Genomic DNA, 57,671 nt, shown 5'->3' with positions numbered 1-57,671 from the left:
CCCTGACCCAAAACTCGCTGGCCGCCGTGGTCGGTGACTGGGGCCGGATGTTCATTTCCGTGGCCCTGTCGTTGTTCGTGTTCACCTCGATTCTCTACAACTACTACCTGGGCGAGAGCAACCTGCGTTTCCTGATCGGTGAAAACCGCAAGGCGCTGATCGGCTACCGCGCATTGGTATTGATGTTGATCTTCTGGGGTGCCATCGAAAACCTGAGCACCGTGTTCGCCTTCGCCGACATCACCATGACCCTGCTGGCGTTCGTGAACCTGATCGCGCTGTTCCTGCTGTTCAAGGTCGGCATGCGCATCCTGCGTGACTACGATGACCAGCGTGCTGCCGGGATCAAGACTCCGGTGTTCGATTCGAGCAAGTTCCCGGATCTGGATCTGGACCTGCAAGCCTGGCCGGCCAACCCGCCAGCGGCGGCAGCCAAGTCTGAAGCTGAACCTCAAGGCGTACCCGCAGCGCAACGCTGATCGGTTAAAGTGAGAAACCCCATGTGGGAGCGGGCTTGCTCGCGAAGAGGTCGTAACATTCAACATCATCGTTGACTGACACACCGCTTTCGCGAGCAAGTCGCATCGTCGCACCGCCGCTCCCATATCAGGAATGTCATTGTTCTCGGAGAACCCTCATGAATTCCTCGACCTACCCAGCCGCCCAGCACGTCATGGTGCTCTACACCGGTGGCACCATTGGCATGCAAGCCAGCGCCCACGGCCTGGCGCCGGCGTCCGGTTTCGAAGCGCGGATGCGTGAATACCTGCACAGCCAGCCTGAACGGGTGGTGCCGCAGTGGCGTTTTCGCGAGATGTCGCCGCTGATCGACAGCGCCAACATGACCCCGACGTACTGGCAGCAACTGCGCGAAGCCGTGGTCGACGCTGTTGATGTGCAGGGCTGCGACAGCGTGCTGATCCTGCACGGCACCGACACCCTCGCCTACAGCGCGGCAGCCATGAGTTTTCAACTGCTCGGCCTGCATGCCCGCGTCTGTTTCACCGGCTCAATGCTGCCGGCCGGCGTGACCGACAGCGATGCCTGGGAAAACCTCAGCGGTGCGCTGGTTGCCCTCGGCCATGGCCTGGCGCCGGGCGTTCATCTGTACTTCCACGGCGAACTGCTGGACCCGACCCGTTGCGCGAAAGTGCGCAGTTTCGGTCGCCACCCGTTCAAGCGGCTCGAACGTCAGGGTGGTGGTGTGAAGGCGGCTTCCCTGCCCGCACCGCTGACTTACAACCAGCCCGGGCAACTGGCGAAAGTCGCCGTACTGCCGCTGTTCCCTGGTATCGGCGCTGAGATTCTGGATGGCCTGCTCGCCAGCGGCATTCAGGGTCTGGTGCTGGAGTGCTACGGCAGCGGCACCGGGCCGAGTGATAACCCGGAGTTTCTCGCCAGCCTGGAACGGGCGCGGGACAACGGTGTTGTGGTGGTCGCCGTGACGCAGTGCCATGAAGGGGGTGTTGAGCTGGATGTGTACGAGGCCGGCAGCCGTTTGCGTGGCGCTGGCGTGCTGTCGGGTGGCGGCATGACCCGTGAGGCGGCGTTCGGCAAGTTGCACGCTTTGTTGGGTGCCGGACTCAGCACCGCCGAAGTTCGGCAGCTAGTAGAACTCGACCTCTGCGGCGAACTCAGCTGACACCACACAAAACCTGTGGGAGCGGGCTTGCTCGCGAAGGCGGTATATCTGTCACATCATTGTTGGATGTGCCGCCGCCTTCGCGAGCAAGCCCGCTCCCACAAGGATCGTCGTCAGGCATGTAACTTGCTCTATTCCAGCATCCCACGGCTGGAAGCCACCCATGCTCCACTCCCACCTCACCACCCTCAACGCCGTCTCCCTGGTGCTCAACGCCTTCAAGGACCAAGGCCTGTCCAGCGAAGCCTTGCTCGCCGGAAGCGGCATCAGCGCGGCGGACCTGAACCGGGCGGACACGCGCATCACCACCAATCAGGAGATGCAAGTCTGCGCCAACGCGGTCGCGCTCAAGCGTGATATCGGCCTGGAACTGGGCCGGCGAATGCACGTTTCGTGCTATGGCATGCTCGGCTATGCGCTGCTCACCAGTGCCACCTTCGGTGACGCTTTGCGCTTGGCGATTCGCTATCCGGCGCTGTTGGGAACACTTTTCGAGCTGAGCCTGGAGGACGACGGCGAGCGTGTCTGGTTCGTGGCGGCGGATTACCGGGAAAGCCCGTCGATGGCGGTGTTCAATGCCGAATTTTGTCTGGTGTCATTGAAAGTCATCTGCGATGACCTGCTCGGCCACCCGCTGCCGCTACTGGCCGCGCGCTTTGAACACACCGCGCCGGACTATCAGGCCACCTACGCCGAACACTTCGCTTGCGGGCTGAGTTTCCAAGCACGGGACAACGCGTTTGCTTTCGATCGAGGCTGGCTCGACCAACCCTTGCCGCTCGCCGATGCCATCACCCATCAGGCCATGGCCGAACGCTGCCGAAAACAGAACACCGAGTTCACGGGGCGTCAGGCGTGGCTGGGGCGGATTCGGCAGTTGCTCAGCGCACAGTTGAATGCCGCGCCGGGGCTTGAAGGATTGGCCGAGCAAATGAAGTGTTCGGCGCGGACATTGCGCCGACATCTCAAGGATTCGGGGTGCAGCTATCAGGAATTGCTCGATGAGCTGCGTTTCGAGCAGGCCAAGCAAATGCTCTGTGAAGATCAACTGCCGATTTACCGAATCGCCGAGGCGCTGGGTTTCAGTGAGACCGCAAGTTTTCGGCATGCGTTTGTGCGCTGGAGTGGTGTGGCGCCGAGTCAGTTCAGGCCCCACCGGTAACTCCTGTTCGCTCCCACCATATCTGCATTACATATCCGACAATGGGGCACCGTCGCACCATCAAGGGGCGAATTTCGGTCAAACCTTTTGGCCATATCAATCCCCTTTTGGCCTTTTTTGCCGTTCTCTCAAACGTTGCCTGCCGCAAGACTGTGTGCAACCGAATCAGCCTGCGGAGAACAAGAAAATGCTGACGATCTACTCGGACGATCACCACCTGCACCACGGCCGTTGCGAATTGATAGACGGGCAACTCAAGCCCTGCTTCGAAATGCCATCGCGTGCCGACCATGTGTTGCAACGCGTTAAAAACCAGAACCTTGGCCCGGTCGAAGCGCCGCAGGATTTCGGCCTCGACCCGATCGCGCGCATCCACAGCCGCGACTACCTCGACTTCTTCAAGGGTGCCTGGGCACGCTGGACCGAATTCAATACCGACGGCGACTTGTTGCCCTACACCTGGCCGGCCCGCACCCTGCGCGCCATCAAACCCAGCAGCCTGCACGGCCAGCTCGGCTATTACAGTTTCGACGGTGGCGCACCGATCACCGCCGGCACCTGGCAAGCAGCGTACAGCGCAGCGCAAGTCGCGCTGACCGCACAAGCGCAAATCCAGCGCGGCGCGCGCAGTGCCTTCGCCTTGTGCCGTCCACCGGGGCACCACGCCGCCAGCGATTTGATGGGTGGTTATTGCTACCTCAACAACGCCGCCATCGCCGCGCAAGCGTTCCTCGATCAGGGACACAAAAAGGTCGCGATCCTCGACGTCGACTACCACCACGGCAACGGCACCCAATCGATTTTCTACGAGCGCAGCGACGTGCTGTTCACCTCGATCCACGGCCACCCAGAAGCCGAATTTCCGTTCTTCCTCGGCTATGAAGACGAGCGCGGCGAAGGTGCGGGTGAAGGCTTCAACTTCAACTACCCTCTGCCCGCCGGTGCTGGCTGGGACACCTGGAGTGCAGCGCTGGATCAGGCCTGCCAGGAAATCGAAAACTACGGCGCCGACATTGTCGTCGTCTCCCTGGGCGTCGATACGTTCAAGAACGACCCGATCTCCCAATTCAAACTCGACAGCCCTGATTACCTGGCCATGGGCGAGCGCATCGCGCGTCTCGGCAAGCCGACGCTGTTTGTGATGGAAGGCGGTTACGCGGTCGAAGAAATCGGCATCAATGCCGTGAACGTTCTCGAAGGTTTTGAAAGCGCCCACTGAGGAATTAGAACAATGAACAGACTCAAGCGTTTTATTGCTCCGGCCCTGTGCGCCACGGTGCTCAGTGGTGCCGTACACGCTGAAGAGCGAACGTTGCGCGTCTACAACTGGTTCGACTACATCACTCCCAAGGCGCTGGAAGACTTCAAGGCGCAGAACACCCAGACCAAACTGGTCTACGACATTTTCGACACCAACGAGGCGCTGGAAGCCAAGCTCCTGACCGGTAACTCCGGGTATGACGTGGTGGTGCCGTCCAATGTGTTCCTCGCCAAGCAAATCGAAGCCGGCGTGTTCCAGCCGCTGGACCGCAGCAAACTGCCGAACTGGAACCACCTCGATCCGAAGCTGATGAAGCTGATCGAAGCCAACGATCCCGGCAACAAATTCGCCGTGCCCTACATGTACGGCACCATCCTGATCGGCTTCAACCCGGACAAGGTCAAAGCTGTGCTGGGCGACAATGCGCCGGTCGACAGCTGGGACCTGATCTTCAAGGAAGAGAACATCAGCAAGCTCAAGCAGTGCGGCGTCGCCCTGCTCGACTCGCCGTCGGAGATCCTGCCACTGGCCCTGCAACACCTCGGCCTCGACCCGAACAGCAAGAAGCCGGCGGACTATGACAAGGCCGAAGCCCTGTTGATGAAGATCCGCCCGTACATCACCTACTTCCATTCTTCGAAGTACATGGCCGACATCGCCAACGGTGACATCTGCGTCGCGGTCGGTTATTCCGGCAGCTTCTCCCAGGCTGCCAACCGCGCCAAGGAAGCCAAGAACGGCGTGATCGTCGACATGCGCCTGCCCAAGGAAGGCGCGCCGATCTGGTTCGACATGCTCGCGATTCCCAAAGGCGCAAAAAACCCGGAAGACGCCTACACCTTCATCAACTACCTGCTGCAACCGCAGGTGATCGCACCGGTCAGCGATTTCGTCGGCTACCCGAACCCGAACAAGGACGCCACGGAACTGGTCGACCCGGCGATCCGCAACAACCCGAACCTGTACCCGACCGAAACCGCGATGAGCACGCTTTACACCCTGCAACCCCTGCCGCGCGATGCCGAACGTGCGCGGACCCGGGCCTGGACCAAGATCAAGTCCGGGACCTGATACCCGACTGAAAATCGAAGACCCGCGGCGACGCGGGTCTTTTTTTTGGTTCATCACGGATTACCGGGAAAGACGCTCTTGATCTTCATAAAGAAGAACTCGCTATCCCGGTAACCGTAAGCCATCCGCTTTATGACCTTTATTCGATTGTTTATTCCTTCCAACTGACCGGTGTGCATCGGCCAGCGAACCCGGCTCACGATGCCCCGCCAGTAAGCCTTTAGCCGTTTGGCAAACTGGATCAGAGCAGGTATTTCGCTTTCATGAGCATGGCGCAGCCATTGCTTCCATGCCGATCTCCAGCTCCAGGCAGTACTCGGCGTCCAGAGCGTTTTGAGTTCGGCCTTCATTAAATAGACCGTCATCAATGCCTGGTTAGCCGCCAGCAGATCCCCCAGGCGAACCTGTTGTTCCGGTGTTTTCAGGTTCTGCGGATTACGCAGAAGCAGCCATCGCGCCTGCTTGATGACCTTTCGGGCCGGTTTGTCATGACGCAGTCGATTGGCTTCGTCGACGCGCACCCGATCAATCACCTCTCGGCCATATTTGGCCACCACATGGAACAGGTCGTAGACCACGCGTGCTTGCGGGCAGTGCTGACGAACCTCCAGATCAAAAGCGGTATTCATGTCCATCGCCACCGCTTCGATGCGAGCGCAACCCTCTGGCCCCAGCTCTTCGAAAAATGGCCTGACCGCCGCCCGGCTGCGGCCTTCGCCGATCCACAGCACCCGCCGTGTATCCGCATCCAGGACAACGCTGGCATAACGATGACCTTTGAACAGTGCGAACTCGTCCATCACCAAACGTCTCGGTTGCGCCTTTGGCAAAATGCTCAATGCTGCTTGCAAGGCTCGACGCTCCAGCAACCGAACGGTCTCCCAATGCAGCCCAAACATCTGCGCCACGTGCAACGTGGGAAGGCGTTCACAGGCTTGAATGACCGCCTCTGCCAGACGACGTGTCATACGGGCATAGCGATCCAGCCAACTGACGGCCTCCATGCGTTTGCCGCAATCGCGGCAATCAACGCGCCGGAGCAAAACGCTCAGGCGCACCGCACGACCGAGAATGGGCAAATCACGAATGACTCGCTCGCAATACTCATGCGTGGTTGAACAGATTTTTTGGCAGCCGCCACAGGAAGGAAATCGAGTGGCGTGAGGAGTCAGATCGATCTGTAGGGCATCGCCATCAGGCTTGATGGTGACGACAGAAAAGCCCTCCCAAAAAGGAAGGAAAGTATTAATATCGCGCATAAGAACGCCGGTTTGTTAGATGTGTTTGCTCGCACGAACATCATCAATCAAATCGGCGTTCTTGTTTCTGTGTTTCCCGGGATTCCGTGAAGAACCTTTTTTGCCTGCGATATTTATGTACCACCCGACACGTTGGGCCGCCCGATACCTTCCGCTGATTCCGCGCTGCGCATCAGCAGCGGCGCGTTCTCAGTCAGGAGACGACCATGTCCAAAACCGTTGCCCCGAGTGCAGAAGAGGTACTGACCCAGTTGGTCACCGGCCCTTCGATCAGAGAGGTCGCAGCGACCGCGCTGAGCCCTGCGCTCAACGCGCTGTATCCGCTGCTGAAAATTGACCCGACACTTGCCACGGTCGTCACCCCGACCTGGGTCGATACCGGCACCGAGGTCGTGTCCGGCCATAACGTGTTCGAATCGCTTACCGATGTACTGGTACGACTCGGTTTATCAGGATCGACGGTGACGCTCATCGATGGAGAACATTTCCTGACCCTGCAACCGGGCGCTGAGCCGCAGGCTCAACTACCGGTGAAAATCGACGCCATCGGGTGTCTGCTTAACGCGCTCGCACCGCAGTTGTTCATCGCCTATCAGCAACAACAGCTTGATTACTGGAACCGGGAGACAGCCCCTTCGACGCCGCGCTGGCATTCACTTGCACACTCGCTGCAGGACATCTGGAGCCCCGACCCCACCTCGGACTGGGATGAGGATGAAAAAGCCATGGCCCAAGCCGTGTTCGATCATCCGGATCGCGCAACCCGGACGCAGGACAAGTACCTGACCAAGGCCTGCCTGATCGACACCGATCGGCTTGAGAACGCGGTCAGCGAACACCTGCGCGTTCTGGATACAGCTGTGTTCGTGGGCACATTGGGCACGCGCACCATTGTGCTGACGCACTCGATCGCCGAAGGATTCAAGCGTTACGACTCGGTTGCCGCACTGGGTGAAGCAATGTTCGCACACCCTGGAACGTCAAGCGTCGAGCAGACACTGCAATGGCGCCTGTATGAGCCCGAGGGCAACTTCTTTCACCACCAGGCCTGCGCGCTGATTGCGCTCGAGGTCGAAGCCATCGGCGCATTCACTTCGGTCCAGCGCGCTTCTGCCACACATCCTTCGCCACAAATCAGTGCTGCGGCAAAAAGCTTCACTGAATTTGAAGCCCTGCCGTCGTCACGTTTCAACAAGGTTCAGGGGTTACTGACAGGCTGGCTGAAAAACGCTTCGTCAGCGGACCTCACCCGGTATAGCCGACACTTGATGGACCTGGCACAGCTTAGGGAACAGGACGCCGGAAAAACCTTCGACGAAGGCATCGCGCCACTGCCGGCGTTTGCGCTTCAGGCTCTGCGAGAGCAGATGATCAAGGATCATCCAGCGGCGGCGGACCTGGACCTGCAAAACATTGAAATCAACATCACCAGCGTCGTGGTGCTGGGCGCTGTCGTGATACCCGGCAAGACGCAAACCACCACGCTGTCGCTGATCGGGCTGGCACTGCAAAACCTGATTGCCGTTCCGCTGGGAAACAAGACGGTAACCTGCATAAACGGCGACGCAGTGCCCGCCTGGATGACCCCGGCCTATCTGGAAAAGCTCGTCACGCAGGTCGATATCGGTGGGGTTTACCCGGCGCTGATCAAACGCAAGTTGCTTGATAATCCGCAAGAAGCGCAGCGACGACAGGCTCTCTATACCCGTCATCTGCGTACCCAGCTGCCCATGCAGGCGCTCCAGCACAAGATGCGCGGCGAGGCGGGTATAGATGAGCGTGGTTACCAGTACATCAACGCCGTCATGCAGGAAAACGCAGCCGATCGCAGGGTCAACGGGCAGGAGATTGTCATTCGATCGCTGGCCTTTGTAACCGGTGATCACGCCGACGGCAAAGGCGATGAAGTCGCCAACATGTTCGTCATCGGTCCGCGACTCACCGATAAAGGACCGTGCCTGCTCTACCGTCCATTGCTCACCCCTTCGCTGATGCAGTACCCGGGCGAGGCCAATCTGCTGTATGCAATCAAGCACGAAAAACCGCTTCGCCAATCGATCCTGGCCTGGCTGTCCGACGACGTGCGCTTCAACTATTCCCAGTATGTGTTTTCGGGAGAGTTGCCTTCGGTCTGGACGCTGACCCAATTGCTGGTCGATCCCACGTCAGCCCTGGGCAAAATGGGCGCGGTGACGCTCAGTGCAACAGCCCTTGATGACGCGCCGCTGGCCGCCCTGTTCAAGGCCAACGCCAACGCCATGATTACCTTGGCGGACCAACAATCGGTGTCCAATGCGCAAGCCCGCTGGGCAACGCTCAAGCAAGGCACATGGATGCTGTTCAATGTCGCGCTGCCCTTTCTGGGTCGCACCGCCGGGGTGGCCGCGTGGATCTGGCAGATCATGGACGATTTGCAGGACATTACCGATGCCGCAGAGCACCACGACAGCCCACTCGCCTGGTCCGCCCTGACCGATCTGCTGTTGACCCTCGGCATGGTGCTGGCTCATCGCGCTGCTACTCGCAACAAGCCTGTCTCGCGGTTGCCCGAGAAGGTCGAGCCGCCACGCGTCATACCCGAAGGCAAGCCTGCGCACGCCATCACGGTCACTCATCTGCCCGACCTCAATCAGCCTCCACCCGCCCACGAGGTATCTCTGCACGCCATCGCAACGCTGCCTGCTTCATCCCTGGGGGTCTTGCTTGATGAACTGGCCATCGCCGAACCCAAAGGAATGACCGCCGCCTCCAGCGAGCCCGGCCTTCACCAACCCCTCAGTTCGCTCAAGGGGAAATGGTATGCGAAGGTTGGCCAGAGATGGTTCGAAGTCACCCTCAACGACAATGACGATGTGCAAATCATTGACTCACGCCCGTCTCCCGCACGCACGGGGCCGTTACTGGTCAAGAACGCCAGGGGCGAATGGTTTATCGATACGCGGCTGAGGCTCAAGGCCGGCGGCAAGGAAAAAAAACGCCTGGAACAACAAAACCGGCAACGCCAGGCTGAACTGAAACAGCAAATGATCGCGTTCGAAAGCCAGGCCAAAAGCCGCGAAACAGAACTCAAGGAAGCTCAAAAAAACGCGCAGGCGCCTACAGCCACCGACACCCATCGCCGCGTGTACCTTGAAATGCTCGACGCGCAGATGTCATTCCTCAGCACCAACATGGAACAGATGAAAGCCTTCAATGCTCGCGAGGCGATTCCCAATTACCGAAAAGCAATGATCAGTCGCCTGGATTTGCAGCTTTCGCTGCTGCAAAAATGGTTCGTTCACCAGCAGCCGGTTTTCGGCAATCAAATGCGCCTTTCCCTCGATCTTCTTGACAACCCGCCAACGGAAAACACACAGACCACCCGGCAAACCCATCAACTCACCGGCGCGTTGACCGCCAGCTACATCCATAAAATCGAGTCGGCACAGGCGTGCTTCGGGCAACTGAACCTGCTCGGCAAAGAAGCCATCGAAGTGGTCCGCGACGTCAAGGCCAACATGCCGTCCTTCGATTTACAGGACCTCAAACTGTTCCAGATCACACTCGGCCAGGAGTTGTGCCTCGACAACAGCGTCGAGCCTGCACTTGAAGCGCGCCAGGCACTGGAGAGCATTGTCGAAAAGGCAGGCCTTGCGATTCAGGCCTCACTGGACCAGGTCGCTGACGAAGAAGTGCTGCACTTGCCCGAGCGGATCGATGGGCTCAGCGACTTGGTAGAGCAACTGACGATCACCGACCAGCGCATCGTCGATCTGCCCACGGAGTTTCCCGGTCAGTTCCTGCAACCGCCCCTCGACGTAATGCGCCAACGTCTCGACGCTTTTCAGCAGCGCACCGTGAAACATCTGGCGAACTTGCTGCGCGAACGCAAGGCGCTCGAGCCGCAGCCCGGGCCTTCCCGTCCGTCGACCGCGCCCGCCAAGCGAATCATCAAGACCCGCTACAAAGGTACGGTGGTGGGCCAGCCACGTGCCGACTCCGTGACGCAAGGGTCAGAACTGATCGACGTGACCTCGGCGTTGACCGGTAAAGTCATCTCGACCTTTCATGAGAAGACCCCGGGGGTCTGGGTCGAAAGAGTGGCCCCGAAACCGGCACCCCCCGCCGTTATTCAACCCGACTTGAGTGCACACACTGCTCAAGGCCAGGCATTGCTGGAAGGGTTGGATGCGTTCATCCGTCGAACGCAGGCCCACTCAAAAGGCGCGCGACGGATCCCCGTGGAAATCGAGGAGATGTTTCATCAACAGGCTCACCGACTGCAGGACGCCGCCAGCACAATCGACGCTGCGCTGGTTGCCACCAACGCCACTGAAGGCGGCCCGGGATCGGCCGTCATATTGATCAAGCAGCTGAACGACGCGGCAACCAGACTCTACAACCAGGGACGCGAGACGCGAATCAGCATGACCAAACTACAGCCGCCCACAGCGGAACGCGTCCGGTGGCTGCAAAGCGAAGGTCAGGTCGACATCGTCAAGAACCCAGGCCGACGCTTGCTCAAAAGCCGTAAGCGAGACTATCTCGCGGAATATGAAGTCCGCGATCACAGCAACCAAAACGTTCTGTGGTATGCCCATTTTCACTACTCGGAGCCCGCTTCGCCTGCACACACCTTCACCGCGGCACACCTGAAAACTGTTCAACAAAGGCTGCTGGGCGGCGCAACCGAGGCCCGCAACGCCAACGACGATCTCCAGGCGATCTCGATCTATCGCAGCGAAATCAGCCCGCAACTGGCGGCCGCCCTGTTCTTCGCAAAAGTGCCCATCTCGGCCTCTGGGTCGTAAGCCTGATCCTGTGCTGAACCCGAGACCCGCATTCGCGGGTCTTTTTTAACCCGCGATATGTATCTACCACCTCGGGTGGGGGGTGCCTGATTACCCTCGATGCACCAAGAGGCTTTCCCGGCCTCGTGATTGCGCCCAGGTATCCGCCATGAGCAACAACATTCCTCTGCCTCAAAATGACTCGGCCCCTTTGTTGGAAACCAGTGATCTGGTGAGCCTGACCAGCCCCGGCCACACGCTCAGCACAGTGGCTTCGCACCTGCTGCGCCAGGCGATGGCGACAGCCTGGCCAGAATTGCAGATCGACCCTGATAACGCCTTCGTCGGCACCCCGCAGTGGCTCATGGTGGGCGACCGTGTCGAGGCGGGCCAAACCGAGTTCGAGTCACTGACCTTGGCGCTGATGCGCCAAGGGCTGTATGGAACAACGGCCAACTATCTTGAAGGCGAGCATTTCCTGACCCTCGAGCCGGACAGCAAAAAACCGGTTCACCTCGCCGTCTGCATCGAGGACATCGCGAAGATGCTCAATCATTCGGCATCGATCCTGTTCATTGAGGCTCAAGCACGGCAACTCGATTTCTGGAATGCCAAGGGGCATGCGATCCCCCGCTGGCACGAGCTGTCCGACACGCTGCGCAAGGCGTTGAACGTGCAGAAGGTCAAAGGCTGGGACGCCGATGAATGCGCGATGGCGCGGGAAGTGTTCGACGCCCCGGACAAAACCACCCGTAAAAATGTAAACACCGAATTTTCCGCCATTCAGGCGTGCCTTCTCGATATCGATACCGCCGAGAATGATGTCACCCGCCACCTGTTGATCGGTGGCGCGTTGGTGCTCAAGGCCTCGCATCGCAAGCGCCAACTACTGGTGATGTACACCATCGAGCGCGCATATGAGTCGTTCAGTTCGATGGAAGAATTGGGTAACTCGCTTACCGCACGCCTGGAAGAACAACGGTCAGGACGCGCTCTGACGTGGCGGTTTTACGAACCGGAAGGCAACATCTTCGACCACATGGCGTGGGCGTTGGTCTCGTCACAGATGGATGCCATTGACTCGTTGCGCTTTATTGAGGCCCCGGCCGACGAGGTCGCCCCCGAAACCGGACTCGACCCCGACGAAAAAGCACGATTCCTGCAACTGAACAAAGCGATTCCCGATTGGTTGCGCAATGCCTCCTCCGAGGACATTCAAGATTACGGCCGTTACATCAGTGCACTGGGCAAGTTGTATCGCCAACCGGACAGCCAATTGGCCAGCGCCGAGATCCCGTCCATCGCCGACTATGCCCAGCGGCGGATGCGTGAAGCGATCATCGCGGACCCACTGGCGGTCGGCGCCGCGAATCTTGCGCTGGATGATCTGCGGATCAAAATCAGCCACAGTTTTACCGCCGACAATTTCACCCTGCCCAACCCCCTCGATCAACGCATTGAATCCTTGGCCGACTTCGCGCTGGAGAACGAAGCGCCCTACCTGGCGACCGTCTCATTCAAGGGTGGGGAGACGGTACCGGATTGGCTCACGGCTGACTTTCTCACCGCCGTGTCTGCACGAGTGGACATCGGAACGGCATATCCCGCCCTTATCAAACCCAAGCTGCTGGAGGACCCGATGGCCTCCCGACGCCAGGAAAAGTTCTATCGCGATCAATTGTGTTCCTTGCTGCCGCTTCAGGCACTAGAAGCCAGGTTCAAGCCTGAAACCGGTGTGGACGAACGCGGTTACCGCTACGTCTGCGAGCTGCTCGATCCCGATGTCACCACCAAGACCGTCGCGCTCTACCCGCTCACGATGATGCCGCAACATCGCTTGATCAGCAGCAGCGACACCGTGGACAACATGTTCATCATCAGCCCACGAGATGCACACAGCGGGCCTTGCCTGCTCTATCGGCCAATGCTCGATGACCCCCTGCTGCAATACCCCTCGAGGCAAAACCTGTTGTACGCGTTGCACCAACCCGGCGACCTCAGGGACTCGGTACTGGCCTGGTTGCCCGATAAACACCTGAGCTTTGAATATGCCCAATATGTTTTTCCCACTGGCCTGCCCTCTCCTTGGCTGATTGCGGAACAATTCGTCAATCCATTGCAACGCGCAGACAAATTCGGGCGTGTGGCTTTCGAAAATGTCGAGATCACCGGCGACATACTGTCTGCGCTGTTCAAAAGCAATGCGCGGATGCTGGTCAACCTCGCCGACCGACAATCGCAATCCAATGGCGAACGACGCTGGAGTGTGTTGAAAGAAAGTGGCTGGGCGCTCTTGAACGTCGCCTCGAATGTTCTCAGCGGTGCGGTCGGCACCGCGGTCTGGGTCTGGCAAACCATCAACCAGATTCAACAGGCACTGGATGCCCATGACCAGGATGACCGCTTCATCGAATGGACGTCGGTGTCGGACATTCTGCTGGCAATCGGCATTATCCTCAGCCATCACGCCGTGATGCGACGCAGAAGGGTTTCGAGCAAACCCCGGACCATGCGGCTGTCGAAGGCGAAGGCTGAAAAGCCGCTGGTCGAGCCCGTGACCGTCACGGTCAATCACGCCCCATTGGGCCCGGACCTTCCCCCTGCTCATCTTTCCGCCCTGGACCTGGCCGGCTCGGTTCCACGCCGTACACCGACCGCACTGGGTGTTTACCTGGACACACTCAAAGTCACGGCACTCGATATTTCCAGCGCTGACGTGACGATAGCTAAAGAGACCCCTCCACACTTTTACCAACAAAACTTCAGAAATTATGCACAGGTGGGTGATCGGTGGTTTTACGTCGACGTGAAAGGCGACGAGGAGGTTCATATCGTTTACCCGGATCAGCCTGAGCGCAACGGTCCGATGCTGATGGATAACGGCCACGGGCAATGGGTTCTCGACCTGCGCCTGCGTTTGCGAGGAGGGGCTGGAAATGCGATCAGCCGCCACCAGGAGGCGGCTGACGAGCAGCGCAGAGGCCATCTGGAGGAGGTTTTGGGCGCCTTCAAAAGCCTGGAAAACGCGAAGGAAACCGAACTGAAAACGTTACATGACCGCATCCAGCAAGCCATCGCCGAAAACTACGGTCAACGAACGGCTGCGTACATGGAAAAACTGGAGACAACGATCGGCGAATATCGCCAGGCGCTGGAACAACTGCGCGAATGGCGCACCCTCGGCGGCACGGAAAACTACCGGGAGGACTTGCTTCGCATGAGCGTGGTGATGCAGAAGAATCTGTCTGTGTGGTTTGTCCTGAAACGATCCGAATATGGTCTGGCCACCCGTGTTCTGACCTTGGGCCAACAAAACGAACCCGTTGCCTGGCAAACGTTCGTCGACAATGTGCAGAAAGCGTCCGACATCGGCGCGCAGATGATTGAAAAGCTGACCCTGTTTGCGTCGACACTCCAGAACATGCACGCAGTGGGACGCCCTGGCATTGAGCGTGCGATGCAAATCAGAAAACTGGCGCCTTCGTTTACCGTGCTTGATATCAAGGCCAACGAGATCGGCATGTCGCAGGAGCTGTGCCTCAACGAACAGGCCAGCCCTCTGATGCAGCAGGCCCGTGACGCGGTCGGGCATATCGCTGCGAGCGCCGCGAAGGCCGCGATTGAAATGGCGGACCTGATGAAAGTCGATGGCGAAGATCCCGATGTGCAGGCGCCTGTCGAGAAATTGAACAATCTGGTGGAGACCTTTGCCGACGCTGACCAGCGCATTCAGGAATTGCCGGGCACGTACCCTGGACTGGTCAAGCAAACCAGGCTCGATCATGTGCAATCGCTCATCGACGAGTTCGCGCAACTCGCACAAAACCGGTTACAGGCGTTGCTGCCAGAGCCGGAACTCATACCCGTGCAAGCGGCTGTAGAACGGGTACAACCGGGTGCATCCCGACCGTCGATCAAGGTGCACAAGACCCGACCAAGGAATTCCGGCAAACATGAACCCGAAAAAACCAAGGAGGATGTGCTTGAGTCATTTACGCCCACCGGTTATCGACACCCTGTTCCGGTGCTGGATGACGCCGGAACGATCGAGGCCGGCATCGAGCTGAACCTGGACACGGCCCCCTTCATCGAACGCACCCGTAAAGACGCTTTGCTCCCAAGACGCATCCCAGCCGATATTCAGGATGTGTTCGATCAGCAGGCGTTGAAACTGGAGCAGGCGGCCAGCAGCGTTGAACAAGCCGTGATCAACAGCAGGAAGGACGAAGCCTCCCCTTTCCCGGTTGCCACGCTGAGCGGCGAGTTACGTGACGGGGCCAGTCATCTGCGCAAAGCAGGCGTCAGCGTGCGCGCCGACCTTTACTCGCGTCGCAAACCGACTCAGAGCATTTTCAAATGGATGCATGAAAACGGGCAGATCGACATCCGCCGCGACAGGCGTGGACGCGTCCAGACCCGAGGGCTCGGCGACTTTTTTCAGGAGTACCGGATTTCTGACAAGACCCACAATAAACCGTTATGGGTGGCGCATTTCCACTACGAGACGCTGTCGAGTCCAGCGAGTTCACCCGCCGCGGCCCATTTGAAAGTTTCAGATGACTACCTGAAAACGCTGCCACTGGAACAGCAACAAGCCTTGACCACCTTCGAACCCATCGATGGGGTGTTCAGGAAGCTGGACGATCCTGCGCTACGAAAACTGTTCCTGGACCTGGAACCACAAACAAGCACCGCAACTTAAGTACTTAGCGGCGCCAGACCTTTTCCAGTCGCCCGAGTGCGGCGCTGATGGCCGCCTCGGGCACCGCAGCGAAACCCAGGACCAGCCCCGCGCGCTCGTCCACAGGTTGTGTCGAATCCGGCAACCAGTAGCCGCTGAGAGCATTGATCTCGACATCGACGCTCGCCGCCTGTTCCACCAGCTCGTGTTCGCGGGTCTGGGAATCGACCGCTACGGTCAGATGCAGCCCTGCCGAGACACTCGGCAGGCTGCCGATGCCGGGGATGTCCTTGGGCCAACCAGCCAGCAACGTGTTGCGCCGACTCAGGGCGGCGCGACGCATGCGGCGAATATGCCGCTGAAAGTGCCCCGCGGCCATGAACTCGGCCATCACTGCTTGCGTGCTCACTTCGGAGTGCCGGACGTCCACCGCCCGCCGTTGAGAGAACGCCTGCACCAGCGCTGGCGGCAGCACCAGATACCCCAGGCGCAGCGCCGGAAAGGCAACTTTGCCAAAGGTCCCGACATACAACACCCGCCCCTGGCGGTCGAGCGCCGCCAACGGTGCCAATGGCGCGCCGCTATAGCGGTACTCGCCGTCGTAGTCATCCTCGACAATCCAGCCTTGAGTGCGCTCTGCCCAGGCCAGCAACTCCAGACGCCTCGCCAGGCTCATCACTACCCCGGTCGGGTACTGATGCGACGGCGTGACATACGCCAGACGACAATCCCCGAGCACGGCCAATTCGGCGCAATCAATCCCCTCGCTGTCCACCGCCACACCGTGCAACTGCGCACCGGCCACGGCGAACGCATGACCCGCCGCCCGATACCCCGGATTCTCAATCGCCACGCCATCGCCAGGCTCCACCAGCAGCTGTGCACAAAGGCTAATCCCCTGCTGCGCGCCACTGGTGATCACTATTTGCTCAGCCGAACACTGCATGCCGCGTGAACTACGCAGATAGGCCGCGATCATTCTACGCAAGCGCTCATCGCCCGCCGGATCGCCATAACACAGCTGCTGCAAATCCGGCTTACGCCAGAAAGCCGCATTCAGCTTGGCCCAGACCTCGAAAGGAAACAGATCAAAGGCCGGTACGCCGACCCGAAATGCACGCGGAGGGCCACTGGGCGGAAGGGCCAAATGGTTCTTTTCAACGCGCCCCAAAGCGCCACTGTGGATAACGTTACTGGATGAAACCACAGGTAAATCCAGCCAATTTGTGGATAAGACTGTGGATAAGCCTGTTGACAACCCTGTGGATACTTTTGTGGATAATTTTTTGGCGGGTATCGCCGATCGGGGCAGTTGAGCCACGTAAGTCCCGTCACCCACGCGCCCCTCGATAAAGCCTTCGGCATAGAGCTGATCATAAGCGCGCACCACGCTGTTGCGAGAAATCGCCAGTGCTGCCGCCAGATCCCGACTGGCCGGTAAACGCGTGCCGCTGGCCAGTCGCCCATCCAGCACGCGCAAGCGCAACGCTTTGTAAAGCTGACGGCTCAGGCCCTGACGGCGATCCAGTTCGATACCGGCAGGGTTGAACGACAGGGAAAGCGACGCATCGGTCATGGCAATGGACCTATGAAATTGGTCATTAATGGCTCTTACAACAGACCAATAGCCTGCCTAGGATGAAGGCGTTCGCCAAGGGATATTTCCATGTACAACCCCAGCAGCTTTGCCATCAACGATTTGGATGAACTGCGCCAGCAGATCTTTGGCACCCGCCTCGCCATGGTGATTACCCACGGCGAACAAGGCCTGCAAGCCAGTCATCTGCCGTTATTGTTCAAACCTGACGAAGGTCCGAATGGCACCCTCTACGGTCATTTCGCCCGGGCCAATCCTCAGTGGAAAGAATTGCAGAACGGCGCTGAAGCGCTGGTGATCTTTGCCGGTGCCGATGCTTACGTCAGCCCCGGTTTTTATCCGAGCAAAGCCGAGCACGGCAAAGTCGTGCCGACCTGGAACTACATCGCCGTACACGCTTACGGAACAGCCGAAGTATTCACCGATGCCGGGCACCTGCTCAACCTGGTCAGCGCGTTGACTGATCGACACGAAGCCGGCCGCGCCCAGCCGTGGAAGGTGGCCGACGCTCCCGCCGACTATATCGACGGCATGCTCAAGGCGATTGTGGGGTTTGCCCTGCCGATCCAGCGTCTGGAAGGCAAACGCAAACTCAGCCAGAACCGCAGCGCCGAAGACATCGCCGGTGTACGTGAAGGGCTCGCCGAAAGCCCCGATGTGCACGATCAGGCCCTCGCCCACTTGATGCGTTAAGGAATGAACATGAGTCAGATTGAAATCCGTCAGGTCAGTGCCGACGACCACGCTGCCTGGCTACCACTGTGGCAAGCCTACCTGCGCTTCTACAACACCGAATTGCCCGAAGCGGTCACTGACAGCACCTGGCAACGCATGCTCGATCCAAATGAAACGACGCACTCGGCGCTGGCGTGGATGGATGGCAAAGCCGTCGGCATGGTGAACTTCATCTACCACCGTTCGAACTGGAGCATCGAAAACTCCTGCTATCTTCAAGACCTGCTGGTGACGCCTGAAACTCGCGGTACCGGCGTCGGTCGCCGACTGATCGAATTCGTGTATGCCACCGCCAAAACGGACGGCTGCTGCAAAGTCCACTGGCTGACCCACGAAACCAACGCCACCGCGATCCAGCTCTACGAGCGTATCGCCGAACGCCCCGGTTACATCCAGTTTCGCAAAGCCCTTTAAGGTTCAAGGAGAACAACATGTCGACTTCACTCGCGGACTGGAAAGGCGTCCCCGCGCCCACCGTTCAAACCCTCGAAGGGCGTTTTATTCGCCTGGAAAAACTCGACCCGGCACGTCATGCCGAGGGGCTGTTCAAGGCCCTGCACGGCCCGGGTGCCGATCCAAAACTCTGGGACTATTTGCCTTACGGACCCTTCCCGGAACGTAGCGCATTCAACGATTGGCTGAACAACCATGCGGCCAATAGCGATCCGTATTTCTTCAGCGTGATCGACCGTGCAAGCGGCGAGGTGCAGGGCATCCTCAGCCTGATGTCGATCGTGCCGGCTCAGGGCCGAATCGAAATCGGCCACGTCACGTTCGGCGCGCCCATGCAGCGCTCACCGAAAAGTACCGAGGCAATTTACTTGCTGGCCAAGGAGTCGTTTGCCCTGGGTTATCGACGCCTGGAGTGGAAGTGCAACAACGGTAACGCCCGCTCCAAATACGCGGCCGAGCGCTTGGGCTTCACTTTTGAAGGGGTGTTCCGCCAGCACATGGTGGTCAAGGGTCAGAACCGGGATACCGCGTGGTATTCGATTCTGGACTCGGAATGGCCGGCGATTGGCGCAGGTTTTGAACGCTGGTTGAGCGACGATAATCAGACGGACTCGGGGCAGGTGAAAACGCTCGCCGAGTGTCGCGGGTAAGCGGCTGCAGTTCTCTTCCCCCGAGGCGAGGGAGCAACCTCTCTCGCCACAAATTCGGGTGCTGTAGCCTCAACCAAAGTCGCGCCGCCCCCCATCTTCAGGCCAAACGGCCTGAACACGGCATTCAGCGATCTCAACGTCTGATTGCCTTCTCCATGTTCGCTATGCACCAGCATGCGCAGCGAGATTTTGCACATTTTTGCGAATGGCGTCGGGTGCAGGCCGGTGACCTCTACGCGTAATCGACGAACCGCATCGCCTACCTCAAGAGTGCCTTGAGCCAGCGCTTCCTGAATGTTTTTGCGGGAAGCGTCTCGATTTATCGTAAGAAAAGGTCATCGGTCCGAAGCGTTAAAATGCGCTGTGGCCCAGGAGCGGCAAATTTTCTGCTTCGAGCTTCTGACACCGCCTGCAAACCCTCCGGAACGAGCTGACATCGGTATCCAAGGTGGATATTTAGAGTTTTACCTCTTTTCTAAAGGGGTAACCTTGATGACGGCACAACACAAATTTCGCGCACAAAACCTGGCATTGGCCATTGCGCTCGCGTTGGGTTGCAGTGAATTTTCATTTGCCCAGCAGACCTCCATCGATATCGCGCGGGCGGTTGAAACGCCCGACGAGCGCGTCGCGGCGCTGGAAGCCTTTATCAACGCTCCCGATACCATCAAGAACCCGATCAGTAAGACAGCGGATGGTGTCAATCGCAAATTCGGCGAAGCAAATGACCTGGTCACGGTGACTGGCCGTGCAAGCATTACCGGCCTCATTGATGGAGGCGGAGGCATCAACTTCCTGCAACTCGATACCGCAAACGGTGGCAAATTAGGCGAAAGTCGCAACTTCGCAGGGTTGGAGCTCAAACGTAACACCTGGACATTGAACGGTTCCGGCGACTTTGATTCCGGTGTGTTGGTACGTTCCAAGGCAACACTTGTCAATGATGGACACATCATGGGAGATGCATTGACCCAAGGCACCCTTATCAACACTGGCCTGATTGGCGGCGACGCGGCGGTTCAATCAGGTGGCATCCTGAACAACTCGGGAACTGTCGCAGGTAACGTCGTCGTAGATGAAGAAGGGCTTTTTGCTGGCAATGGCCGAATCGGAGCGTTACAGGTAAACGGAAAACTGTCCGTCGACAAAATGCACGGAGCCCCGAAAGTGTCAGGCGACCTGACGCTTTCCAGAACGGCCGAACTGACGTACGAGGTCGATGCAGTCCGCAAAAGTGAAACGATCTTAGTCGGTGGCATTGCCAATCTGGGTGGCGCCACGCTGAACATCGATGCCGCGCCGGGCGATTACCCGCTGATCAGCGCAAACACCATTCTGGTTGCCGACAAAGTTGAAGGGAAGTTTGGCAACGTCATCAACAACCTTGCCTTTATGACACCCGAGGTGGATTACGCAGATAAACAAGTCGATCTCATCTTCACCCGTAACGCAGTACCTATCGAGAGCCTCGCCATTACCGAAAACGGACGCGGGGTCAGTCAAAGCATCCAGGAACCGGTTGAAGCGCCGCAGACCAGTACACCCGCCGACACAGCAGCTGCCTCTACCCCTCCAATTGCCGCAGCGCCAAAACCATCCAGCCCTGCAAGCTACGCCGTCGCAGCCCTGCTCGGCAGTGACAAAACCACCGCGTCCCATGCCATTGAACAGCTGGCTGCAGCCAACAATGCCAACCTTGCCAAGGCGACGCTGAACAGTGACAGTCCAATCAGTGCAACCATGCTCTCGGCGATGCGCCAGATAGGTAGCGCACCAACATTCGGCAACCAAAGAAGCGCACCGCGCACAGCCTCTGGCAGTGAAAACAACGGCAGAGTCTGGCTGCAAGCGTTGGGCCACGGCGGAATACTGGATCGCGAATACGATGCGCTGAAATACTCGACACAAGGTCTGGTTCTTGGCGCAGATTGGGGGGTCGATGAGCAATGGCGCATCGGTGTGCTGGGTGGGAAATCCGAAACCCGACTGGACAGCGACGGCCTCGACGGCGGTCTCGACAGCTGGCACATGGGTGCCTATGCCTTGCGCCAGAACGGCCCCGCGTCGGTGCGTCTTGGTGCGACCTACAGCAATCACGACGGAAACACCAAACGCCGGGTGGCCTTCAACGGTTTCAGTGACCGCCCCGAAGGCCGTTACGACGCTAACACCCAGCAAGCCTTTGCGGAATTCAGTTACAACCTGGGACGCGCCAACGTCAGCTTCGAACCGTTCGCCAGCCTTGGTTATCAACGGTATCAGCGCGACGGTTATACCGAGAAAGGCGGCGCCGCTAAGCTAAAAGTCCACGGCCAAACACAGAGCAACATGAACAGCACATTCGGCTTGCGACTGGCGAAATTCAACACTCTCGATAACGGCATGCGGCTCACACCGAGATTCTCAGCTGGCTGGAAACACACATACGGCGACGTCTACAGCGATACCCGTCAACGACTTCTAACGGGCGGGAAAGACTTCACTGTTTCCGGTGCGTCACTGGATCGCGACAGCCTGCTGGTCGATGCAGGTCTGGATCTCGGTTTGTCAGCCAGACACACGCTTGGCATTGGGCTGAATGGTGAGTTCGGCACCGACAGCCGAAACCATGGTGTAACAGGCCAGTGGCGGATGGCGTTCTGATCAACGACTGATACAGCACAGGCACTGTGGGAGTGGAAAATCGGGCGAAAAAAAGGGGAGCACATGCCCCCCCGAGGTTTAAAGCGTTGTATCGAGGCTGTTAAATCAGCCTTCGATCTCGATCAGGATTTCGCCCGGATTCACCCGGTCGCCCTTGGCTACGTGGATGGCGGTGACTTTGCCGGCGATGGCCGATTGGACTTCAGTTTCCATCTTCATCGCTTCGGTGATCAGCACGGCTTGCCCTGCTTTCACAGCGTCGCCTTCCTTGACCAGCACATCGACGATGTTGCCCGGCATGGTGGTGCTGACATGGCCCGGCGCGGTGGCTTGCTTACGCTTGCTGCTGCCGCCGCTGACGAATTCGTTGAGCGGTTCGAATACCACTTCTTCCGGCATGCCGTCGATGGACAGGTAGAAGTGACGCTTGCCTTCGGCCTTGACGCCGACACCGGTGATGTCGACGCGGTAGGTTTCGCCGTGGACGTCGATGACGAACTCGGTCGGCACGCCTTCGCCACCGGCCGAGGCCACGCCACCGGCTTCAGGAATCGGCAGGAGTACTTCAGGTGTCAGGGTGCCGGCAGCGCGTTCTTCGAGGAACTTGCGACCGATGTCCGGGAACATGGCGTAGGTCAGCACGTCTTCTTCGGACTTGGCCACAGCGCCAATTTCAGCACGCAGTTTGGTCATTTCCGGCTTGAGCAGGTCAGCCGGACGCACGTCGATCACTTCTTCGCTGCCGATGGCCTGGCGACGCAGTTGTTCGTTCACAGTACCCGGCGCCTTGCCGTAACCGCCTTGCAGGTAGAGCTTCACTTCATTGGTGATGGTCTTGTAGCGTTCGCCAGCCAACACGTTGAAGAATGCCTGGGTACCCACGATTTGCGAGGTCGGGGTTACCAGCGGCGGGAAGCCGAGGTCTTCACGAACGCGCGGGATTTCAGCGAGCACTTCGCTCATGCGGTTCAGTGCGCCCTGCTCTTTCAACTGGTTGGCCAGGTTGGAAATCATCCCGCCGGGTACCTGGTTGACTTGGACACGGGTGTCGACGGCGGTGAATTCGCTTTCAAACTGGTGGTACTTCTTGCGCACGGCGTAGAAGTACAGGCCGATCTCTTGCAGCAGTTCCAGGTTCAGGCCAGTGTCGAACTCGGTGCCTTTAAGGGCAGCAACCATCGACTCGGTGCCCGGGTGACTGGTGCCCGAAGCGAAGCTGGAGATTGCGGTGTCAATGTGGTCGGCGCCGTTTTCGATGGCTTTGAGCTGGCACATGGTGGCCATGCCAGAGGTGTCGTGCGAGTGAATGAACACTGGCAGCGACTGTTCGGCTTTCAACGCCCGTACCAGTTCGCCGGTCGCGTATGGCGTCAGCAGACCGGCCATGTCCTTGATCGCCACCGAATCGCAACCCATGGCTTCCATTTGCTTGGCTTGTGCCACGAACGCCTCGATGGTGTGCACCGGGCTGGTGGTGTAAGCGATGGTGCCCTGGGCATGTTTGCCGGCTGCCTTCACCGCTTCGATGGCAACACGCAGGTTACGCACGTCGTTCATGGCGTCGAAGATGCGGAACACGTCGATACCGTTGACCGCGGCCTTGGCGACGAAGGCTTTGACCACGTCGTCGCTGTAATGGCGGTAGCCCAGCAGGTTCTGGCCACGCAGCAGCATTTGCAGACGCGTGTTAGGCAACGCCGCGCGCAGTTGGCGCAGACGCTCCCACGGGTCTTCTTTCAGGAAGCGTACGCAGGCGTCAAAGGTTGCGCCGCCCCAGCATTCCAGCGACCAGTAGCCGACTTTGTCGAGCTTGTCGCAGATCGGCAGCATGTCTTCGGTGCGCATGCGGGTGGCGAGCAGCGATTGGTGGGCGTCGCGCAGGATGGTGTCGGTTACATGAATCTTCTTGGACATTATTTTATTCCTCACAGGCCTGCGTGGGCGGCGATGGCGGCGGCGATGGCCAGGGCCAGCTCTTCGGGTTTGCGCTTGATCGAGTAGTTGGTCAGTTCAGGGTGGCTTTCAACGAAGCTGGTGTTGAACTGGCCGCTACGGAATTCCGGGTTACGCAGGATTTCCTGGTAGTACGCGGCGGTGGTCTTGACCCCTTGCAGGCGCATGTCGTCGAGGGCGCGCAAGCCACGGTCCATCGCCTCTTCCCAGGTCAGCGCCCACACCACCAGTTTCAGGCACATCGAATCGTAGAACGGTGGAATGGTGTAACCGGTGTAGATCGCCGTGTCAGTCCGCACGCCGGGGCCACCGGGCGCGTAGTAACGGGTGATCTTGCCGAAGCTTGGCAGGAAGTTGTTTTTCGGGTCTTCGGCGTTGATCCGGAACTGCAACGCGAAACCGCGGTGCTGAATGTCTTCCTGTTTCACCGAAAGCGGCAGGCCGGACGCAATGCGGATCTGCTCACGCACGATGTCGATGCCGGTGATTTCTTCGGTGATGGTGTGTTCCACCTGCACTCGGGTGTTCATCTCCATGAAGTACACCTCGCCCTCGGCGAGCAGGAACTCCACGGTGCCGGCGTTCTCGTAACCCACGGCCTTGGCGGCACGCACCGACAGGTCGCCGATGTAGGCACGCTGTTCCGGGGTCAGTTGCGGGCTCGGGGCGATCTCGATCAGTTTCTGGTTGCGGCGCTGGATCGAGCAATCACGCTCGAACAAGTGCACCACATTGCCAAAGCTGTCGCCGAGAATCTGCGCTTCGATGTGCTTTGGATTGACGATGCATTTTTCCAGGAACACTTCTGCCGAACCGAATGCCTTCGTGGCTTCCGAAATTACGCGAGGGAAAGCCTGTTCGAGCTCTTCGCGGCTGTCGCAGCGACGGATACCGCGACCACCACCACCGGAGGTTGCCTTAAGCATCACCGGGTAACCGATTCGGTCGCCTTCGACCAAGGCCTCGGCGATGTCGGCAACATTGCCTTCGGTACCCGGCGTGACCGGCACGCCGGCCTTGATCATGCTGCGGCGGGCTTCGGTCTTGTCGCCCATGCGGCGTATGACCTCAGCCGAGGGACCAATGAACTTGATGCCGCGCTCTGCGCAGATATCAGCCAGCTCAGCGTTTTCCGAGAGGAATCCGTAGCCAGGATGCAACGCATCACAACCGGTCTCCACGGCCAGGTTCACCAGTTTTCGCGCATTCAGGTAACCGGCCAGTGGCTCGGCACCGATGCTGTGGGCCTCGTCCGCGCGCTTCACATGCAGGGCATGACGGTCGGCGTCGGAATAGATCGCGACCGAGCGAATGCCCATCTCGGCGCAGGCACGCACGATTCGTACGGCAATCTCACCACGGTTGGCGATCAGGATCTTTTTTATCACTTTTGGAGGTTCCCTTGAGCCGGTGGTAACCACGACCTGCTAGACCAGATCGACGCGTGACCAAATGTTTCAATTTGGTCGCAGGCCCACACTAGACCTCGTAAGGGATTAACAAAAATGAATAATTATTGGGTCAGGCATAAGTAAAGACTTATAGTCGCAGCACCAGCCCGTGCCGAGAGCGACTAGATAATGCGTAAGTCATTGATGCGTATGACATTGCGTCAATTGCAGATTTTCAATGAAGTCTGTGATTTGCGGTCCTACAGCCGGGCAGCCGACGAAATGTCGCTCACACAACCGGCCGTGAGCCTACAGATCAGGCAACTTGAAGAGCTGATTGGTCAGCCCTTGTTCGATTACGTCGGCAAAAAACTCTACATGACTGAGGCCGCCGAAGCACTCCAGCGCGCTAGCCGAGACATTTTCGGGCGCCTGGAAAACCTCGACATGCAGCTTTCGGACATGCAGGGATCATTGCAAGGGCAGTTAAAACTGGCGGTGGAGTCCAGCGCCAAGTATTTCGTCCCGCACCTGTTCGCTGCCTTCAAGCGCCAGCATCCCGAGGTCAATCTGCAACTGACGGTCGTTAATCGGGGGCAAGTGATTCGACGCCTGTCAGATAATCGCGATGACCTGGTCATCATGTCGATGGTGCCGCAGGACATGGGGCTGGAGTTCCTGCCGTTCCTCAACAACCCGATTGTCGCGGTGGCACCACCGGATCATCCGCTGTGCCACATGGGGCCGCTGCGCCTGCAAGACCTTGAGCCCTACACCCTGCTGATGCGCGAATCCGGTTCCGGGACGCGACTGGCCTGCGAAGAGTATTTCAAGGAAAAGCGCGTGCACTTCAACCAGACCCAGGAGGTCTCGTCAGCCGAAGCTCAGCGAGAATGTGTACTAGCGGGTCTGGGCGTAGCGCTGTTGACGCGTCACGCCCTGAACCTTGAGTTGGCGACCGGCGGCTTGATTGAATTGCCGGTCGAAGAACTGCCGCTCTACCGCAGCTGGTGTCTGGTGCAAGCCAAGGCAAAAAGGCTGTCACCCGTGGCGCACGCATTCCTTGCGTTTATCCGTAGCGAGCGGGTGCAGATCAGCGCGCTGGTTGAGCGTTTCGACGGGAAGCTGTCGGTGCCGCCTGCCAGTAGTTGAGTTCCAGCTCGGGGAAATCACCAATCTCGGCCAGTAGTTGGCGGCGTTCGCAGCGATCTTCGATGGCGCGACGGAATTCCATGCGGCGTTGATCTTCTTGCTGACGACGGGTTTTGGCGGCGCTGTTGCGTTCTTCGTAGGGCTGGGCCATTTCGAGTCTCCCAAGGCGATTACGGGAGTTTCAAGATAGGCGCGGGGGATGACGGTTTGGCGGCGGGCGGGTTACAAAGAGATGAAGGTTACTTTGTGGCGAGGGGGCTTGTCGGGACGCCGCATCGCCCCGTTCGGCTGCGCAGCAGTCGCGAAATCTGTGGGCTGCTGCGCGACCCAATGGGGGCGAGCCCCCTCGCCACAATTCCAGCAGCATCAATCATCCAGCGCTTTCACCGACTTGGGCGACAGCCGCAAGCTGCGAAGGCTGCGTTTGACGCTCTTGAGGTGATTGACCAGGCTAGGTCCGCGCGCCATGGCCACGCCCATCGCCAACACGTCGATCACCACCAGGTGAGCGATACGCGAGGTCAGCGGGGTGTAGATTTCGGTGTCTTCGTGCACATCGATCGCCAGGTTGACGGTCGACAGCTCGGCCAGCGGCGTCTGGCTTGGGCACAAGGTGATCAGCGAGGCGCCACTTTCACGCACCAGGTTGGCCGTGATTAGCAGATCCTTGGAGCGCCCGGACTGGGAAATGCAGATCGCCACATCGGTCGGCTTCAACGTCACGGCCGACATCGCTTGCATGTGTGGGTCGGAGTACGCCGCAGCGGTCAGCAGCAAACGGAAAAATTTGTGCTGGGCATCGGCTGCCACGGCGCCCGATGCGCCAAAGCCATAGAACTCGACCCGCTGGGCCTGGGACATCAACGAGACCGCCCGCTGCAACTCCACCGGATCGAGCTTCTCGCGAACTTCCATCAAGGTATGCAGGGTGGTATCGAAGATTTTCAGGCTGTAGTCGGCAACGGAATCGTCTTCATGGATCGCAAACTGGCCGAAGCTCGCACCGGCTGCCAGGCTTTGCGCCAGCTTCAGTTTCAGATCCTGAAAACCGGAACAGCCGATGGCGCGACAGAAGCGCACGATGGTTGGCTCGCTGATGCCCACGCTGTGGGCCAGGTCGGCCATGGAGCTGTGCATCACCGCCGCAGGATCAAGCAGCACGTGGTCGGCGACCTTGAGCTCCGACTTGCGTAAAAGGTGGCGTGACTGGGCGATGTGTTGCAGCAGATTCAAAGGGCTGGACTCTTTGTTATTGGCGGTTGCCGGGGATGTAGCAAGCTTGTAGTTATACTACAAGAATTGGCTTTTTGCCTGCTCAATGCGTAACTCGATGTCCCCATTCCACGCCTCATACGCTCCATGTAGCCCCTACGAGGGGGTCGCTTCCTTTTGTAACAGCTTGGCCAGTTCATCAGCCTCAACGGGCCGACTGATCAAATAACCCTGAACTTCATCGCAACACTCGGCTTTCAAAAACGCCAGTTGCTCCTGCCGCTCCACGCCTTCGGCCACCACTTTGAGCGACAAACCATGCGCCATCGCAATGATCGCCCGGGTAATGGCCGCATCCACAGTGCCCTCTCCTAGCCCGCGGATAAACGCCTGATCGATCTTCACGTAGTCCACCGGAATACGTTTGAGGTAGCTCAGGGACGAATATCCGGTGCCGAAATCGTCAATCGCCAGCTTCACCCCCAGATCACGCAGTTGTTGGAACGTCGCGATGATGTGCTCGACGCTGTCCAGCAACTGGCTTTCGGTGAGCTCCAGTTCCAGGTAATGCGGCGCCAGGCCGGTTTCTTCCAACACTTGACGCACCAGGCTGACCAGCTTGCCCTGACGTAATTGATGCACCGACAGGTTGACCGACACCCGGATCGGTTCCAGCCCCTGCCGCTGCCATTCGCAGGCTTGCCAACAGGCTTGGCGCAAAACGAATTCGCCGATCGGGCCGATCAGCCCGGTTTCCTCGGCCATACCGATAAAGTCGCTTGGCGGCACCCGCCCCATGGTCGGATGATCCCAGCGCACCAGCGCTTCCGCTGCGTTCAGCCGGCCCGTGGCGAGGCAGAGCTTGGGTTGGTAAAAGACTTTCAGCTGCTTTTCTTCGATGGCTTTGCGCAGCTGGTTTTCCAGCTGCAAGCGCTCCAGAGTGCTGGCTTGCAGGCTTTCGGTATAAAACTGGAAATTGTCGCCGCCCAAGTGTTTGGCGTGCTGCATGGCCATGTTCGACTGACTGACCAACGCGGAAATTTCCCGTGCGTTGTCCGGCAACATGCTGATGCCCATGGACGCACTGATGACCAGTTCATGGCCATCGACGGAGACCGGCAATCGCAACTTGGTCGACAACCGCGTGGCCACCCGCGCCAGGCTCGACAGGTTGCCGTAGGTATCAAACAGCACCGCAAACTCGTCGCCGGAAAGCCTGGCGATCGTGTCGGCCTCTGGCAGAGCATTGACCAGACGCCGGGACATTTTCTGCAGCAGTTGGTCGGCGACGTCATGACCGAGGCTGTCATTGAGCAGTTTGAAACGGTCCAGATTGATGTGCAGCAACGCCAGGCTACGCCCGCCCTGACGCACCCGCTGATGGGCCTCGCGCAACCGTTCGCGGAACAACGAGCGATTTGCCAGGCCCGTCAGTTCGTCATAGTGGGTCAAGTAGCGCATGCGCTCTTCGGATTCGCGGCGGGCCGACAGATCGGCGAAGAAGCCGACTATATGGCTGACATTTCCTCGGTTATCGCGCACTGCGTTCAGTTGAAGCCATTGCGGATAGAGCTCGCCGTTTTTACGGGTCTCGACCAGTTCGCCTTGCCAGGTCCCGTGCTGCGCCAGCGCCTGATGGATAGCGCCGTAGTGGCGGCGCGCATCGCGACTGCACGGTAGCTCGACGACGTTGCGGCCCAGCATGTCGTCGATGTCATAACCGGTGACTCGACTAAAGGCTTGATTGACCGCGATCAAGGCATAATCGGGATCGAAAATTACGATGCCTTCGCTGGCGGCTTCGAATACGGTTGCGGCCAGTTGGCGCTGTTCTTCCTGGCTTTTGCTTGCGCTGATGTCGCGACGGGTGCCGACCATGCGGATCACCCGCCCCGTTTTACTGCGCTCGACGGCACGGCCGCGGTCCTCGATCCAGACCCAATGACCCTCCGCATGCCGCACGCGATATTCGATCTGATAGTCCTCGGTTCGGCCTTTCAAATGTTCGACTAAAGCGCGCTTCAGCGCCGGCACGTCTTCGGGGTGCAACCGCGGGCGAAGGTGGCGAAGCATGGCTGTTACGTATTCTGGCGCGAGGCCGAACAATTCCTGGATCTGCGTGTGATGGACTTCGTCGGTTTGCAGGTTCCAGTCCCACAATCCCAGTTCGCTGGCCTTCAACGCCAATGCCAGCCGCGCTTCACTCTTGCTCAGGGCCTGGTTGGCGACGTCGAGCTCCAGGCTGCGCTGGGCGACACGGTTTTCCAGCTCGACCTGGGCTTCACGCAGTTTTTCTTCGGCGCATCGACGGTGATCGATCTCTTTGGCTAACTCGTGATTGAGCTGGTCGCCGCAGCTTTGCGCTTGCTGCAAATGCTCGATCAACGCCTGGTTCTGGAAACGGCGCAGCAATCCGCTGTCGATCAGTCGATTGACCTGCCAGGCAATCACGCTGAGCGCGCCCAACAAAATCAAGCCGAACCAGCCCCAGCCATGATCCTGCGCGTCGCCGCCCCAGAATAAATAGGCGATGGCAGGCAACAGGCAGGGCAAGGTAAAAGACAGGAACGCCGGCAGGCTGACCGCGTAGGCGACGCTGGCAGAAAGGGCGGCGGCACCGATCAGGCCGAATACCCAGGCTTGCTGCATGAAGTTGTCGGCGGGCACCAACGCAATACCGGCTCCGGCGAGGGTTAGGCCAGTGAGCCCGGAGCCGAGCAAGAACATACGGCGCCAGATCGGATGCGCCTGACGGTTGGGAATCGCCGAATCGAAGGCCGCGACTTGAATCACCCGCAACGCCACCAGCGACAACAGCCACACCAGCCAGACGCTGACCAGAAAATAGCGCTGCGGGCTCCAGAGCAAACCGGCGCAGACCAGACCATTGAGCAACATGAATAACGTAGGCAACAGCGACCCCTGATAAAGCAGGCGCGTGCGTTCGACCGCCATTTCCATGGCGTACTGCTTGCGGATAACCCGCGGCTCCACCGTGGGGCCCGACAGGTCGGTGCTGAGGGTCATAGGCAATGTTCTTGTTCTTATAATGATGAGCATGAGCCCGAAACGTCGACGGAGCATACACAAGCCAATGCCCTTACCAAACTGCCCCGGATCATAAATTCGACAATATTTGCGCCGCCCTTGGCCCCGTCAAAACCCTTGGAGCGCGGCCCGCCAACGCCTGCGGCCAGTGACTGACCGGTCGTCCTCCATGTATCTTTCATCGGCTAATGCAAAGCTCGGTTTGCCCGGTGTGACGGCGCACCCTAGAATGCCCCGATGCGCGATGATCTCTCCCTTCTGCTGAACTCCCTCAACGATGCCCAACGCCAGGCCGTAGCTGCCCGCGTGGGTCGTCAGTTGGTCCTGGCCGGTGCTGGTTCCGGTAAAACCCGAGTGCTGGTGCACCGTATTGCCTGGTTGATCCAGGTCGAGAACGCCTCGCCCCACTCGATCCTGTCGGTGACTTTCACCAACAAGGCTGCGGCCGAGATGCGTCAGCGCATCGAACAGCTGATGGGGCTCAACCCTGCCGGCATGTGGGTCGGCACCTTCCACGGCCTGGCGCACCGTTTGCTGCGGGCGCATTGGCAGGAAGCCGGGCTGAGCCAGACTTTCCAGATTCTCGACAGTGACGACCAGCAACGCTTGGTCAAGCGGGTGATCCGCGAGCTGGGACTGGACGAACAACGCTGGCCGGCCCGTCAGGCCCAGTGGTTTATCAATGGACAGAAAGACGAAGGTCTGCGTCCGCAACACATTCAAGCCAGTGGCGATATGTTCCTGGCGACCATGCGCAGCATTTATGAGGCCTACGAGGCTGCCTGCCTGCGCGCCGGCGTGATCGATTTCTCTGAGTTGCTATTACGCGCCCTCGATTTGTGGCGCGACCACCCGGGTTTGCTGGCTCATTATCAGAAACGCTTCCGCCACATCCTGGTGGACGAGTTTCAGGACACCAACGCCGTGCAGTACGCCTGGTTGCGTCTGCTGGCCAAGGGCGGTGACAGCCTGATGGTGGTCGGCGACGACGATCAGTCGATTTATGGCTGGCGCGGCGCGAAGATCGAGAACATTTATCAGTATTCCGATGATTTCCCGGATGCCGAGACCATTCGCCTGGAGCAGAACTACCGCTCCACCGCCGGGATCCTCAAGGCTGCCAACGCCCTGATCGCCAACAATACCGGACGCATGGGCAAAGAGCTCTGGACCGATGGCGGTGAAGGCGAAGCGATCAACCTGTACGCCGCGTTCAACGAACACGACGAAGCGCGCTATGTGGTGGAAACCATTGAGAGCGCGCTGAAAACCGGCTTGGCGCGCAGCGATATCGCGATTTTGTACCGCTCCAACGCCCAATCGCGCGTTTTGGAAGAAGCCCTGCTGCGTGAACGCATTCCATACCGCATTTATGGCGGCCAGCGCTTCTTCGAGCGGGCAGAAATCAAGAACGCCATGGCTTACCTGCGCTTGCTGGAAGGCCGTGGCAACGATGCGGCGCTGGAGCGGGTAATCAACGTCCCGGCCCGTGGAATCGGCGAGAAAACCGTCGAAGCCATCCGCGGCCACGCCCGTCACAGCGATGTGTCGATGTGGGAAGCCATGCGCCAGCTGGTAGCCAATAAAGGCCTGACCGGTCGCGCTGCCGGCGCGCTCGGTGCCTTTATCGAGTTGATCGAGAACCTCGCGGCCAAGTGCATGGAGATGCCACTGCACTTGATGACCCAGACGGTCATCGAGCAGTCCGGGCTGATCGCCTATCACCAGGCGGAAAAAGGCGAGAAAGGCCAGGCTCGAGTTGAAAACCTTGAGGAACTGGTCAGCGCCGCGCGCAACTTCGAAAACGCCGAAGAAGACGAAGACCTGACGCCATTGGCGGCATTCCTCGGCCATGCGTCGCTGGAGGCCGGGGATACTCAGGCCGAAGAGCACGAAGACAGCATTCAGCTGATGACCTTGCACAGCGCCAAGGGCCTGGAGTTTCCTTACGTGTTCCTGGTGGGCATGGAAGAAGGCCTGTTCCCGCACAAGATGAGCCTGGAAGAACCCGGCCGTCTTGAGGAAGAACGCCGCCTGGCTTACGTCGGTATCACCCGTGCGATGCAGAATCTGGTGATGACCTATGCTGAAACCCGACGCCTGTACGGCAGCGAAACCTACAACAAGGTCTCGCGTTTCGTACGGGAAGTGCCGAAAGGCCTGATCCAGGAAGTGCGGTTGTCGAACAGTGTCAGCCGTCCTTTCGGCGGCAACCAGTCGATGAGCGGCAGCAATCTATTCAGCGGCAGCGAGATTCCTGAAACCGGCTTCAGCCTGGGTCAGACTGTACGGCACTCGATCTTTGGTGACGGGGTGATCCTCAACTTCGAGGGTTCCGGTGCCCAGGCGCGAGTGCAGGTGAACTTCAGCGAAGGTAGCAAGTGGCTGATGCTGGGTTACGCGAAGCTGGAAGCGATCTAATAGCTTTTCTGTGGGAGCGAGACTGCTCGCTCCCACAGGGTTTGTACTTCAACCCCACCCCAGCAGGTTGATCTGACAAAGGCGTTAAATAATGGGCTCAGGCTTCTTTTCTTCCTGGACGTTCTGGGCCCTGATGTCGGCGGCGTTTGCCGCCATGACCGCGATCTTCGCCAAAGTCGGCATCGAAAACGTCAATTCCGACTTCGCCACTCTACTGCGCACCGTAGTGGTATTGGTCAGCCTGGCCTTGATTTTGTTCGCCACGGGCCAATATCAGTCATTAGGATCGATCTCGGCAAAGAGCTACCTGTTCTTGCTGCTGTCGGGACTGGCCACCGGTGCCTCGTGGATCTGCTACTTCCGCGCGCTGAAACTGGGGCCGGCCTCGCTGGTCGCTCCGGTGGACAAGCTCAGTGTGGTGTTTGTGGCGGTGCTCGGCGTGATCCTGCTGGGCGAAAAACTCGACCTGCGCCAATGGGGCGGGATCGGCCTGATCACGGCCGGTGTGGTCATGCTGGCGCTGCGACGCTAAGCATCCTTCCTACAGAAGCTATCCACTCGTCCTACGGACCGAAATCAAAAGGCCTTATTGCGCTGACTAAAGCTGAACACAACCTGTCAGGCAAAAGCCCGAAACACTCTGCCGCTAGCCAGTAACACTTCAGCTGTGCAACATGGCGCGCGTGCCATCCACAAATGGGATTACCCTTTATGAAACGTTTTCTTAGCATCGCCATGGCGTTGTGCATCGGCCTGACGATGAGCCTCGACGCCAACGCCAAGCGCTTTGGTGGCGGCAAAAGCGTCGGCGCTGCGCCGACCCACCAGACCAGCCAAATGGCGCCTTCTTCTCCAGGCATGGGCGGCGCTGCGGCGACCGCTGGTGCTGCCGGTGCCGCGGGCGCTGCGGCCAAGGCCGGCGGTGCTTCGCGCTGGCTAGGCCCTCTGGCCGGCATCGCGGCCGGTGGCCTGCTGGCCTCCATGTTCATGGGCGGCGGCTTCCAGGGCATGCAGATCTTCGACATCCTGATCATGGCGGTCATCGCCTTCCTGATCTTCCGCTTCATCGCCGCTCGTCGTCGCAAGCAACAGGAGCACATGGCTCCAGCCGGCCACGCGCCAATGCAGCGTGAAGTGTTCGACCAGCAGCCTGCTGGCGGTTCGATCTTCGGCGGCTCGGCTGCACCGGTTGCCGCTCGTCCGGTCATCAATGCGCCGGCCTGGTTCAATGAAAAGAACTTCATTGAAGCGGCCCGCAACCACTTCCAGTCCTTGCAGCAGCATTGGGACGCCAACGAAATGGACAAGATTGCCGAGTTCGTGACCCCGCAAATGCTCGAGTTCCTCAAGCGGGAACGCGCGGACCTGGGCGACGGTTTCCAGTCCACCTACATTGATAACCTCAATGTTCAACTGGACGGCGTGGATGATCGTGCCGACAAGACCATCGCCACCCTGACCTTCAGCGGCGTGTCGAAGACTTCACGTTTCGACCAGGGCGAAGTGTTCAGCGAAAGCTGGAACATGGAACGTCCACAGGGCGAAAACCAGCCTTGGTTGGTAGCCGGTATCCGCCAGAACGGCTGATCCCCAGGCGTTAAGCATGTTGTAATAAAAACCCCAGCCTCGGCTGGGGTTTTCTATTTCGCGGTTGCATCTATAGCGAGCTACTGTATAAACCGCCCCAACTAAACCGCGCCATCAAGCAAGAGGATCCCGGACGTGGAAGAAATCATCGAACAACTGCGTGAAGCCAACGAACCGGTACCGGTCCCCTTGGAGCTGCCCGACGAAGACCAGATCGTGGAAATCGAAGAACAACTGTTCATCGACATTCCATTCGTCTTCAGAGAATTTTTGCTGACCGTCAGCGACGTGGTCTACGGCAGCCTGGAACCGGTGACTGTCACCGACCCGCAATCCCATACCTACCTGCCAGACGTTGCCGCCAACGCCTGGGACGCTGGCGTCGACCGCAGCATGATCCCGATTTGCCAGGACGGTGATGACTATTATCTCGTCGAAGAAGACGGCACCGTGGTGCTGTGGCAAGCCGAAGAAGAACTGATCGCCGAAGAAACCTGGGAATCGGTGTGGCACTGGGCGCGGGACGTCTGGCTGGAAAGCTGAGATTCGACTCTGTAGCAGCAGCTACACGTCTCAGTGACTTGATGCATCATTGTGGTTGTCCAGAGTTTCAAGCAAGGCTACCTGCATCCGCGTATGCACGCGGATGAACCAGCGCCAGAGCACTGCTGCCACGGTGGCGGCGACCACGATGATCAGCACCAGCAACTTGTTGGTCGGCAGAATACTGGCTGACAACGCTGCCAGTAGCAGGAAAATCACCAGCAGCGAGAGGATCGGAATCACTTCGGCGATCACCCGACGCACTCGCTGCGTGTGGCGCCCGGCCATTTCCGGCTTCACGCCCATCTCGGCCAACAGCAGGGACAGCGCCTTGAGCTTGCGATAGGCGGCGATCAGGAACGGTAGCGACACCAGCAACGCCCCGCCCCAGATCAATGCTTTCTGCCAACTCGGGTCACTGATCCAGTCTTGCAGATAGGCGGACATGCGCTCGGCGAAGAATGCCCCCGAGAAGAAAATCGCAATCACCAACGCCAGATTGACCCCCACCTGCAACAGAATCCGCCGGATCATCGACGCCAGCAGCGCGCCCTCGCCCTGCGGCTGAATACTGCGCAGCCATTCGCCGTACATCCCCAACACCCGGCCCAACCGTTGCGGCATCACCGCGGCCAGCTTGATCGACAGCGGATCGGCCGCGCGGATCAGGTACGGTGTCAGCAACGTGGTGATCACCGAAACAGCCACAGCGACCGGATAGAGGAAGTTGCTGGTGACCTGCAGCGTCATGCCCAACGCGGCAATGATGAAAGAAAATTCTCCGATCTGCGAAAGCCCCATCCCCACGCGCAGTGAGGTGCGTCCGTCATTACCGGCAATAAACGCCCCGAGGCCGCAGGACAGCATCTTTCCAAGCACCACCGCCACAGTAATGACTGCAATCGGCCAGGCGTATTGCAGCAGGATCATCGGGTCCAGCATCAGGCCGATGGCGACGAAGAAGATGGCGCTGAACAAGTCGCGAACCGGTTCGATCAGGCGCTCTATTTTCAATAGTTGCCGAGACTCGGCCATGATCGCGCCAATCAAAAACGCACCGAGCACCATGCTGTATTCCAGCTTTACCACCAGCAGGCAGAAACCGAAACACAGCCCCAGCACGGTGATTAGCAGCATTTCGTTGCTGTCGAATTTGGCCACGTAAGCCAGCAGCCTCGGCACCAGCAAAATCCCGATAACCAACGCGACAATCATAAACAGCGAGAGCTTGCCGACCGTGGAAAACACGTCACCGGAACTGACCGTGCCGCTGACGGCGATGCTCGACAGCAACGCAATGATGCCGATGCCCAGGATGTCTTCGACGATCAGCACCCCGAAGATCAACTGCGCGAAACGCTCGTTCTTCATCTTCAGGTCGTTGAGTGCCTTGACGATGATGGTGGTCGAGGAAATCGCCAGGATCGCGCCGAGGAACAGCGAATCCATGGTGTTCCAGTCAAACCAGCGACCGATCTCGTAGCCAATCCAGATCATCAGCACAATTTCGAGGAACGCCGCGATAAATGCCGTGGCACCGACCTTGAATAACTTGCGAAGGCTGAATTCGAGGCCGAGGCAGAACATCAGGAAGATCACCCCGAGCTCCGCGAGGGTCTTGATGGTTTCTTCGTCGTGGATCAGACCGAACGGCGGCGTGTGCGGGCCGATGATGAAACCCGCGACGATGTAGCCCAGCACCACGGGCTGCTTGAAGCGATGGAACAGCACGGTCACCACGCCCGCGATCAACATGATCACTGCCAAGTCCTGAATAAAACTGATGGCATGCATGGCGTGTGCTCCTTGAGGGGGGACTTTTGGAGGTTAACACCGGGACTTGCGCCGCAAAGGCGGTGCAATATATGGAAACAGATCGAAACGGGCGTGACGGCAGCCACCTGCCCGGCGTCCCGATAACTGTTGGTTTTGAAAAGCTGACAAGGCACCCGCAGAGGTGCACCCCTGAAACTCTGCCTTGAACCGTGAGAACGCTATGGAACCCGGAAACGCACAACTGTCGATGACGGTATTGATGACCCCCGACATGGCCAACTTCTCTGGCAATGTCCACGGCGGCACTTTGCTCAAGTACCTCGACGAAGTCGCGTACGCATGCGCCAGCCGTTATGCCGGCCGCTACGTGGTGACGCTGTCGGTGGACCAGGTGATTTTCCGCGAGCCGATTCATGTCGGCGAACTGGTGACCTTTCTGGCTTCGGTCAATTACACCGGCAACACCTCCATGGAGGTGGGCATCAAGGTGGTGACCGAGAACATCCGCGAGCGCTCGGTGCGCCACACCAACAGTTGCTTTTTCACCATGGTCGCGGTGGATGACGACCGCAAACCGGCTGTTGTCCCGCCACTGCAACCGCAGAACAGCGAAGACAAACGCCGCTTCATGCAGGCACAGCAGCGCCGGCAGATTCGTCAGGAGCTGGAAAAACGCTATCAGGAAATCAAGGGAGATGCCTGAGGTCTGTGACCGGTTTAGATAGCCATCGCAAGCAGGCTCGCTCCCACATCAATGTAGGAGTGAGCCTGTTCGCGATGAGGTCAACGCGGAATCAGAGACTGATCGCCGTCGCCTCAAACCGCACCCGCGGATGCGCAATCCGGTCCTGTGCCCGCACCAGCTCCAGCTCATAGCTGGCGCAGGCCTGAGTCTCCAGCAGCACTTCATGCACCGCTGCCGCCGTAAACTCGAACGCTGCAACCAGACTGTCACCCAACAACACCCGCGCCAGGAACAGCCCGGACGTCAGGTCGCCCACGCCCACCGGCTGACGCGGAAACGCCAGCAGCGGGCGACGCAGGTGCCAGCTGCCCTCGGCGGTTACCAGCAACATCTCAAAGCCATCCGCCAGTTTGCCGGGATAGTCCAGATGCTTGACCAGTACCGCCTTCGGCCCGCGCGCCAACAGCGCTCGCGCCATGGCCAGGCAATCGAACAGCGACTGCGGCTTGCGTCCAGAGAAACTGTCCAGTTCCAACTGGTTCGGGCACATGAAGTCAGCCACCGACGCCGCTTCTTCCAGCAGGAAATCGCTGACTTCGGCCGGAACGCTACAGCCTTTCTCCGGATGGCCCATCACCGGGTCGCATAAATACAGCGCCTTGGGATTCATCGACTTGATGCGTGCCACGCCGGTCAGGATCGCCCGGCCCTGAGCCGCACTGCCCAGGTAACCCGACAGCACCGCATCGCAGTTGCCCAGTTCGCCAATCGCGGCAATGCCTTCGACCAATTCAGGGATCTGGTGCGGCGCCAGCACTTCACCCGTCCACTGGCCATACTGGGTGTGGTTGGAGAACTGGACGGTGTTGAGCGGCCAGACATTTACCCCGACCCGTTGCATCGGGAAAACCGCGGCGCTGTTGCCAGCGTGGCCGAACACCACGTGGGACTGAATGGCGAGCAGATGGGGCGTACGTTTCATGCGGTGGGTTTTCCGTAAAACGATTGAAAGTCGAGCCGCGCAGTATGCGACGAAACGCAGCCTGTACGACAGACCGGCGACGCAGTTAAGCTGACACCATCTAGTTGGAGCAACCTGTTCATGCTGACCCTCGGAAATATCTTCGTGCTGATGCTGCTCGCCACCGGTGGCGCGTGGTTGTGGCACAACCACGGCTTGCGCGAGCGCGCGCTGGAGCGGGTCAAACAGCATTGTGCCAAGCTTGGCATCGAGTTGCTGGACGGCAACGTGGCCCTGAAAAAGATTGCGTTCATCAAAGACGCCAACGGCCGGCGCCGTCTGGCCCGCGTCTATAACTTTGAATTCACCGTGACCGGCGAAACCCGCCACAACGGCACCATCACCCAATTCGGTGCCCACAGCGCGCAGATCGAACTGGCGCCCTACCCGATGCCGTTCGACGACACGCCTGCGGTCGTGGATGTAGTGAAACCCCGCGCCGAGGTGATCGAATTGAGCCAGTGGCGGCAAGAACACACCAAGTGGCGCCCTTAACCCGACCGACAGTCGGCCAGAGCGCTTTGCAGTGAATCGACCTCCTGCGGCTCGCTGAAAATCAGCTCTATCCGCGAATCCTGGCGCCATTCGCTGGGCTTCCATTCCAGTGCCAAGTTATCCAGCGCATTGGCCGACACCCAACCGTCGACGCTGTGGATAACCAGCTTGGCCCGCCGAAAGGACAGGCCTTCAAGCCATTGACCGATGCGCGTCACGTCGAACTTCTGACTCGGGTGCCAACGCCAGCCGATGCTCCAGCCACCCTCCTGTTCCTGACTCAAGCAAATCGGCAGCACCGGATCGGTCCAGACGGCCGGCAGCTGCGCCAGCCCCTTGGGCACCACGAAGTTATCCACACCCGTTTCAGCGCGAGTCTGGAGCCCCGGCAAGTGGCGCAATGGCAATTCAGCGTGCTGTGTCCAGTACAGAGGACGAGGCAGTAATCGCACAGCGATTCGCTGGCGATCATCGACGTCGAGATTTTCTGCCTTGTTCAACACCAACAACCCGGCGCGGTTCAATGTCTCCTGTTGCGCCGAAGGTAGCGGTTTGCCAGCCGCGAGTGCTTGGGCATCCAGCACCAGTACGCAAGGTTGTACCGCCAGTACACCGACCCACGGTGCCTCACTCAACTGTTCAAGCAAGCGGGCCGGATGTCCAAGACCGGAGGGTTCGATGAACAAGCGATCCGGCTTTGCCTTGCGCAGCAAGCGCCCGAGCCCGATCTGAAACGGCGCACCATTGACGCAACACAAACAGCCGCCGGCCACTTCACCCAGTGCGATACCATCGGCATCCGAGGTCAGCAGTGCAGCGTCAAGGCCGATCTGCCCGAATTCGTTGATCAGCACCGCCCAGCGCTCGCCGACCGGCCGCTGTGTCAACAGGTGCTTGATCAGACTGGTTTTGCCGGCGCCCAAAGGGCCCGCAATGACGTGAGTTGGAATGTTCTGCAACATGGTCGGCATATTCTGGGGAGTTAAAAGATGCGGTGGATGGGATTGTCGTTGCTGCTGGCGCTGTGTTCCGGCGAGGTGCTTGCACAAGCGTGCGTGGTACATACCACATCCGCAAGATTGGACGTAAAAGTCTGCCAGCAAAACCGCAATATCCCGGAAAAGCTCTTCGCCGACGGCTTCTGCCAGCCGAACCTGGCCGGGCAGACAGTTGACGTGCAGTACGTTGATCAATGCCCAACCGGCGCATTCGGGGTATGCAGCAATGCTCAAGTCGCCAATATGCCTTACCGGCAGGACATTCACTATTACGGCGTGGCCACCGATGCGGCGTATTTGAAGCCGTTTTGCGAAGCGCAGAGCCAGGGTAACTGGCTCACGCCTTGAGGCGTAAGCCGAGCCAATCGAAGGTCAGCCAGCCCCTGCAGATCGGGTTCGGCGTCATCGCTGGGCAATTACAGGACCAGAGACTCGGCCAAGGGCGCGTTCAGCGACAGCAGCCACTGGCCAAAATCGACGATATGCGCCGGGAGCTGGCGCTGCCAAAGGGCGAGATTTACCTCATCATCGAGGATTCTGGCCAGCGTTTGCGGCGTTTCGCCTTGGACGGCAGGAGCGACCGAAGGCCGCTTCAGACTCGGCGCCAACATCAAGCTGCAGCCTCTTCGTGCCACGGGCCAAACGGGTCTGGCAGCAATCGCCAGCCTTCCATGCCCAAGGCCATTTCAGCCTCCGTCAGCAGGCAATCATCGAGTTCGGCAGTGAGTTGCGCGAAGTCGATGTTCTGGCCGATGAACACCAATTCCTGGCGGCAATCGCCAGTGACGGCGGTCCAGTTGCCCATGATCCCCGCCGTGCTTTCTTCGTCCTGCGGCCACTGGGTTTTCGGCACAAACCGCCACCAGCGCCCAGCGAACCCATGCCGCATCAAGCCACCCGCCTGGGACCAACTGCCGGCGTCCATGGGTTTGCTGGCCAGCCAGAAAAAACCTTTGGAGCGCAGCAGTTTCCCATTCACCCAAGGGCGGTCGATAAAGCTGAAAAAGCGTTGCGGATGAAAGGGCCGGCGGGCCCGGTAAGCGGTCGAGGCGATGCCATATTCTTCGGTTTCCGGCACGTGCTCGCCGCGCAATTCCTGTAACCAGCCCGGCGCCTGAGCGGCTTTTTCAAAGTCGAAGCGACCAGTATTGAGGATTTTTTCCAACGGTACTTCGCCCATGACCATCGGGATGATGTCTGCCTGCGCGTTGAGGCGTTGAAGGATGGCAATCAGCTCTTCGCGTTCGCTGCAGCTGATCAGGTCGATCTTGCTGATCAGGATGACGTCGGCAAATTCGATCTGCTCGATCAACAGATCGGTGATCGAGCGCTCATCCTCTTCACCCAACGTTTCGCCACGGGACGCGAGGCTTTCGGCGGCCTGATAGTCGAGCAGGAAGTTCATGCCATCCACCACGGTGACCATGGTGTCGAGCCGCGCTATATCGGCCAGACTTTGCCCTTGTTCATCGCGGAACGTGAAGGTTTCCGCCACGGGCAGCGGTTCGGAAATACCGGTGGATTCGATCAACAGGTAGTCGAAACGCCCGTCCCTGGCGAGTTTGCTGACTTCTTCGAGCAGGTCTTCGCGCAAGGTGCAGCAAATGCAGCCGTTGCTCATTTCGATGAGCTTCTCTTCGGCGCGGTTCAGGCTGACATCACGCTGGACTTCGCTGCCATCGATGTTGATCTCGCTCATGTCGTTGACGATGACGGCGACCCGCAAGTTGTCGCGGTTGCGCAGGACGTAGTTGAGCAGCGTACTTTTTCCGGCACCTAGAAAGCCCGACAGGACAGTCACGGGAAGGCGATTGGGCATCAGGTATTCCTCTCAAGGATGCCCGGTCGCAGTGTCGGGCTCGACTTGATGTTATAGTATAACAATGCAATCAAGCCACTGCCTCTTGCCCATGATGACAAAGCGTCCGATGCTGAAGGCCATTCAGTCCGCGAGAAATCTCATGCGTAATGCCCTGAAACTGGCGCTTATAAGTATTTCGCTAGTGATGGCATCACAGGCCTGGGCGCAGATTCCGAGCTTGGCCCAGTGCACCCGTAGCGCCAATCTGCTGGCCTGTGTGGATGTCGACGGCAATGCCTATAGCGTCAACACCGTCGGCAGCACGATCTATCTGCGCGGCTTCGAAATGGCGGGCAAGCGCTACTGGGCACAGACCAACAGCCGCTATGGGCAACTGACCTTTTTCACCGGCATCGCTTCCGACGGCGAGGCCTGGGTTGGCTACAACCGTCGGGTGGGCTGGACCACCATCAATCGCTTTTCCAGCTCCGGCGGCAGCAGCGCCAAATTCGTCTGCAACCGAATGACCGGCTGCTAGACCTGCGCTTGTTGCCAGGCGATGTAGCTGTTGGCAGGCGGATTCTTCTGAAAATAGCGCTGCAACCCTTCGAATCTTTCTCTCGCTCCCTTTGGCGCCGACCGCGCCAGGGTCTTTCCCGCTGTGACCAGGGTCGACGACCACGATGATGTCGCGTTTGGGGTGCGCCGCGTCCTGAATCGCCTCTGAGGGCACCGCAACGGGCAATGACGCTGCGGTCTTCAGATCGAGCACCAAACGATGGCCTTGGCCATTCTGCGGTGGGAGCAGGACGCTGTTGAGCTGCACCGGACCGCTGAGGTCGAGGACGATTCGCGTATCCCCCAGACCAAAACGCCCGGAGCGGATCGAGCGGATCAACGTATTGGCGAGGGATAACTGACTCAAATCGCCACTGAGGTTGGCGCCACTCAGGTCAATGATCAGCCGCTCCGGCGCACTGAGGGAAAAGGCTTTGTAGTGCACCGGCCCGCTCAGATCTAACACCAATCGCAGCTTGTCATCCGACCGCCACAACCGTGCGTTGCGAATTTGCGTGGCCGAGACACCAAAGGGCAACGCCAAGGCTGCGCTGGCCAGAATCAGGTTGAGCAAGTGACGTCTGTGCATGAAGAGAACCGCTCGAGAAAAAGACGTAGTGGAATTTAATGTAATAACATAACATGCCGCATCGCTTCCCACGATGGACCTGCTCATGAATGCGCTGACTCTCCCGGATATCGCCGTGCAAGCCTCCCGCCACGCCCTGCCACTCGACTGGGTAGGAATGTGCGGCATTGCTCTTCCTGTTCTGTTCGGTGGCCAACGTCTGAGCGCAACAGCTGATGCGGGTGTGAGCCTCGATGATGGAGAGGCTCGCGGAATTCATATGTCGCGGTTGTATCTGGCACTGGCAATGCTCGAGCAGGAAAACCTGACGCCGACCTTGTTGCGACGCGTGCTGCAAAGTTTTCTCGACAGCCATGAAGAACTGTCCCACAACGCTTACTTAAAAATTCACGCTGATTTACTGCTGAAAAGGCCGGCGTTAATCAGCCCGCTGGCCGGTTGGAAAAGCTATCCGGTGAGCATCGAAGCGCGATTGAAAAACGCAATGTTCCACGTGGAACTAAAAATCGATGTTACTTATTCCTCGACATGCCCGTGTTCCGCCGCACTGTCCCGGCAGTTGATTCAACAGCAATTCATCGCTGACTTTGCCAACCAGTCATTGCAACACGCCGATGTGTTGGCGTGGCTCGGTTCAATCAACGGCATTGTCGCGACGCCTCATAGCCAACGCAGCACCGCTCATTTGTGCGTGCGTTTGCACGATGATTTGGACGACCTGCCACTGATGGCCCTCATCAACAACGCCGAAGCCGCACTGGGCACCGCCGTGCAAACCGCGGTCAGGCGCGCCGATGAACAGGCTTTCGCCTTGGCCAATGGTCAGAACCTGATGTTCTGCGAAGACGCCGCGCGACGACTGAACCTTGCCTTGAAACGCTCACCCGGCATCCACGCCTTTCACGTCCGAGTCGTCCACGCCGAAAGCCTGCACGCCCACGATGCCGTAGCCGAGAGCCTCTGGAATTGGGAGGCCGCATGATCCGTTGCCAGGCATTACGCTGGGGCGCCCCCGGCCAGCCACTCACACCTCCCGTGGATTTCGAACTGCCCAAGGGAAGCCTGACCGCCGTGATCGGTGCCAATGGGTCGGGGAAAAGCAGCTTGCTGAAAGTCATCGCTGGATTACAAAAACCACTCACAGGCAAAGTCTTCCTCGATGTTCCACGCAAGGACTCACTGTCCCTCCTCCCTCAGCAACAACACCTGGACCGGCAATTTCCCATCAGCCTCCAAGAGTTGGTAGCCGCCGGTTTTTGGGGCAGCAAGCAACCGCCCGAACTGCGCAGCCAACGCCTGAAAACAGTGCTGGAAGATTGGTGCCTCAGCGGCCTTGAACAACGCCCTTTGATGGCCTTGTCCGGAGGAGAACTGCAACGCGCCCTGCTCGCCCGATTGAGCCTTGCGCAAACGCCATTGCTGTTGCTCGACGAACCGCACGCGGCGCTCGACGAACTCGGTCAGACGCTTCTCTGGAAACACATCCACCACTGGCAAGCCGAGGGTCGAACGTTGGTTGTGGTGTGCCATGACCTGGCCGCTGTTCGCCAACACATCCCACACTCACTGCTGATCAAAAACAGCGGCTGCGTACTCGGACCGAGTACCGAACTGATCCACCCACAACCGCAAGCGCAGGTGGCCTGATGCTCGCCGCCACCCAACTTTGGCAGCCCTTCCACGAGTTTGTGTTCATGCGCCGGGCGCTACTCGGCGGACTCGTCCTGGCGTGCAGCACGGCACCGCTGGGGGTGTTTCTGATCTTGCGGCGAATGAGCCTGATTGGTGATGCGGTCGCACACGGCATCTTGCCCGGCGCAGCGCTCGGCTTCTGGTTCGCAGGTTTGAGTTTACCGGCACTGACCTTTGGTGGCCTGGGGGCAGGCCTGAGCATGGCGGGGTTAGCCGCATGGATTACCCGCCGTACCGGCTTGCGAGAAGACGCCAGTCTGGCTGCTATCTACCCGATTTCCCTGGCCAGTGGAGTGCTGATCCTGGGCATGGCCGGCAAACGCCTGGACCTTTTGCACCTGTTGTTTGGTTCCGCACTGGCGGTCGATGGTCCGACGCTGACCGGCATGTTGTGGGTCTCGGGCTTCAGCCTGATCGCCCTGCTGCTGATCTATAAACCGCTGTTGCTGGACACCCTCGACCCGCTCTTCCTGCAAATCGTCAGCCGTCTCGGCCCACTGGCACATGGTGTGTTCCTGACGCTCGTGGTGCTGAATCTGGTGATCGGTTTCCAGGCCATCGGCGCGCTGATGGTGGTCGGCCTGATGATGCTGCCTGCCGCCGCGTCGCGTTTCTGGAGCCGCCGCTTGCCGGTCTTGATTGCCATCGCCGCCGTACTCGGCTGCCTCTCGGTGTGGCTCGGATTACTGCTGTCTTTCTATTACTCGCTGCCCAGCGGTCCGGCGATTGTGCTGGTGGCCGGCGGTTTTTATCTGTCGTCCGTGGTGTTCGGTCCGGTGCATGGCTTGTTGCGCCGCCCGCCTTTGCTCACATCCCAATGAGGAATTGCCCGATGCGCGCTCTGCTTGTGCTGTTCAGTTTGATGTTGTCGATGTCACTGTCTGCGGCGGAAAAACTTCAGGTAGTCACCAGCTTCAGCATCCTCGCCGACATGACCCATCAGGTCGGCGGCGAGCATATCCAGATCACCAATATGGTCGGTCCGGATGCCGACGCCCACACCTACGAACCGACACCGGACGACGCCAAGGCGCTGCTCGGAGCCAAGCTGATTATCAAGAACGGGTTGGGTTTCGAGCCATGGCTGGACCGTCTGGTGACCAGCACCGAAACCAAAGCGCCGGTGATCAATGCGAGTCACGGCGTCATCCCGCGCTCTCTGGATGAAGACGGCGAGACCATTCCCGACCCTCACGCCTGGCACAACCTGGCGAACACTGAGTTGTACATCGCCAACATCAGCAAGGCGCTGATCGCTGCCGACCCGGCGAACACGGCCGACTACCAACGCAACAGTCAGGCCTACCTGCAACAAATCTACGCCCTGCTCGCCGAAGCCAAGGCCAAGCTCGGTTCGTTGCCTCCGGGCAATCGCAAAATCGTCACCTCCCATGACGCCTTCGGCTATCTCGGTCAGGCCTACGGGATCAACTTTATGGCACCGCAAGGACTGTCCACCGAACGTGAACCGTCCGCCGCTGAAGTCGCTGCGCTGATCACCCAGATTCGCCAGGCCAAGGTCAAAGCGGTGTTCATGGAAAACATCAAAGACGCCCGCCTGCTGAAACAGATTGCCGATGAGAGCGGCGCGCAGATCGGTGGCACGTTGTACTCCGATGCACTCGCCGCCACCGGGCCGGCCAGTACGTTTGCGGGGCTGTTCGAATACAACCTCAACACCCTCTACCAAGCGTTGAGCAAACCATGATCCGCAAAAACCCTTCAGGGGATTTACCGCAGATTGCGGAGTCCGCCTACGTGGACGCGGTTACAAAGCGCTGCAAAACGAGTTCTGACCATGAACAGTGTGCTGATGGCCGCGTTGCTGGAATTAATGGCCGACGAAGTCCTGCCGATAACCACCCTCATGGCCAAGACCTGGCACGCGAATAGAAGCACTCGAGAGCATCACCCATGATTCAAATCCGCCTGCCTGATGGTTCATTGCGTGAATACAACCAGCCGTTGTCTGTGTACGAAGTCGCTGCGAGTATCAGTTCGGGGCTGGCCAACGCGGCGGTAGCCGGCCGGGTGGACGGCGTGTTGGTGGACTGCGAATACGTGATCCGGGGCGATGCGCGGGTCAGCATCGTCACACCTCAAGAGCCCGACGGCCTGGAGATTCTTCGACACTCCTGCGCGTTGATCCTGGCAATGGCGGTTAAGCAGCTTCATCCCAATGCGCAGTTGCAGTCTGGATCGTCTCTGGGTGACGGGTTCTTTTACGGGTTTACCCACAAGCAATTGTTGACCCGGACCGACCTGCCACGCATTGAAGCCCGCATGCAATTGCTGGCCGCTACCAACCACTCGATCCGTCGACAAACAATGAAGCCGGCAGGACATCTGTCGCTATACCGCCTGGGAGACTTCGAACACTTGACGACTGGTCCACACGTTCCAGCCACGAAAGTGTTGCGGGCTTTCTCCCTCGACTACATCAGCAGCACTGATCACCAGCGAATCTACGGCACGTGTTGGCCCTGCCAACAGGAACTGGACCGCTGGCGAGCGCCTCCCCTTGTCGTGATTGTCAGCATGGAGGAACGTCAGGCGAGTTATATCCAGTCGGTGACCGAGGCATTGCGCCGAAGCGGTGTACACGTCCATGTGGACCTGCGCCACGAAAAGGTCCGCCACAAGATTCGCGAGCACGGTCAAAAAGTGCCGTACCTGATGGTCGTGGGCGAGAAGGAACAGGAAGGTGAGTTCGTCAGCTTGCGCAGCGGCGCTGGCGAGGATTTCGGCAGGATGGGGATTGAGGCGGCGTGTCAGTGGCTGAGTCAGGCCCGCTCCCACATGGGCGTGTAGGGAGCGGGTCTACCGATGAAGGTCTTAAGCGCGAGGCTTTACCGTTCCGCAGTCCTGCCCCAGCCACACGGCGCGACTTTCCAGGCTACCTTTTTGCTGGATGCCGGTGGCATTGAAGGTGCCGTTGACCTTGGTGGTGAACTCACGGTCGCTGAGGAACGTGGCCACACCGGCCCCTTGCGCTTTCGGACAGCTGAAACGGAATTTCCACTGATTGCCCGAGCGGTCGGTGATTTCCTGTTTGCAGCCCGATTGCGGGTCGGTCAGCGGAATATTGTCGGTCTTGACCTGCTCCGGGGTCAGGCAAGCCCGAATCCCTTTGCCGCCCATGGTGATGCCCTGCTTCTCCAGTTGCGCGCGCTGTTCCGGGGTCATCTGGCTCTGTAACTGCCCGAGGATCAGCTGCAGGTCCGGCAGGTTCTGGTTATCGACCTGCATGTTGCTGGTGGTCAATTCCCACAGCCCGGGTTGCAGCATCTGCGCCTGAGCCGCCACGGGAAGTGACAAACCAATAGTCATGGCCAAACCCAGCAGACGAACGTTCATCGAATAACTCCTGATCAGTTGTGGCCGTTAGACGCCGGGCATCGGCTTCGGTTCATGGGCCAATTAAATAGCGACATTCTGCACGGAACATGGTCTGTTAAGCACTGAATCTTCAGGAGCAAGGCTGCCCCCCATGGATTACTTTGGACCGCACATTTTCGGCTACACCATTGCGTTGCTTCACACGCTCGGACTGATCGCTGCCATTCACGCTGTGCTCACCGTCCGCACCGCCCAGGGATCGATCGCCTGGGCGCTTTCGCTGGTGTTCATGCCCTACCTCACGCTCATTCCCTATCTGGTTTTCGGCCGCAGTACCTTCGATGGCTACATCAAGGCGCGGCGCCAGGCCAACGAAGAGATGCGCAAGGCCATCTCCGAGCTCAACTGGCGCCCTTGGGTCGAGGAGGCGCTGACCGCTCGCGCCTCCAATGCCTACGCGTCGTTGCGGGCGATGCCGAAGCTGGGCCGCATGCCGTGCCTGGCGAACAACGAAGTGCATTTGTTGATTAATGGCCAAGCCACTTTTGACTCGATTTTCGAGGCCATCAGCCAGGCGAAAGAAGCCGTGCTGATTCAGTTTTTTATCATCCACGATGATCGTCTCGGCCAGCGCCTGCAAAATTTGTTGCTGAAGAAAGCGGCTGAAGGCGTAGCGATTTACCTGTTGTACGATCGTATTGGCAGTCACTCCCTGCCCCACAGCTATGTGCAACCGTTGCGCGATGCTGGCGTTGAAGTCAAAGCGTTCGCCACTCGCAGTGGCTGGCTCAACCGCTTTCAGGTCAACTTCCGCAACCACCGCAAGATCGTAGTCGTCGATGGCGTGCTGGGATTTGTTGGTGGGCATAACGTGGGCGACGAGTACATGGGCGAGAAACCACCGCTGGCGCCCTGGCGCGATACCCATGTTCGGGTGCGGGGCCCGGTGGTCGCCTGTATGCAGGAGTCTTTTGCCGAAGACTGGTTCTGGGCTGCACGATCGTTGCCACCGCTGATCCTGCCGGATGTGTATCCGGACGACGGCGTGCTCTGCCAATTGCTGGCAAGCGGTCCGGCGGATTCCTACGAAACCTGTTCATTGTTCTTCGTCGAAGCTATCCATGCCGCGACCGAACGGGTGTGGATCACCAGCCCCTACTTCATTCCCGACGAAGCGGTGTTCGCCGCACTCAGGCTGGCGGTGCTGCGTGGTGTCGACGTGCGACTGCTGCTGCCCTCGCGTCCGGACCACCGTATCGTCTACGCCGCCTCCAGCCTTTATGCCTTCGAGGCCGTACGCGCAGGCGTGCGGGTGTTCCGCTACGAGCCCGGCTTCTTGCACCAGAAAGTGGTGTTGGTCGACAGTGAAATCAGCGCCATCGGCAGTGCCAACCTGGACAACCGCTCGTTCCGGCTTAACTTCGAAGTGATGTTGTTGACGGTCGACAGCGCATTTGCCGCCGAGGTGGAACGGATGCTCAACGATGACTTCGATCAAGCCCATGAAATCGCCAAGGACGAAAGCCGCGAGACCCACCGCCTGCAACAGGTAGGCATGCGGGTCGCCCGGCTTATTTCACCGATTCTCTAAGGGGTGTAGATGTCCTCGCGGGTCCATGGCAATTCATGGCTGCCATCGGGATGGGCTTTGACCGCGAGGATCTGATGCAGGTTGATCCAGCCCCTGGCAAACGCATAAGCACATCCTGCCAGGTACAGCCGCCAGATTCTCAAGGCTTGCTCAGGCACTTGCCTGGATGCCGCCTCCAGATTGTCTTCCAGACGTTCGCTCCAGTGATCCAAAGTACGCGCGTAATGTAGACGCAGGCTTTCGACGTCGACAATCTCCAGGCCTGCTTCACTGATTTCGGCCGAGATCATCGACAAGTGCGGCAGCTCGCCGTTGGGGAATACATATTTCTCAATGAAGTCGCCGGCACCGCGCCCAACCGGACGGCCGTCAGTGTGTTTGGCGGTGATCCCGTGATTCATCACCAGGCCCCCCTCTTTCACCGCGCCGAACAAGGTTTTGCAGTACTCCGCCAGATTGGCGTGACCGACGTGTTCGAACATGCCGACACTGACTACTTTGTCGAAGCGCCCGTCCTGAGGCAGATCGCGGTAGTCGAGCAGTTGCAGTTCGACCAATTCATCCAGGCCTTCCTCTTTCACGCGCTCACGCGCCAGGGCGAGTTGCTCTTTGCTGAGGGTAATACCGAACACTTTCGCGCCGAACTCCCGCGCCGCGTAGCGCGCCAAACCGCCCCACCCGCAACCGACGTCGAGCAAATACTCACCCGGCTGCAAGCGCAACTTGCGGCACAAATGGCGGAATTTGGCTTGCTGTGCCTGCTCCAGAGTTTCACTACCGGTCTCGAAGTATGCGCAGGAATACACCATGTCACTGTCGAGCCACAGCTGATAAAACGCGTTGGACAGGTCGTAGTGATAGGAAATGGCTTTGGCGTCGGTTTCCTTGTCGTGGACGGTACGCACCGGCTGATTGTCGTCGTTTTCGTCCAGCATCGCCTGGCTCCACTCATCGCAGACGCGGATAACGTCGCTGATGGAGCCTTCCATCTCAAGCTTGCCCTCGACAAACGCCGCTCCGAGCGCGTCCAGGCTTGGATGTGTGAACTGGGTAACCATTTGTGGGTCCTTGACCACAATGGTAACGCTGGGCGTCGGCCCCAGATTGAATTCATGGCCGTCCCAGAGTCGCAGGCGTAACGGTAGCTGCAGATTCTGTAAGGCCGGTGGAAGATGCGCGAGCATGGATAATCCCCCTGGTTTCAGACGTCTGATGTGAGGGTAGACCATCCTGAAAAATTAGCTGGCTATCGAATTAACAGCCAGTTCTATGATTTTCCACGCTGCAACCAACCGTCGTGAATCCACTGCTTGAGCCAGGTCACAGCTTGAAGTGGTGCGCCCTCTCCATAGATGACTGTCAATTCAGAGCACAGTTCAGCAAAATTCCAGCCCTGCTCAAACAGTCCTTTTAGCGCATTGGCCTCTTCAGGCACCAGGCTTCGATAGTGGCAAACAAGATCATTTCGACAGATCACCACAACGCCGAGAGTGTCGAGTCCTGTACTGCCAGGGAACTGTATTTCATCCTTGGCCGATCGCCAAAGCGCCACACTGTTGAAAGCACACTCAAGCCATTGCAGCGAAGGGCTGGGGCTGACCTGCAGCGTCGGCCAGTCTTGCGGTGCCAGTTCCGCCATGTCCTGCAATGTCAGCGGCGTGCCCGATGGCGAATCGAATGCCAGCGTGAAAGCCCACTCCAGAGCGGCGAGTTCGGCCAATGGCGCACTTTGCTGTTGCACCAAGTGCTGGCGAATAAACGCTTCGAAGCCTTTGCCGAACCACCGAAGGCTGTAGTGAGACGAGGGATTTTGGCGGATGTACGCGGCGGCAAGCTGTTCGAACTCGTCGTCACCCAGCCAGTTAAGGACTGCGGGATAGTCGCCGCGCAGCACTTCCTGCAGCCGGGCTTGATAAGCATTGTGATAAATCGCCAGCCCGGTGCGCACGTCCAGCGTCGGTCCGCCGATGAGGCTGGCGCCGAGTGCCATACCCGCCGCCGAAGAGTCTCCCGACAGGTAACGCTCAAAGGACTGCTGCCATTCGTTCAGGCGCATTTCTTTCTCCGGCCAGCACGCTCTCGCCCAGCTCCCGGGCTTTTTGCAGTTCAGTCAGCAGTTCGTCAAACGGCGGAAAATGATCATCGCGCTCCAGCAGCGTGGCGACCGGGCCGAGATAATCGACGGTTCGTTGGTAAAGCGCCCAGACCGGATCGCTGACGGGATGGTCATGGGTGTCGATGACGTAATCACCGTAATCGCTATGGCCCGCCAGGTGAAGTTGGCGGATTTTGTTTGCCGGCAAACCCTGAATGAAGGTCCACGGATCAAAGCCATGATTGCGTGAGCTGACGTAGACATTGTTGACGTCCAGCAACAACTCGCAATCGCTTAGCCGACTCAGGGCCTCAAGGAATTCCCATTCGCTGAAATCATCGCCGGCGTTGCGCACATAGCTGGAGACATTCTCCAATACCAATGGGCGCTGCAATACGTCTTGCACCTGGCGTACCCGGTCCGCCACGTAATGGAGACTTTCTTCGGTGTACGGTAACGGCAACAAATCATGAAGCTGATGAGCGTTACCACGACTCCAGCACAAGTGATCGGAAACCCACGCCGGTTTGACCCGATCAGCCAGACGTTTGAGTTGTTGCAAGTAGTCGGAATCGAGGGCGTGCGGCCCACCGATGGACAACGACACACCATGCATCACCAGCGGATAACGCTCGGCAATGGCGTCAAGGTAATAGAGGGCTTTGCCGCCCTGCACCATGAAATTTTCGGAGACGACTTCAAACCAGTCCACAGCCGGCAACTGATCAAGAATCTGTTGGTAATAAGCACTGCGCAAACCCAGGCCGTAGCCCAAGCAAGGAAGGGATGCAGACATTTGCGGACTCCTCGCAAAAAAACCGCAGTGGCTAGCGGGTAGCCACTGCGGTGCAAAGCGCTGGTCGGTTATTCGCCGACCTTGCCACCGGCTTTCATGCATTCGGCCTGAGTCATCGCCTTGAAACCGTGACCTTTGCAAACGCCCTGCCCTTTGCAGGCGTTCTCCGCAGTCTTGCAATCGTTCATGCCTTTGCACGAAGTCACGCCATAGCAGTGAACCTGAGCCGCGTCGGCGGCCTGGGCCTGAGTCGCAACACCGGCAAACAGAGTGGCAGCGGCGAAAGCGAGAGCGGCACCAGCGGTAGCGGATTTGAAATTCATTTTTGTATCCTCGGTGATCGTCAGGGTTGTCGGCTGGAACGTTGTTCAGTCCCGACACAGCACTAGAGAGCGCTGCCCCAATGGCGTTACAGAGGGCTGCAAAAAAGATTTCGATTCGCTCAACTGTCGTCTTTGAGCTTGAGTAATGGCTCCTGAAACCGCAGCAGTCGCCCGGCGTTGCCCAGGACCAGCAACGTGCTCAAGTTATGCAGCAATGCCGCAATCATCGCCCCTGCCGCACCGAGCCAGCCAAACGCGGCAAAGGCCACAATCGCCAGGGTCCAACCCAGACCGATGATCACATTGACCTGCAAGGTCTGGCGGCATTGACGACTCAAGCGTACGCATGTGCCGAGCCGACGCAGGTCGCTGCCGATCAACACGATGTCAGCCGAGGCCAGCGCAATGTCCGCCCCGCCTGCGCCCATCGCCACTCCGACGACACCGGCCTTGAGCGCCAGGGAGTCGTTGATCCCGTCCCCGACCACCATCGGCCGAAAACCGCTGCCGATTTCCTTGAGCACGCGATTGAGTTTGTCCTCCGGTAACGCCTGGGCCTCGACATCGCTGATACCGACGTCGCGCGCCAGCGAATGCGCAACGCTCTGCCTGTCGCCGGTGAGCAGCAATTGCCGACCCAAACCCAGTTCTCGCAGCTCACTCAAGGCAAATCGCGCCTCGGGTTTGACACTGTCGGCCAGCAGCAGCCAAGCGAGAAATTGGCCGTTAAGCGCGAGCCCGGCAATTGGGCCGTCGTGTTCAGGAACCACCGACGTAGCAATGCCCAATTGCGCGAACAATTCCGGACGACCGAGTGCGGCCTCGCCCTGTTCAGTCATCGCCACCACGCCCAACCCCTGACGCTCGTGGATGTCCGACAGAAACAGGAAATGCTCCTGTGTGACCAGCCCGGCGAGCGCACGACTGACCGGATGACTGCTGGCCGAACCGAGGCTGGCGGCGAGTTTGAGGACGTGACTGCGGTCTTCCAGCGAACTGTCGATCGACTGCAGGCGCAAGGTGCCGAACGTCAGCGTGCCCGTCTTGTCGACCACCAGCGACGTCAGGTCGGCCAGCTCTTCAAGGAACGCCGAACTGCGAATCAGAATGCCGTGCCGCGCTGCCACCGCGACCCCGGCAATGGCCGTTGCCGGTGCCGACAACACCAGCGCACAGGGACAGGCCGCGACCAGCACCGCGAGCATGGCCTGCGCGTCATTGGTGACAAACCAGGTCACCGCCGCCAACAGTAAAACCAACACCATGTAGCTGCCGGCATAACGTTCCAGCAGACGGGTAATCGGCGGTTTGGAACGCTCTGCGCTTTGCATCAGCGCGATGACTTTGCCCAGGGTCGACGCGTTGCCGGTGCGGGTCACTTCAATGCGCAGCAGGCCATCGAGGTTGATCGCCCCGCCGAACACCGACATGCCAACGCCGGCTTCGATTGGCACCGACTCACCGGTAATCGAAGCGGTATCGAGGCTCGCCTGTCCGGACAACACCCGACCATCCGCCGGCACGCGATCCCCGGCGCGCACTTCGACCCGATCGCCAGCCTTGAGCGTGCTGTTGTCGACTTCAAGGATCGAGCCATCGGCCTGCACCTTGCGCGCATGGCTGCGGGTCAATTTGCCAAGAGCATGAATCGCCTCCTGAGAACCGATCACGCTACGTTCTTCCAGCACGTGGCCGAAGATCATGATGATCGGCAACAACGCGGCGGTCAGCAGATCACCGGTGGCCCAGGCGCCGAGCATGGCGAGCGCGATCAACTGATCGGTAATCCCGTGCAGGCTTGGATAGCGCAGGCTGTACCACGCCGAACGCATCACCGGCACGGCCACCAACAGCGACGCAAATCCAAGCAGCAATTGGCTGACGCCGGTCTGCTCCGGCGACCACCAACGCCAGATCAGACCCAGCCCGAGCAAGCCCAGTGCAAGCATGGCCAACGTCAGTTGGCGCGCAGCACTGCGTTGTTCGGCCGAGGACAACATGCTTGGGGCAGCGGTGGATGGCGCGGTCATTGTGCAGCTCCCTGAATGATCAGGCGGGAATCGTCTTTCGGATCAACCGTGGTCACAGAACCGGCCTGGCCGAGGATCTTCGGCATCCGCTCACGGTAAATGCGCAGCAGCATTTGCGGGTCGGTGCCCTGCTGTTGCGCCGTGGCCAGGCTCAATACGTTGGCCGTATCGGCAGACGCTTTTGCCAAACGTTCGCTGGCTTGGGCATGGGCCACTTGCAGGGTTCGATCCGCTTGTTCGTTGGCGGCCTGGGTGGCCTTCTCGGCTTCGGTACGTGCGTTCGCCACGGCCTTGTCGGCCTGCTGACTCGCGGTCAGTACCGCGTTGAAGGCGTTCACCGCGGGCCCGGGCAAACTCGATTGCACATCGACTCGCGCAACTTCGATACCCAACCCCTGCCCGGTTGCCGTCAGCTCAGCCAACCGTTGATTGATCCCCTGCACCAGATCACCGCGCAGACGTTCACGTCGTTCCGCTGCCTGATTGTCGGCGCCGATCAGTTCCGGACGCGCTACCAGAATGGTGTCCAGATCGCGCGCGGCGGTCAGGGCCACGGCACTGCGGGTGACCAGCCGATCCAGCGCCGGCAGCACATGTTCACCTTGCAGCACGAACGCATAGGGCTCGGTGACTTTGTAGAACACCCTCACATCGAGTTGCACCACACCGGCGTCGCCCGTCAGCAAATAGCCGGAACCGGCGAGTGCATCACTGAGCGGTGTGGCGAACGTGGCAACGCGATCAGCCTGCAACGCGACATCACTGCGCAACAGGTTTTCCACCCGACGTTCGATGACCCTGTCTGCCGCTGGCAGTAAAACCACCTGCTCAAAAGGTCGCGGCCAAGCCAATAACAAACCGGCATTCTGGATGCGATCCAGTGCACCGAAATGCAGGACCACTGCGCGATTCTGCGGATCTATCTGCCGCACATTTGAGAACACCCAGGCCAAAGCGGCCAGAACAGTCACCGCATAAAGCGCCAAAAAAGCCAGGCGCCCGGCCTGAATCCAGGGGCTGCTTAACTCATGTGTTCCACGTGGAACTAAATTCATGGCTGCGACCCGGACTTGTTTTCGAGGGTCGGCGGGCCGTCGACCAACACCCGGAACGGCGCGGCATCGGTGCGCAATATCAGTTTGCTGCCCGGAGAAATGATGGTGCCCAAGGTATCGAGGGACCGCAGCAAGTTGTACAGCTGCGGGGAACCGGCGTACGCACGGCCGTAGATCTGCGCTGCTTCGACCCGCGATTGAGCCTCGATGTCAGCCGCTTTCACTGTTGCATCGGCCTGCACGATTCGCGCATCCCGCTCGGCAGCGGAACGAATTTGCGCAGCTTCACGTTTGCCGATTGCCGTGCGTTCGGTCGCAATTGTTTCACGCTCGGCGCGCATACGGTCGACAGTGGCGGTCAGGGTTACCGACGGCAGGGTCAAACGCTCGATGCCGACTTGCAGCACGCGTACGCCGTACGTGGTGAGCAATTGCTGATCGATCTGCTGCCGCAGTTGCGCCTCGAAATCGGCAATGCGCACTTGATTGGCATCGGTGTTGACCAGGTTTGCCAAATCAAAACTACTGGCCGTGGTTTCCAGCGCAGAGCCGACAAAGGTGCGAATCTGCCGCGCTGCTTCATCCGGCTGATTTTGCACCGCGCGCATAAAACGTTGCACGTTGTCCGGATCGCCCTGCACCTGCCACGCCACGTAGGCCTGAACGATGATGCGCAAACCGTCGCGGGTGCCGACATCCTGCAAACCACTGGAGGTGGTGCGCAGCCGCAAGTCGACAGGGATGGCCGCTTCAAACGGTGCCGGCCAGCGCCAGCCAAGACCCGGCTCCAGCAACACCCGCGATGGATTGCCGAAGCGTGTGATCACGGTCGCCTCCCCCGAGCGCACCTGGACCAGGCTGGCGGCAGCGATGGCGAAGGCCACGAGCAATGCCGCCCAGCCCATACGCCGCCAGGGAAAAGGACCGGCTTCTTGTGGATCACCGTGGTGATGATGGTGGTGACCGTGGTGATGCCCATGCCCGCCATGGCCGTGATCGTGTCCGGCGTGGTCATCGTGATCGTGTGTGTGCGACTGGCTCAATGGGTAGCTCCTGGCTGGGCGCTCGTACGCGCCGACGCAGGATCAGCCGGCAGCGTGAATGTACGGAGGTCGATGGTCGGCGCATTGCTGCTGCCACCCAGACGATGATCAAGAATCAGCAGCTTCGCGTTGGCCAAGCCCTGGCTCAGTTGGCTGAGGTATTGCTCCAGCACAAAGGCTTGGCCGGCGCTGGCGTAGGCTTTGCGTTCAGCGCTGAATCTGAAGTCTGCCGCCTGTGCCGTGGCGTTGATTTCATGGGCGCTGGCGGTCGCTTGGTCGCGGGCAATGCTGGCTTGCAGTTGCGCCTGGTTGGTCGCCTCCGCAGCCGCACCACGTTCCCGCGAGATCAATGCTTGCGCGCCGATCTGCGCAGCCTGCACGCCGTGATAGGCATTGGCGGCACCGGCCGGTGGATGAATCGCTTCCACCACCGTGGCAAGAATTTCCACACCGCTATTGAGTTTCTGCAAGTCTGACTGCACCGCCCGGCCGATCTCGTCAGCAAGCCCTACCCTGTCCTCGCCGAGCAAACCGTCAAGGGTTCGCGAGGCAAA

46 protein-coding genes and 3 pseudogenes (2 of these 49 cut by a window edge) are annotated in these 57,671 nt (G+C 59.2%); 26 read left to right on the top strand and 23 right to left on the bottom strand.

Annotation, left to right across the window (positions count from 1 at the left end; translation table 11 throughout):
• The 5 genes from NL116_RS00495 to NL116_RS00475 all read left to right on the top strand — a co-directional run.
• Positions 1 to 479: the 3' end of an alanine/glycine:cation symporter family protein gene (locus NL116_RS00495; RefSeq protein ID WP_494375575.1), read on the top strand. Its footprint begins 973 nt before the window's first position; the window shows 479 of its 1,452 coding nt (coding positions 974-1,452); its start codon lies beyond the left edge, outside the window; the stop codon is at positions 477 to 479.
• A gap of 158 nt (positions 480 to 637) precedes the next feature.
• The gene (locus tag NL116_RS00490; RefSeq protein ID WP_494375574.1) at positions 638 to 1,642 is read left to right on the top strand and encodes an asparaginase; all 1,005 of its coding nucleotides are present in this window, start codon (positions 638 to 640) and stop codon (positions 1,640 to 1,642) included.
• 163 nt (positions 1,643 to 1,805) lie between these two features.
• Positions 1,806 to 2,804, top strand: coding sequence for an AraC family transcriptional regulator (locus tag NL116_RS00485; RefSeq protein WP_494375573.1), 999 nt, complete (start codon positions 1,806 to 1,808; stop codon positions 2,802 to 2,804).
• Positions 2,805 to 2,991: 187 nt separating this feature from the next.
• Complete coding sequence (locus tag NL116_RS00480; protein ID WP_494375572.1) at positions 2,992 to 4,023, top strand: histone deacetylase family protein; 1,032 nt, start codon at positions 2,992 to 2,994, stop codon at positions 4,021 to 4,023.
• Between the two features lie 12 nt (positions 4,024 to 4,035).
• A complete protein-coding gene (locus NL116_RS00475; protein WP_494375571.1) occupies positions 4,036 to 5,136 on the top strand; it encodes a polyamine ABC transporter substrate-binding protein in 1,101 nt (366 codons plus the stop codon).
• Positions 5,137 to 5,189: 53 nt separating this feature from the next.
• Here NL116_RS00475 and NL116_RS00470 read toward each other — a convergent pair whose 3' ends face one another.
• Positions 5,190 to 6,395 carry an ISL3 family transposase gene (locus NL116_RS00470; RefSeq protein WP_494373355.1) on the bottom strand — a complete coding sequence of 402 codons (1,206 nt, stop codon included), beginning with the start codon at positions 6,393 to 6,395 and terminating at the stop codon, positions 5,190 to 5,192.
• A 206-nt stretch (positions 6,396 to 6,601) separates the two neighbouring features.
• On the opposite strand from NL116_RS00470, the gene NL116_RS00465 reads away from it, so the two are divergent.
• Positions 6,602 to 11,185: a dermonecrotic toxin domain-containing protein gene (locus NL116_RS00465; RefSeq protein ID WP_494375570.1), complete on the top strand. Its 4,584-nt coding sequence runs from the start codon at positions 6,602 to 6,604 to the stop codon at positions 11,183 to 11,185.
• Between the two features lie 148 nt (positions 11,186 to 11,333).
• Positions 11,334 to 15,866 (top strand): dermonecrotic toxin domain-containing protein, encoded by a 4,533-nt coding sequence (locus NL116_RS00460; protein ID WP_494375569.1) that lies wholly within the window; start codon positions 11,334 to 11,336, stop codon positions 15,864 to 15,866.
• Between the two features lie 4 nt (positions 15,867 to 15,870).
• Here NL116_RS00460 and pdxR read toward each other — a convergent pair whose 3' ends face one another.
• Positions 15,871 to 17,421, bottom strand: a complete 1,551-nt coding sequence (gene pdxR / locus NL116_RS00455) for a MocR-like pyridoxine biosynthesis transcription factor PdxR (RefSeq protein ID WP_494375568.1) — start codon at positions 17,419 to 17,421, stop codon at positions 15,871 to 15,873.
• Between the two features lie 90 nt (positions 17,422 to 17,511).
• Here pdxR and NL116_RS00450 point away from each other — a divergent pair, with 90 nt between their 5' ends.
• From NL116_RS00450 to NL116_RS00440, 3 genes are read left to right on the top strand one after another with little or no spacing between them, the layout of a single operon-like run.
• Positions 17,512 to 18,135: an FMN-binding negative transcriptional regulator gene (locus NL116_RS00450; protein ID WP_494375567.1), complete on the top strand. Its 624-nt coding sequence runs from the start codon at positions 17,512 to 17,514 to the stop codon at positions 18,133 to 18,135.
• 9 nt (positions 18,136 to 18,144) lie between these two features.
• A complete protein-coding gene (locus tag NL116_RS00445; RefSeq protein ID WP_494375566.1) occupies positions 18,145 to 18,591 on the top strand; it encodes a GNAT family N-acetyltransferase in 447 nt (148 codons plus the stop codon).
• 17 nt (positions 18,592 to 18,608) lie between these two features.
• Positions 18,609 to 19,280, top strand: a complete 672-nt coding sequence (locus NL116_RS00440) for a GNAT family N-acetyltransferase (protein WP_494375565.1) — start codon at positions 18,609 to 18,611, stop codon at positions 19,278 to 19,280.
• Between the two features lie 89 nt (positions 19,281 to 19,369).
• Here the strand turns inward: NL116_RS00440 and NL116_RS00435 are convergent.
• A pseudogene (locus NL116_RS00435) lies at positions 19,370 to 19,603 on the bottom strand (transcriptional regulator); the annotation flags it as partial.
• Positions 19,604 to 19,772: 169 nt separating this feature from the next.
• On the opposite strand from NL116_RS00435, the gene NL116_RS00430 reads away from it, so the two are divergent.
• The gene (locus NL116_RS00430) at positions 19,773 to 21,923 is read left to right on the top strand and encodes an autotransporter outer membrane beta-barrel domain-containing protein (RefSeq protein WP_494375564.1); all 2,151 of its coding nucleotides are present in this window, start codon (positions 19,773 to 19,775) and stop codon (positions 21,921 to 21,923) included.
• Between the two features lie 105 nt (positions 21,924 to 22,028).
• Here the strand turns inward: NL116_RS00430 and oadA are convergent, their stop codons facing one another.
• A complete protein-coding gene (oadA, locus tag NL116_RS00425) occupies positions 22,029 to 23,837 on the bottom strand; it encodes a sodium-extruding oxaloacetate decarboxylase subunit alpha (protein WP_494375563.1) in 1,809 nt (602 codons plus the stop codon).
• Positions 23,838 to 23,848: 11 nt separating this feature from the next.
• A complete protein-coding gene (locus NL116_RS00420) occupies positions 23,849 to 25,264 on the bottom strand; it encodes an acetyl-CoA carboxylase biotin carboxylase subunit (protein WP_046030798.1) in 1,416 nt (471 codons plus the stop codon).
• Between the two features lie 192 nt (positions 25,265 to 25,456).
• Here NL116_RS00420 and NL116_RS00415 point away from each other — a divergent pair, with 192 nt between their 5' ends.
• A complete protein-coding gene (locus NL116_RS00415; RefSeq protein ID WP_007896524.1) occupies positions 25,457 to 26,419 on the top strand; it encodes a LysR family transcriptional regulator in 963 nt (320 codons plus the stop codon).
• Here NL116_RS00415 and NL116_RS00410 read toward each other — a convergent pair.
• From NL116_RS00410 to NL116_RS00400, 3 genes are all read right to left on the bottom strand, one after another.
• Complete coding sequence (locus NL116_RS00410) at positions 26,361 to 26,570, bottom strand: PA3496 family putative envelope integrity protein (protein WP_494375562.1); 210 nt, start codon at positions 26,568 to 26,570, stop codon at positions 26,361 to 26,363. The two genes, NL116_RS00415 and NL116_RS00410, sit on opposite strands and share 59 nt — an antisense overlap.
• A 215-nt stretch (positions 26,571 to 26,785) precedes the next feature.
• A complete protein-coding gene (hexR, locus tag NL116_RS00405; RefSeq protein ID WP_008027445.1) occupies positions 26,786 to 27,652 on the bottom strand; it encodes a transcriptional regulator HexR in 867 nt (288 codons plus the stop codon).
• A 135-nt stretch (positions 27,653 to 27,787) separates the two neighbouring features.
• On the bottom strand, positions 27,788 to 30,658 hold the full coding sequence (locus tag NL116_RS00400) for an EAL domain-containing protein (protein ID WP_494375561.1): 2,871 nt from the start codon (positions 30,656 to 30,658) through the stop codon (positions 27,788 to 27,790).
• 258 nt (positions 30,659 to 30,916) lie between these two features.
• Here NL116_RS00400 and uvrD point away from each other — a divergent pair, with 258 nt between their 5' ends.
• The 4 genes from uvrD to NL116_RS00380 all read left to right on the top strand — a co-directional run bounded on the left by uvrD (position 30,917) and on the right by NL116_RS00380 (position 35,230).
• Positions 30,917 to 33,100, top strand: coding sequence for a DNA helicase II (uvrD, locus tag NL116_RS00395; RefSeq protein ID WP_494375560.1), 2,184 nt, complete (start codon positions 30,917 to 30,919; stop codon positions 33,098 to 33,100).
• Positions 33,101 to 33,191: 91 nt separating this feature from the next.
• Positions 33,192 to 33,632: an EamA family transporter gene (locus tag NL116_RS00390; RefSeq protein WP_494375559.1), complete on the top strand. Its 441-nt coding sequence runs from the start codon at positions 33,192 to 33,194 to the stop codon at positions 33,630 to 33,632.
• Between the two features lie 179 nt (positions 33,633 to 33,811).
• The gene (locus NL116_RS00385; protein ID WP_483841597.1) at positions 33,812 to 34,687 is read left to right on the top strand and encodes a Tim44 domain-containing protein; all 876 of its coding nucleotides are present in this window, start codon (positions 33,812 to 33,814) and stop codon (positions 34,685 to 34,687) included.
• A gap of 135 nt (positions 34,688 to 34,822) precedes the next feature.
• Positions 34,823 to 35,230 carry an SMI1/KNR4 family protein gene (locus NL116_RS00380; RefSeq protein ID WP_007943369.1) on the top strand — a complete coding sequence of 136 codons (408 nt, stop codon included), beginning with the start codon at positions 34,823 to 34,825 and terminating at the stop codon, positions 35,228 to 35,230.
• A gap of 30 nt (positions 35,231 to 35,260) precedes the next feature.
• Here NL116_RS00380 and NL116_RS00375 read toward each other — a convergent pair whose 3' ends face one another.
• A complete protein-coding gene (locus NL116_RS00375; protein ID WP_494375558.1) occupies positions 35,261 to 37,024 on the bottom strand; it encodes a cation:proton antiporter in 1,764 nt (587 codons plus the stop codon).
• A 202-nt stretch (positions 37,025 to 37,226) separates the two neighbouring features.
• Between NL116_RS00375 and NL116_RS00370 the strand changes: the two genes are divergently transcribed.
• Positions 37,227 to 37,709, top strand: coding sequence for an acyl-CoA thioesterase (locus NL116_RS00370; RefSeq protein ID WP_123433184.1), 483 nt, complete (start codon positions 37,227 to 37,229; stop codon positions 37,707 to 37,709).
• Positions 37,710 to 37,800: 91 nt separating this feature from the next.
• Here NL116_RS00370 and pdxY read toward each other — a convergent pair whose 3' ends face one another.
• A complete protein-coding gene (gene pdxY / locus NL116_RS00365) occupies positions 37,801 to 38,673 on the bottom strand; it encodes a pyridoxal kinase PdxY (RefSeq protein WP_494375557.1) in 873 nt (290 codons plus the stop codon).
• A gap of 120 nt (positions 38,674 to 38,793) precedes the next feature.
• Between pdxY and NL116_RS00360 the strand changes: the two genes are divergently transcribed.
• On the top strand, positions 38,794 to 39,207 hold the full coding sequence (locus NL116_RS00360; RefSeq protein ID WP_123433186.1) for a DUF3301 domain-containing protein: 414 nt from the start codon (positions 38,794 to 38,796) through the stop codon (positions 39,205 to 39,207).
• On the opposite strand, the gene NL116_RS00355 is transcribed toward NL116_RS00360, so the two are convergent.
• Positions 39,204 to 40,169 carry a CobW family GTP-binding protein gene (locus tag NL116_RS00355; RefSeq protein ID WP_494375556.1) on the bottom strand — a complete coding sequence of 322 codons (966 nt, stop codon included), beginning with the start codon at positions 40,167 to 40,169 and terminating at the stop codon, positions 39,204 to 39,206. The genes NL116_RS00360 and NL116_RS00355 overlap by 4 nt on opposite strands.
• Positions 40,170 to 40,196: 27 nt before the next feature.
• On the opposite strand from NL116_RS00355, the gene NL116_RS00350 reads away from it, so the two are divergent.
• Entirely contained in the window at positions 40,197 to 40,553 is a 357-nt protein-coding gene (locus NL116_RS00350; protein WP_494375555.1) for an NADH:ubiquinone oxidoreductase, read from the top strand.
• A gap of 71 nt (positions 40,554 to 40,624) precedes the next feature.
• On the opposite strand, the pseudogene NL116_RS00345 reads toward NL116_RS00350, so the two are convergent.
• Both NL116_RS00345 and zigA read right to left on the bottom strand, forming a co-directional pair.
• A pseudogene (locus NL116_RS00345) lies at positions 40,625 to 40,816 on the bottom strand (DUF1826 domain-containing protein); the annotation flags it as partial.
• Positions 40,816 to 42,024 (bottom strand): zinc metallochaperone GTPase ZigA, encoded by a 1,209-nt coding sequence (zigA, locus tag NL116_RS00340; protein WP_494375554.1) that lies wholly within the window; start codon positions 42,022 to 42,024, stop codon positions 40,816 to 40,818. The gene zigA and the pseudogene NL116_RS00345, both read right to left, overlap by 1 nt.
• Before the next feature lie 142 nt (positions 42,025 to 42,166).
• Here zigA and NL116_RS00335 point away from each other — a divergent pair, with 142 nt between their 5' ends.
• The gene (locus NL116_RS00335) at positions 42,167 to 42,544 is read left to right on the top strand and encodes a glutamine synthetase (RefSeq protein WP_494375553.1); all 378 of its coding nucleotides are present in this window, start codon (positions 42,167 to 42,169) and stop codon (positions 42,542 to 42,544) included.
• Positions 42,545 to 42,619: 75 nt separating this feature from the next.
• Here NL116_RS00335 and NL116_RS00330 read toward each other — a convergent pair.
• Positions 42,620 to 43,153: pseudogene (locus NL116_RS00330) on the bottom strand (AMIN domain-containing protein); the annotation flags it as partial.
• 85 nt (positions 43,154 to 43,238) lie between these two features.
• Here NL116_RS00330 and folE2 point away from each other — a divergent pair.
• The 5 genes from folE2 (at position 43,239) to NL116_RS00305 (ending at position 47,656) form a co-directional block, all read left to right on the top strand.
• A complete protein-coding gene (gene folE2, locus NL116_RS00325) occupies positions 43,239 to 44,135 on the top strand; it encodes a GTP cyclohydrolase FolE2 (RefSeq protein WP_494375552.1) in 897 nt (298 codons plus the stop codon).
• Positions 44,132 to 44,800 carry a metal ABC transporter ATP-binding protein gene (locus tag NL116_RS00320; protein ID WP_494375551.1) on the top strand — a complete coding sequence of 223 codons (669 nt, stop codon included), beginning with the start codon at positions 44,132 to 44,134 and terminating at the stop codon, positions 44,798 to 44,800. The genes folE2 and NL116_RS00320 overlap by 4 nt, the downstream gene beginning before the upstream one ends.
• Positions 44,800 to 45,666 (top strand): metal ABC transporter permease, encoded by an 867-nt coding sequence (locus tag NL116_RS00315; RefSeq protein WP_494375550.1) that lies wholly within the window; start codon positions 44,800 to 44,802, stop codon positions 45,664 to 45,666. Before NL116_RS00320 ends, NL116_RS00315 begins: the two co-directional genes overlap by 1 nt.
• Positions 45,667 to 45,677: 11 nt before the next feature.
• On the top strand, positions 45,678 to 46,553 hold the full coding sequence (locus NL116_RS00310) for a metal ABC transporter substrate-binding protein (protein ID WP_494375549.1): 876 nt from the start codon (positions 45,678 to 45,680) through the stop codon (positions 46,551 to 46,553).
• A gap of 206 nt (positions 46,554 to 46,759) precedes the next feature.
• On the top strand, positions 46,760 to 47,656 hold the full coding sequence (locus NL116_RS00305; protein ID WP_494375548.1) for a His/Gly/Thr/Pro-type tRNA ligase C-terminal domain-containing protein: 897 nt from the start codon (positions 46,760 to 46,762) through the stop codon (positions 47,654 to 47,656).
• A gap of 24 nt (positions 47,657 to 47,680) precedes the next feature.
• On the opposite strand, the gene NL116_RS00300 is transcribed toward NL116_RS00305, so the two are convergent.
• Positions 47,681 to 48,202, bottom strand: a complete 522-nt coding sequence (locus NL116_RS00300) for a DUF3617 domain-containing protein (protein ID WP_494375547.1) — start codon at positions 48,200 to 48,202, stop codon at positions 47,681 to 47,683.
• 133 nt (positions 48,203 to 48,335) lie between these two features.
• Here NL116_RS00300 and cls point away from each other — a divergent pair, with 133 nt between their 5' ends.
• Entirely contained in the window at positions 48,336 to 49,775 is a 1,440-nt protein-coding gene (gene cls / locus NL116_RS00295) for a cardiolipin synthase (RefSeq protein ID WP_494375546.1), read from the top strand.
• Here the strand turns inward: cls and cfaB are convergent.
• The 8 genes from cfaB to hflK (NL116_RS00255) all read right to left on the bottom strand — a co-directional run.
• Positions 49,772 to 50,959 carry a C17 cyclopropane fatty acid synthase CfaB gene (cfaB, locus tag NL116_RS00290; protein ID WP_494375545.1) on the bottom strand — a complete coding sequence of 396 codons (1,188 nt, stop codon included), beginning with the start codon at positions 50,957 to 50,959 and terminating at the stop codon, positions 49,772 to 49,774. The genes cls and cfaB overlap by 4 nt on opposite strands.
• Positions 50,960 to 51,042: 83 nt before the next feature.
• Positions 51,043 to 51,831, bottom strand: a complete 789-nt coding sequence (locus tag NL116_RS00285; RefSeq protein WP_494375544.1) for an HvfC/BufC family peptide modification chaperone — start codon at positions 51,829 to 51,831, stop codon at positions 51,043 to 51,045.
• The gene (gene bufB, locus NL116_RS00280; RefSeq protein WP_494375543.1) at positions 51,800 to 52,666 is read right to left on the bottom strand and encodes an MNIO family bufferin maturase; all 867 of its coding nucleotides are present in this window, start codon (positions 52,664 to 52,666) and stop codon (positions 51,800 to 51,802) included. The genes NL116_RS00285 and bufB overlap by 32 nt, the downstream gene beginning before the upstream one ends.
• Before the next feature lie 68 nt (positions 52,667 to 52,734).
• A complete protein-coding gene (bufA2, locus tag NL116_RS00275) occupies positions 52,735 to 52,989 on the bottom strand; it encodes a BufA2 family periplasmic bufferin-type metallophore (protein WP_027926244.1) in 255 nt (84 codons plus the stop codon).
• A 119-nt stretch (positions 52,990 to 53,108) separates the two neighbouring features.
• On the bottom strand, positions 53,109 to 55,019 hold the full coding sequence (locus NL116_RS00270; RefSeq protein WP_494375542.1) for a cation-translocating P-type ATPase: 1,911 nt from the start codon (positions 55,017 to 55,019) through the stop codon (positions 53,109 to 53,111).
• A complete protein-coding gene (gene hflK, locus NL116_RS00265) occupies positions 55,016 to 56,074 on the bottom strand; it encodes a protease modulator HflK (protein ID WP_494375541.1) in 1,059 nt (352 codons plus the stop codon). Before hflK (NL116_RS00265) ends, NL116_RS00270 begins: the two co-directional genes overlap by 4 nt.
• A complete protein-coding gene (gene hflC / locus NL116_RS00260) occupies positions 56,071 to 57,117 on the bottom strand; it encodes a protease modulator HflC (RefSeq protein ID WP_494375540.1) in 1,047 nt (348 codons plus the stop codon). The genes hflK (NL116_RS00265) and hflC overlap by 4 nt, the downstream gene beginning before the upstream one ends.
• On the bottom strand, positions 57,114 to 57,671 hold the 3' end of the coding sequence (gene hflK, locus NL116_RS00255; RefSeq protein ID WP_494378161.1) for a protease modulator HflK. The gene runs 1,401 nt beyond the window's last position; only the last 558 of its 1,959 coding nucleotides appear in the window; its start codon lies off the right edge, out of view; the stop codon is at positions 57,114 to 57,116. The genes hflC and hflK (NL116_RS00255) overlap by 4 nt, the downstream gene beginning before the upstream one ends.

Source organism: Pseudomonas sp. FBCC-B1667, assembly GCF_059133255.1.
Note: the sequence above shows the minus strand (reverse complement) of the source record. Positions and strands in the feature narration are given on the sequence as shown.

What these genes read in the sequence shown, in the direction of transcription:
- NL116_RS00480 (WP_494375572.1), top strand. Translation starts at nt 2,992, where the DNA reads ATGCTGACGATCTACTCGGACGATCACCACCTGCACCACGGCCGTTGC.
- NL116_RS00390 (WP_494375559.1), top strand. Translation starts at nt 33,192, where the DNA reads ATGGGCTCAGGCTTCTTTTCTTCCTGGACGTTCTGGGCCCTGATGTCG.
- bufB (WP_494375543.1), bottom strand. Translation starts at nt 52,666, where the DNA reads ATGTCTGCATCCCTTCCTTGCTTGGGCTACGGCCTGGGTTTGCGCAGT.
- NL116_RS00440 (WP_494375565.1), top strand. Translation starts at nt 18,609, where the DNA reads ATGTCGACTTCACTCGCGGACTGGAAAGGCGTCCCCGCGCCCACCGTT.
- NL116_RS00415 (WP_007896524.1), top strand. Translation starts at nt 25,457, where the DNA reads ATGCGTAAGTCATTGATGCGTATGACATTGCGTCAATTGCAGATTTTC.
- NL116_RS00445 (WP_494375566.1), top strand. Translation starts at nt 18,145, where the DNA reads ATGAGTCAGATTGAAATCCGTCAGGTCAGTGCCGACGACCACGCTGCC.
- folE2 (WP_494375552.1), top strand. Translation starts at nt 43,239, where the DNA reads ATGAATGCGCTGACTCTCCCGGATATCGCCGTGCAAGCCTCCCGCCAC.
- pdxY (WP_494375557.1), bottom strand. Translation starts at nt 38,673, where the DNA reads ATGAAACGTACGCCCCATCTGCTCGCCATTCAGTCCCACGTGGTGTTC.
- cls (WP_494375546.1), top strand. Translation starts at nt 48,336, where the DNA reads ATGGATTACTTTGGACCGCACATTTTCGGCTACACCATTGCGTTGCTT.
- NL116_RS00300 (WP_494375547.1), bottom strand. Translation starts at nt 48,202, where the DNA reads ATGAACGTTCGTCTGCTGGGTTTGGCCATGACTATTGGTTTGTCACTT.
- bufA2 (WP_027926244.1), bottom strand. Translation starts at nt 52,989, where the DNA reads ATGAATTTCAAATCCGCTACCGCTGGTGCCGCTCTCGCTTTCGCCGCT.
- oadA (WP_494375563.1), bottom strand. Translation starts at nt 23,837, where the DNA reads ATGTCCAAGAAGATTCATGTAACCGACACCATCCTGCGCGACGCCCAC.
- pdxR (WP_494375568.1), bottom strand. Translation starts at nt 17,421, where the DNA reads ATGACCGATGCGTCGCTTTCCCTGTCGTTCAACCCTGCCGGTATCGAA.
- NL116_RS00335 (WP_494375553.1), top strand. Translation starts at nt 42,167, where the DNA reads ATGCGTAATGCCCTGAAACTGGCGCTTATAAGTATTTCGCTAGTGATG.
- NL116_RS00475 (WP_494375571.1), top strand. Translation starts at nt 4,036, where the DNA reads ATGAACAGACTCAAGCGTTTTATTGCTCCGGCCCTGTGCGCCACGGTG.
- NL116_RS00310 (WP_494375549.1), top strand. Translation starts at nt 45,678, where the DNA reads ATGCGCGCTCTGCTTGTGCTGTTCAGTTTGATGTTGTCGATGTCACTG.
- NL116_RS00460 (WP_494375569.1), top strand. Translation starts at nt 11,334, where the DNA reads ATGAGCAACAACATTCCTCTGCCTCAAAATGACTCGGCCCCTTTGTTG.
- NL116_RS00315 (WP_494375550.1), top strand. Translation starts at nt 44,800, where the DNA reads ATGCTCGCCGCCACCCAACTTTGGCAGCCCTTCCACGAGTTTGTGTTC.
- NL116_RS00430 (WP_494375564.1), top strand. Translation starts at nt 19,773, where the DNA reads ATGACGGCACAACACAAATTTCGCGCACAAAACCTGGCATTGGCCATT.
- NL116_RS00450 (WP_494375567.1), top strand. Translation starts at nt 17,512, where the DNA reads ATGTACAACCCCAGCAGCTTTGCCATCAACGATTTGGATGAACTGCGC.
- NL116_RS00485 (WP_494375573.1), top strand. Translation starts at nt 1,806, where the DNA reads ATGCTCCACTCCCACCTCACCACCCTCAACGCCGTCTCCCTGGTGCTC.
- NL116_RS00360 (WP_123433186.1), top strand. Translation starts at nt 38,794, where the DNA reads ATGCTGACCCTCGGAAATATCTTCGTGCTGATGCTGCTCGCCACCGGT.
- NL116_RS00465 (WP_494375570.1), top strand. Translation starts at nt 6,602, where the DNA reads ATGTCCAAAACCGTTGCCCCGAGTGCAGAAGAGGTACTGACCCAGTTG.
- NL116_RS00400 (WP_494375561.1), bottom strand. Translation starts at nt 30,658, where the DNA reads ATGACCCTCAGCACCGACCTGTCGGGCCCCACGGTGGAGCCGCGGGTT.
- NL116_RS00470 (WP_494373355.1), bottom strand. Translation starts at nt 6,395, where the DNA reads ATGCGCGATATTAATACTTTCCTTCCTTTTTGGGAGGGCTTTTCTGTC.
- NL116_RS00320 (WP_494375551.1), top strand. Translation starts at nt 44,132, where the DNA reads ATGATCCGTTGCCAGGCATTACGCTGGGGCGCCCCCGGCCAGCCACTC.
- zigA (WP_494375554.1), bottom strand. Translation starts at nt 42,024, where the DNA reads ATGCCCAATCGCCTTCCCGTGACTGTCCTGTCGGGCTTTCTAGGTGCC.
- NL116_RS00490 (WP_494375574.1), top strand. Translation starts at nt 638, where the DNA reads ATGAATTCCTCGACCTACCCAGCCGCCCAGCACGTCATGGTGCTCTAC.
- NL116_RS00305 (WP_494375548.1), top strand. Translation starts at nt 46,760, where the DNA reads ATGATTCAAATCCGCCTGCCTGATGGTTCATTGCGTGAATACAACCAG.
- cfaB (WP_494375545.1), bottom strand. Translation starts at nt 50,959, where the DNA reads ATGCTCGCGCATCTTCCACCGGCCTTACAGAATCTGCAGCTACCGTTA.
- NL116_RS00285 (WP_494375544.1), bottom strand. Translation starts at nt 51,831, where the DNA reads ATGCGCCTGAACGAATGGCAGCAGTCCTTTGAGCGTTACCTGTCGGGA.
- hflK (WP_494375541.1), bottom strand. Translation starts at nt 56,074, where the DNA reads ATGAATTTAGTTCCACGTGGAACACATGAGTTAAGCAGCCCCTGGATT.
- NL116_RS00375 (WP_494375558.1), bottom strand. Translation starts at nt 37,024, where the DNA reads ATGCATGCCATCAGTTTTATTCAGGACTTGGCAGTGATCATGTTGATC.
- NL116_RS00410 (WP_494375562.1), bottom strand. Translation starts at nt 26,570, where the DNA reads ATGGCCCAGCCCTACGAAGAACGCAACAGCGCCGCCAAAACCCGTCGT.
- NL116_RS00350 (WP_494375555.1), top strand. Translation starts at nt 40,197, where the DNA reads ATGCGGTGGATGGGATTGTCGTTGCTGCTGGCGCTGTGTTCCGGCGAG.
- uvrD (WP_494375560.1), top strand. Translation starts at nt 30,917, where the DNA reads ATGCGCGATGATCTCTCCCTTCTGCTGAACTCCCTCAACGATGCCCAA.
- NL116_RS00370 (WP_123433184.1), top strand. Translation starts at nt 37,227, where the DNA reads ATGGAACCCGGAAACGCACAACTGTCGATGACGGTATTGATGACCCCC.
- NL116_RS00385 (WP_483841597.1), top strand. Translation starts at nt 33,812, where the DNA reads ATGAAACGTTTTCTTAGCATCGCCATGGCGTTGTGCATCGGCCTGACG.
- NL116_RS00270 (WP_494375542.1), bottom strand. Translation starts at nt 55,019, where the DNA reads ATGACCGCGCCATCCACCGCTGCCCCAAGCATGTTGTCCTCGGCCGAA.
- NL116_RS00355 (WP_494375556.1), bottom strand. Translation starts at nt 40,169, where the DNA reads ATGTTGCAGAACATTCCAACTCACGTCATTGCGGGCCCTTTGGGCGCC.